Genomic DNA, 57671 nt, shown 5'->3' on the forward strand with positions numbered 1-57671 from the left:
TTTTTAACTGCATATATTAGCTCAAGCATTGGGTCACTACTGTCCAGCTTAGACTCTAATTCGACTATTCTCCGTATTGTCTTATATGTTTCATCAGTAATTTCCCGACCTTTACTTACTTGAACTAAGTAAGAGATTAACTCTCTATTAACATATTCATTTCTAAAGCCTGGATATTCAAAGACTTCTGCTAATTGAAAATCTACAGACTGAGATGATATCTTTCCCCCCTCAACAGTATGAGAACTTTTGTCATTACTATCAAAAATTACAACGGATGAATTTATATTACTTAAGTTAGAAATAATATGAGGCGAATGTGTAGCCAAAATAAAGTGGCAATTTTTGTAATTTGAAAACGTACTATTCAATAAAGGAATAATTTGCGCTTGCCAATATGGATGTAAACTAATTTCGGGTTCATCCAATAAGATGAGAGAGCCATTGCTTATCTTAGACGCAATCGAAAAAAATAAAGTTAGCAAACAGTATTGACCGGAACTCAATCTAGTAGAGTCAACATAATCTCCACTATGACTATTATTAAAAGCTATTTTATTAACTGATAAAACTTCGTACTCGATTAGATAATTAAGTGCCTCAAACCCTTCATAATCCCCTATTATATCTAAAAGGATTGAAGTACTCGAATGACTTTCTGTATACGACTTACCCTGTAAACTAGATAAATCAAACCTTTCGCTTAGGTATTCCCAATATTTTCTTAACTGAACAGGTGTTTTTTCAAATAATACACCCTCAGCCTGCTTTTGAACTACTTTAGCATCTATAAATTTCAAAACTCCAATCTCTGAATGTTTCGCGTAGCGATCTTTCAAATCTATTGATACTTTAATTTTTAATTCAAATTTTAAAAGTTCAAATAACGCTCTTAAATTAACTTTTGTTTTACAAGCTATTGAATGAAATATTGACTTAACTAAACGTTGGGTTTGAGGAAGCACATAATCATCAGCATATACGGTAGCAGTATCTTTATTTTTAAGTAATTGTGGTGAAAATAGGCTATATGAGCCCTTGTACTCTGAGTTTAAAATCGGAAACTTTGAATACGGGCTTTCAGAAATCGCAATAATGTTTAAATATATCTCTTTGTTTAACAAGGGATAAGTGTTAAGTGAATGTCTAAAATATCCATCATTTAAAGTCACCTCACTACCATCAAACTTTTTAATTATTCTTGCGCTATTAGATTTCTTAAATTTAACCATCTCCTCAAGCTTGGAGTTTGTACTTTCAGAAAAAGTTAGTTTAGTCTCAAATTCATAACTTTCTTGATACCTTTTAAATTCGTGTTCAAGAATTTCATCTAAAGGATCTATATAAGGAGAGTTATTTTTTTTAAGCTGTAATCTTAATAAACAACCAATTACTTGTATTAAGCACTCTGTTTTTCCTGCACTATTTTTTCCAACTAAAACAGTATAGTAATTATTATTGTCTTCGAAATTATTGCAAATTAACTTATGCTCAAATCCATTTATAGTGATTTCTTTAATTTTCATCTGATAACGCCATTAAAGAGTATACATTTTGAAAGGTCCCTTTTTTAAAATTTGCATTACCTAAAACCAATTCTTTATGATCTCCATAAACATTTAAGCCAATAGATCGTAAATCTAACTTATAAATCTCCAAATGCTTTCCATCGTTATTCCCAGCCTCCAAGATTACATTCTTCCCTAGCGATACTTGAATTCCACTTTCAGAACATTGAACATTCGATTCTAAAATCTGAGAGGTAGAATCTTTAACTATTTCTACAAACTTTCCCTTTTCAGCTTGTGCCGTCAACCACACTCGCGGAATCTTACCGGCCCTAATAACCAACGGAGACCATAACCCTTGCTCTGATTTTATAATATGAGAAACGTTCTTTAAGTAGTTACTACATAAAACAAGCTCTTCATATAATCCAAGATCATAATATGAAAGATTAATTTCAGACATTTCTTTTGAGATATCCACTATCGGCCCCTTTCCATTTAAGTATAAAAACCATTGGATTACAGATATATGAAATCCTATGGTTTTAACTTCTAAAATATTAAAATTTAAATTAAGCTGGCACGACTTGCAATAGGGAATGCATACGAAATACAATTAAAGTAGCACAGGGTAATTTCGGTTAGTAGGTATTTACTTGGAAAGTTTGTAAAAGTGGTGGCCCCTCCCAGACTCGAACTGGGGACCTAACGATTATGAGTCGTGTGCTCTAACCAACTGAGCTAAGGGGCCAACTTTTATATAACTGCTAGGCAGTTAATTTTTGAAGCGTTCAGTCACAGAGCGACTAAAGCGGGTTGCAGTATAAAAACTTTTTGGGGGCTTGTCACTACTAAAAACCTTTATTTTAACAATCAGTAAGCTAACTGCTTAAATAGTAATCTTTTATGAGGGAGTAATGTGTAAAAATGAGGAATTTAAGAGAAGGGATTCATGCAAGCCAATTAAAAGTGCCTATTTAAGCTGTATTTAAAATTGACTTACACAACTAATAATACAAATAACACAACGTTACTTTTTAGCAATAATATAAATGGCGTGTATTAACCCTGGGAAATAACCTAGCAGTGTTAATAAAATATTTAACCAAAAATGCATACCTAAGCCTACTTGCAAAAATACACCTAGTGGCGGTAATAAAACTGACAATATTATACGAATGATATCCATAACTTAACTCCTTTAAAATTAAAAAACAAAAAGCCCAGATTCACTGGGCTTTGAGTATAGTGCATTATTCAGCAACGATAGATAATTTATCTACCACGTCGCGCACATCTTCAGCATTTTTGGCAATTTTAACCGCTAGCTGTTTTTCAGCTTCAGATTCTACAGAACCGTTTAGAGTTACAATACCGTTATCGGTATCAACATCGATGTCTGTACCACCAACTTCTGAGTCAAATAGGAAGCGTGTTGTGATTACGGTGGTGATTTTAGCGTCTGTTAGGTCGTTATCACCATCATCCATCATGTCTTTGTCTGTGTTTTTGGTATCCATGTTTTTTACAACAGTCAGGCTGTTTTCAACATCGGATACGCCATCTAGGCTAAGTACAAGTTCTTCTGCTAACTCTTTTTCAATTTCGCTATCAACTTTACCTGTAAGTACTACCTTGCCATTTTTTACATCAGTGTTAATGTCAAAGTTGTTTAGATTAGTGTTCATAAGTAGCACTGTTTCTGCCTTACCATCAATCCAAGCATCTTTACTTTCGTTTTCCCAGCTGTTTGCTTGGGCACTCATAGCCGTAGTACCAAGAACTAAAGCCGCGATAATAGATTTGTTAAATGTTTTCATAATCTTTCTCCTTTTGATTAAAGACACTTTAACTAATGCGAACTTTAGGCCAACTAAATTTAACATTTAAATTCAATGGGTTGGGAATTTAAATCAACTCATTTCATGTTATAGCCGTGTAACTATTTACAGACTCATCGGTAAAACTTTCTCACATTGTGAAAATAGCTAGATAATTGCTGTTTTGGTTAATCTATCGTTAATATAACAAAACTAAAAACAGACTGAAAAATTAAGCCTCTGATAATTATTGAAATTATATTTGGTACGCCGTTTGCTTACTCACTACCAATAGTAAATATAATAAGGAATACCCATGTCTGTAAAAGTTGAAGACCGCCCAATAGAGCAAGTACGCGAACAAGTGATTGATCAATTAATTTATAATTACAGCCATGGCGTTATTTCAGTGGATGCATTTGAAAGACGCTTAGATGAGGCTATGGATGCAAGTAATAATGAAGCTTTGTTAATCCTAGTTGAAGACTTAACACTTAATACCGATCAGCAATATAAAGCAGAAAAACAATCGCAATTTACTCCACATTATAGTGCACAGCAAAACAGCGATGATGATTTTACGCTACGCAGCATTTTGGGTTCTAACGAGCGCAGCGGTCAATGGGTTGTGCCAAAAAATATATACTTAACCAATTTTATGGGCTCTGTAGTGCTTGATTTTACTGATGCCATTTTTACCCATCAAAATGTAACGATTCACGTTAACTGTATTTTTGGTAGCGATGAAATTTATGTACCAGAGCATGTAAATGTAGTCTCTAAAATGTTTTGTATTTTAAGCAGCCTTGAAAACAAGTCGGTATCGCTTAACAAGCGCCAAGGGCCCACTATTCATATTGAAGGTAAAGCAGTAATGGGATCGGTTGAAGTTAAAATAAAACGCACCATAAAAGAGAAGTTTATGAGCTTTGCAAACGAGCTAAAAACACAACTTGGCGTTAATAATAACCGCTCATTATAATTTATCTAGCAGCGCGTTAGAGTCGATTGACCTTTAAGGTCAGATATTGCCTTAATTAGGTGCGTTTAATTGCTGCCCGAGATTTGTAACCTAAATAACCTGAACTCTGGATAATAAATCTATCTCAAGCAACTATTTTCAGTGCTAACTGCAGTCCTAGGTAGAGCCTTTCGTTAGCCTGTGTTTGGCATTTATACGTTGTTATTACCTATTTATAGGGAATAAGCACACCACATAGGTGTGTTCTACTAAAAACCAAACACACGGCTTAAAATTCAACTTCGAAAGATAAATAAGCCTAAGTTACTGCCTGACGTTTTATTATAAATCGTTATTTCGCTCGCTTGGTATATCACTTAAATATTCTACAAACTCTACTTCAAATCCAGCCGGATCGATAAAATAAACATTTTTTCTAAATGGGTTGTCACCGCCTTGTTTATCTATTTTAAAACCAACTTGTTGCAAACGCTTTACTACTGCATCTAAATTTTGGGTAACGTAAGCAAAGTGCGCTAAACCTAATTGATGGCCTGCTAAATCTCGGTTTTCACCTTCACCATGATCGCTCATTGCAATGTATTGTGTGTCATCACCAAAATGCACCCAGCGCCTTGGTTTACCATGCCAAGTGCCCCTACCTTCACTTCGGATTGACCAATAAGGGAATACCGCTTGATAAAATTTAATCATATCCTCAATATTATTAACCACTAAATTGACATGTTCTAAATACATAATGTGTCCTTCTTGATTAAGTATGCAAACACAATAAAACCTCAAGTTAACTTTAGGTAAAGTGGTTTTTTAGATTTATTTAAATTTTATACAGCCGCAAATATATATGCAGAACAATAAAGTATAAAAAACACACAAAAGTATTTAGGGTTTATTGTTTACTTTATGGCAGAAATCGCTAAAATACGCCGGCTGAAATATATAAACGTTCTTTTACAACCCAAAGGTAACTCCATGCATCCAATGTTAAACATTGCGGTTCGCGCTGCGCGTAACGCAGGCAAAATTTTACTTCGCGCAAGTGAAGATTTATCAAAAGTTGAAGTGCAACAAAAAGGCGCTAACGACTTAGTAACTAACATTGATAAAGAAGCTGAAGCCGTAATTCGTGACACTATTTTACAATCTTACCCAACTCACTCGATTGTTGGTGAAGAGTTAGGTGAGCATAAAGGCAAGGATGATGATTACCAATGGATTGTAGATCCTATCGATGGAACAACTAATTTCATCAAAGGCATCCCTCATTACGCGGTTTCTATCGCACTTAAAGTTAAAGGTCGTTTAGACCAAGCTGTTATTTATGATCCAATTCGTGGTGAGCTTTTCACTGCTTCTCGTGGTCAAGGCACTCAGCTTAACAGCAAACGTCTTCGTGTAAGCAAAACTACCGTTCTTGCGGGCACTGTACTTGCTACTGGTTTCCCTTTCAAAAATAAAAACCACATGGATGCATACACTGAAGCATTTAAAGCATTGTTTGTACACACTGCTGATATTCGTCGCGCAGGTTGTTCTGCACTAGATATGGCATACGTTGCAGCGGGTCGTGTTGATGGATTTTTTGAAATTGGTTTAAAACCGTGGAATTCTGCAGCGGGCGAACTAATGGTTAAAGAAGCCGGCGGTATGGTTGTAGATTTTGCTGGTGGTAATAACTATAGCCACAGCGGTAATATCATCTGTGGTTCACCAAAATTGACTCAAGCGATTATTCGTGAAATTCGCCCAGTATTAACTGAGTCGTTACTTCGCTAATTTAATGCTACTAATACGAATCTGCATAAGTATTTGAACAATTTAACGAATTAAATTTCCCTACCTAAGTAGATTGGTACAACAGTATACTAAAAAGGAGCTCAGGCTCCTTTTTTTGTGTCTAAAAATAAGGGTTATCAAGCTTAAGCTCTATTGTTTTACCTTTTGTGTAAGGTAATGAATTAAGCTCTGTCGCGAAATACTCATAAAATAGCGCATCAAATTCACCATTTTTTTGCATGATTTTAAGCCCTTTTTCAATCGCTTGAGCCAGTTCGGGTTTATTTTTTGAGACAAAATAATAAAGCCCAGTTGGATAGCTAATGTATAAATCTGGCACTATTACTAAATTCTTATCTTTTAAATCCATGAGCTCTGAATTAACTTCGATGAATGAGCGCGGAAAATAATCAATCCGCCCCTGGCTTGTTAATGCAAACATCGAGTTTAAATTAGAAAGTGGCCTAACACTTAGTCCATTGTTAACTAATATCCGCATGTCAGGCCAATCATGACCTTGCACTGCAATAAGCATTGATAATTGCTCAACAGAGGTAATACCTTTAAATTTATCTACATTTTTTGTATTCGTAAGCAGTGCTCTTTTACCAATATACCCTTTAAATAAAGGGATTTTAATTGCAATCGCCAACGACTCTCGCTCAGGGCTACTCATACTCCAATATAAATCAAGGGCGTTCCCATCAAGTGCCATAAGATTTCGTTGTTGATGAGGGTGAACTGGCACTAAATTTATTTCAGCTGAGTAATCTGCTCTGATAAGTGCTTTTGAGAGTAATTCATTGAGGTAGTCGTCACGCGTAAAATGCGAGTGTTGATCTTGAGGGACATTAATAATATTGACTTCGCTTGCTATAGCACTACACACAAACAAGCTTACAACGCTAACCAGATACTTAAATGGCAACATAATAATCACCTACTTTGTTAAACTACCTTTTTACTATTTGCTAAACGCACCACCGCTGGTGTAGGCCTTCTTCGCTTACAGATAAAAAGATAGCTATGACGGTATCGTTTGGCCTCTTTTTTAGCATCAGTCGCTAATGCAGCTACTTGATGACTATTTTTACACTGTTGTAAATCAGGTTCAACCAAACCAATCGATAAGGTCAGTAAAGGGACAAATTGCTTTTCACCTTCGCGATTTGTAGCCCAGTATCCTTTGCTTTTAATATGCTCAGGAGTAAAAAATAGCTGTGACTGCAATTCAAACCGTTCAATAATTGTATTGCAAATTGTAACTGCATCACTTTGGTCAAACACAACCATAAAGTCATCACCGCCAATATGTCCTACAAAGTTAGCACTGTTTGTGCAAGCTTGCACTGTTACATCGGCTAATAATTTAATTACACTATCACCGCTGGCATAACCATATAAGTCATTAAATTGTTTAAAGTGATTTAGGTCTATATAAGCTAATGAAAATTTTAACTTATTACGCAGCCTTTGCTCTATAGCTTCATTTATAGCAACATTACCTGGTAGCATAGTAAGCGGATTAGCGTGCTGTGCGTGGCGAATTTTTTCTTCGGTAATATGTTTTAGAATATCTCTCAGTGGCGCTAATCCCAAGTATTTATTATTGCGTGTAATAACTATATGCCTGCGTATATCAAAATCCTGATCTGTTATTTGCTTACTTACGACATCAAGCATTTGATTCTCGTCAACGACTAATGGTTGCTTGTCCATTAATTCTGTAACTGGGCGTTTATCATAAAGTGCGTGCCCGTAGGGGGCCGCAAATACTTCCGTTAGCTGATCTTTATGAAGTAAACCAATTGGCTGGTCATCTTGATTTAATACTGGGATACTAATAATTGATTTGTCTTGCTCAAATAGCTTGTGAGCATCCTTACAGCGTGTTTCGCTATCAATTGCTGACTGAGTTAAAGCAAGATACCCTATTGCCATTGATTGCTCACAGAGCGCCTTTGCTTTAAATGTTAGTGCTTGTATTTGCTCAGAACTAAAGTCATAACTTGGTCGTAAACTGGGCCTTTCGAGTAAAAATCCCTGTACGTTACTAATGCCTAAGCTCTCAACTAACGCCAGCTCCTCCGGACGCTCAATACCTTCTGCAATAACGGCTGTATTAGTTGCTTTAGCAAGTATAGTGATTGATTTTAAAAACTCTTTTTTAACATCACTCTCATCACAAAAATCAATAAAATAGCGATCTATTTTTACAAAATCTGGACATAACTCAGACCACTGCTTTAACCCTGAGTAGCCAGCGCCTAAATCATCAATAGCAATGGTAAAGCCAAGTTCTCGATAATGAGCAATTGTTTTTAAAAGTAAAAACCCATCATCAACTTTCTCTTGCTCAGTAACCTCAATCACAACTCTGTTCGCAGCTAATCCAAATTGCTCAATTAAATGCAACGTTTCGCCTTTGGGGTGACACGGATCGAGTAAAGTTTTAGGGCTTACATTTAAAAAGAGCTTGCCTTGGAGGTTTAATTTTACAAAGTTTTCGATTGCTTTAGAGCGACATAATAATTCAAGTTCTGAAATTAATGCATGCTGATGAGCCACTTCAAATAATTTATTCGGCATTTCAAGTGGACTATTTTTAGGACCGCGACTGAGCGCTTCGTAACCAATAATACTTTGATTAGATATATTAAAAATAGGCTGAAATAATGTCGTTATTTCAGCATTATTTAAAATATACTCTAAAACTTTGTGTTGTACGGTCACGTCGGACTCTAATTATAATTTGATAAGAATAATAAAGTAGCAAGCCTGTATTACAATTTTATTGCACTGAAATAAACGCCACGCAATAAAAAACCGCTCAACAGAGCGGTTTTTTTAACAGTTACACAACCATTACGGCATAGCGTCTTGGTCTGCACCTTCTTTTTCAATTACTTCTGGTATTAAATCTTCTTTGCTTACGCCCATTGCAAGTGCAACAGAGCTGGCAACATAAATAGAAGAATAAGTACCAATAAACACACCAAATAACAATGCAGTTGCAAAGCCATGAATAGTTTGTCCGCCCCATGCAAACAAGGCAATCAATACTAAAATAGTGGTGATTGATGTTACAAGTGTACGGTTAAGTGTTTGGGTAAGTGAAATATCAATAATTTCAACGGTATCGTCAATGCGTACTTTACGGAAGTTTTCACGAATACGGTCCGACACAACAATGGTATCGTTAAGTGAATAACCAATTACCGCAAGAATTGCCGCCAATATAGTTAAATCAAACTCTAAACCTAATATAGAAAACAAACCTACAGTAATAATAACATCGTGTAATAGTGCACCTACCGCACCCACAGCGAAGCGCCATTCAAAGCGAAATGCAACATAGATTAAGATACAAATAAGTGCAGTTAACATGGCTAGGCCACCCTGCTCTTTTAAGTCTTCACCTACACTTGGGCCTACAAACTCAATACGGCGCATTACTACGCTGTCGTCTGCTTTTTTAAGTGCGTCGATTACTTGGTTACCAATTACTTCCGCTTTTACATCGCTACCGCGTGGCGCTAAGCGAACTAAAATCTCTTGGCTTGAACCAAACAATTGTACCGAAGCATCAGCAAAGCCATTTTCAGCTAGCGCATCACGTACTTTTTTAAGGTCAGCAGGTTGTGAAAAACCAACTTCTACAGCAGTACCGCCTGTAAAATCTAAACCAAAGTTTAAGCCTTTAACAAAAATTGATGCAAACGACGCTAAAATTAGTAACGTCGAAAAACCCATAGCCACTTTTCGAAGAGACATGAAACGAAGGGTTCTACTACCCAAACTTAAAATTTGCATGTCTGCTCCTTAAATCGAAAGTTTATCAATGCGTTTACCACCAACAAATAAGTTGATTACCGCACGGGTACCAACGATGGCTGTAAACATTGAAGTTAAAATACCAATCGCAAGTGTCACTGCAAAGCCCGCAATCGGACCTGTGCCCACTGCAAACAGTATAATGGCAGCAATTAGTGTCGTGATGTTGGCATCAAATATAGTGCTAAATGCGCTATCGTAACCAAAATGAATCGCTTGTTGAGGACTACGGCCATCGGCCAGTTCTTCACGAATACGTTCAAAAATAAGTACGTTGGCATCAACCGCCATACCTACGGTTAATACAATACCCGCAATACCTGGTAGCGTAAGTGTAGCGCCTGGAATTAAAGACATAACGCCAACAATCAGTACTAAGTTAGCCGCAAGCGCAAGGTTTGCAACCATACCAAAGCCTTTGTAGTACACAAGCATAAACACAAGTACAAACGCAAAACCAAGTGCAACCGCAGTCATACCCGCTTCAATATTTTCTTGTCCTAAGCTTGGACCTACTGTGCGCTCTTCAACAATTTGAATTGGTGCTACAAGCGCACCTGCACGAAGTAGCAAACTTAAGTTATGCGCTTCAGCAGGGTTATCAATACCCGTAATACGGAACGAGCGGTCAAGACGAGCTTGAATTGTTGCTACGTTAATTACTTCTTCGACCTTGATAGGTGGAAGTGCTTTACCGTCTGCATCTTTTTTACCTGATGGCTTGTATTCAATAAATACCGTTGCCATACGCTTGCCAATAGCACGCTTGGTAAAGGCATTCATTTTTGCCCCACCTTTGCTATCTAACGTAATACTTACTTGCGGACGTTGGTATTCATCAGCGCCAGATTGCGCGCCCGTAATATGGCTGCCCTCTAAAATAATACGCTTTTTAAGTACAACAGGGTAACCGTCGCGGCTCATGATCATTTCAGTACCCGCTGGAATACGACCTTGAGCAGCAGCACTTGCATCGGCATTTTCGTCTACTTCACGAAATTCAAGTGTTGCTGTCGCACCTAAAATTTCTTTAGCGCGTGCTGTATCTTGAATACCGGGTAGTTGAACAATAATACGCTCAGCGCCTTGGCGTTGTACGTTAGGCTCTGCAACACCAATTTGGTTGATACGGTTACGAATAATCGTTTCATTTTGCTTGATAGCGTAGTCACGAATTTCTTTGAGTTTTTGCTCACTCATTGTTGCAAAAAATGCTTTATCGTTGCTGCTATCATCAATGTAAACGTTTAGCGGGTAGCGAGTTCCTAAGAAACTTTCTGCAGCATTTTTGTCTTCTTCGGTACGCATTTCTACGCGCATACGTTCAGAGCCAGCTACACGGCGAACACTACGGTAACGTAGTTTTTCTTCGCGCAGATCACTGCGAAAATCTTGTTCCATTTGCTCAAGCTGGTTATCAACCGCTGTTGCCATGTCGATTTCCATGGTGAAATGTACGCCACCACTTAAATCAAGGCCTAACTTCATTGGGTTGCCACCAACCGCTTTTAACCAAGCTGGTTGAGCAGGTGCCATATTAATAGCAGAAATGTAATCATCACTAAGCGAATCACGCAGTAAATCTTGCGCTTTTAACTGCTCTTCAACATTTTTTAAACGAACTAAAATTTGTCCATCTTCAAGTATTGTCGATTTAGCGGTTACATTATTTTTTTTGAGGATTTCGTTTACTTTGTCTACAACACTGAGATCAACATCAGCACCTTTAGCACCTGAAACTTGTATAGCCGGATCGCGACCATACAAGTTTGGAGAAGCATATAAAAGGCCAATGGCTACCACAGCTAAAACAAGTAAATACTTCCAAACCGGAAACTTGTTTAACACGGGGTCGTCCTTATTATTTTTATAGCGACTTCATTGTGCCTTTTGGCAATACTGCAGATACAGATGATTTTTGCACTGTTACTTCTGCTTGCTCATTTAAAGAGATAACGATGAAATCTTTATCTTCAGAAATTTTAACTATTTTACCTACTAAGCCACCTTGAGTTAGCACTTCGTCACCTTTAGCCATCGCATTCATTAGGCTTTTGTGTTCTTTAACACGATTAGCTTGTGGGCGATAAATCAAAAAGTAAAAAACTAAACCAAAAATAGCTAACATAATTAGCATTTGCATAGTGCCCCCGCCTGCCGCTGCTGCGCCTGTACTTGCTTGTGCGTTTGAAATAAATAAACTCATGATACTTCCTCTTTAATTTTTAAAGTTTAATTTTTTATATCTGCTAGCTCTGGCACATCTTGGCCTCGGCGAGCATAAAAATCTTTTACGAATTCTTCTAATTTACCTTCGCTAATTGCATTGCGTAAACCTTCCATAACACGTTGATAGTAACGTAAATTATGAATTGTGTTTAGTCGCGCACCTAAAATTTCGTTACATTTATCAAGGTGATGCAAATAAGCTCGTGAATAATTCCCACACGTATGGCAATCACACTCAGGGTCAAGTGGCCCTGTATCTGTTTTATGCACTGCGTTACGTATTTTAACCACACCTGTGGTAATAAATAAATGACCATTACGTGCATTACGCGTTGGCATAACACAGTCAAACATATCAATGCCTCGGCGAACCGACTCAACTAAGTCCTCTGGTTTGCCTACACCCATAAGGTAACGAGGTTTGTCTTCTGGCATTTTAAACGCACAGTGATCAAGAATGTTCATCATTTCGTTTTTAGGCTCGCCTACTGATAGGCCACCTAATGCATAACCGTCAAAACCAATGTCTTCAAGACCGGCTTGTGATTGTGCACGTAATTCTGGGTACATACCACCTTGAATAATACCAAACAAAGCAGATGGGTTGTCGCCATGACCTTCTTTAGAGCGCTTAGCCCAACGAAGAGATAGCTCCATAGAATCTTTAGCTTCTTTTTCAGTCGCTGGATACGGCGTACATTCGTCAAATATCATTACAATATCTGAACCTAAATCGCGTTGTACTTCCATCGATTTTTCAGGTGACATCATAATTTCATCACCATTTACAGGTGATTGAAATAATACGCCCTCTTCAGTGATTTTACGCATTGCGCCTAGGCTAAATACCTGAAAACCGCCTGAGTCAGTTAAAATAGGGAAATCCCAGTTCATAAAGTCATGTAAATCACCATGCTGCTTAATGATCTCAGTACCTGGGCGAAGCATTAAGTGGAAGGTATTACCTAAACAAATTTGTGCACCAGTCGCTTTTACTTCATCTGGCGTCATACCTTTTACAGTACCGTAAGTACCAACAGGCATAAATGCAGGTGTTTCTATTACACCACGGTCAAAAATCAAGCGGCCACGGCGCGCTTTTCCGTCAGTACGGTCTAATTCAAATTTCATATCATCCTCAATGTCAGAAAAACAGTCCAACAAGCTATAATTTAACCGCTCGATTCTACCCTTTTTGACCAGCCAATACTATTAGCTGCGGTAAATTCAATACTGATAACTTCATTCAAATAAAAAACCCCAGCAACTTAACTGGGGTTTGTAATCATTTTTACTGATAATTTAATACTTAACCTGAACCCTGGATAATAAGTCTGTCTCAAGCAACTATTTTCAGCGCTAACTGTGTTGAATTTACTTGCAATAGGGCCAGTTACTTAACTATTTACGTGTTAAAAACATCGCGTCGCCATAACTAAAAAAACGATACTGCTGTTCAATTGCCGTGTTATACGCACCCATAATGTTGTCTTGCCCGCTAAAGGCGCTCACTAACATTATAAGCGTTGATTCCGGTAGGTGAAAATTAGTAACCATGGCATCCACTACATTAAACTGATAACCCGGATAAATAAATATATCTGTATCACCAAAGTAAGTGTCTAGCTTGCCACCATGTACTTTTGCTGCAGATTCTAATGAACGCACTGAGGTTGTACCAACGGCAATAACGCGCCCACCTTTCGCTTTAGTTTTTGCAACAGCCGCTACCACATCTTCTGGCACTTCAATGTATTCGGAATGCATTATATGATCGTCAACACTGTCAACACGCACTGGCTGAAAAGTACCTGCACCAACATGCAAGGTAACAAAAGCCATTTGCACGCCCTTATCCTTTAATGCAGCCATTAACTGTTTATCAAAATGTAAACCAGCAGTAGGCGCTGCCACTGCCCCTGGTTTTTCACCATAAACTGTTTGATAGCGCTCACGATCTGCCTCGTTATCAGGACGGTCGATATAAGGCGGTAATGGCATGTGTCCAATGTCGTTTAATATATCAAGTACGTTTTGACTGTGATCAAATTCAAGCTCAAATAACGTGTCATGCCGTGCAACCATTATTGCCTTGGCCTTACCTTCTAAAATAACTTCATTACCAGGCTTTAATGATTTGCTAGCACGGACATGTGCAAGCACACGATGTTCATCAAGTACACGTTCAACTAATACTTCAACTTTACCACCTGATGCTTTTTGACCAAACATGCGTGCAGGGATTACTCTGGTATTATTAAAAACCAGTAAGTCGTTTTCATTTACCAGTTCAAGTATGTCACTAAAGACTTTGTGTTCTACACTACCACTAGGCCCATCTAGGCTAAGTAAACGACTACTCGTACGATCCGGCTTAGGAAAGCGAGCTATTAATTCATCAGGTAAGTCAAAGCTAAAATCAGCTACGCGCATAGTTAGTAATCCACATCATTTAAAATCGCGCCAAGTGTATATCTATCGCCTATCAAGCTCAAGAAATCCCCTTATATTCTGCAAAATTGAAGTACGCAAGCCTACGAATGACCATTAATTTTCTTGTTCTTCAATCAAAAAATCACTATTCTTATTCGGTTAAATAAATATGGGTTGAGAAATACGTGGTAGAGCAACTTAAATTGCTAATATTAAACGCAAGTCGTGCTGAACGCCTTACTATTCGTGCCACTTTAGAGAGCCTGAATGTTTTTGCTTTTATTGAAGTACAAGACAGCCAACAAGCTTTAAAACTATTAAAGCAACAGCCTGTTGATATTATTATCACGGGCCTCAATGTCGGTAAAATAGATGGTTGGCGCTTTTCACGGATGATCCGTTCGGGTTTATTAAAAACACCAAAGAATACGCCGATACTACTCATCCCTCCCATTTATTGTGAACGCATCGCAGAAACAACTGCGCGTAGTTATGGTATTGATGCCGTACTGCCTTTTGAGCAACAAGACATGCTGCCACAGGTTTTGGCTAATGTGCTGTCGACACATTTAGAAAAAAGTAGCCGCTTAAACCTCTTATTACTTGAGCCACTGCAAGATAAAGCCAATGATATTAGCGCACAACTAAAGCTAAACTTTGCAATTACACATACAACAACAAGCAAAGAAGCGCTAAACGCTTACTACCAGCAAAAATTTGCCATCGTACTGTTAGATGCCACAGCCGCAAGAGCTGAAACGTCGAGTGTTTTAGTAGAAGAGATTTTGCAACATAACCCAAAACAGGCAATTGTAACAATTATAGATAATGATGATGCAAATTATGCAGAGCAGCTCTTATTATCAGGTGTTACCGATTTTATTCGTGCCCCCTACGACCCTTCTTTTTTAAATAAAGTATGTGACCACGCAGCACGTCGAGAAGACTTTATGGTCAGTTATGCTGAATTTGCCAACAAAGTTGAGCAATTGAGTGTAAGTGAAGTGAAATATAAAGAGTTATTCTCAGCCCACCAACGCATTCTATTACACTTAAATACCGTGGTACTTGAACTTGATCAACTAGGTAAAATACGCTTTATAAATCCAGCTTGGGAAACACTAAGTGGTCATGGCGTAAAACCAACACTGCAAAAACCTTTAACCGCATTTTGTATTAATGAATGCCAAGAAAAATTACAAAATACGATTTGTGATATTTTAGGGGGGGTGAAAATCAGCAACAAGTAGAAATTAAGTTACAGCACAAAAATGGCACTCAAATTTGGGTAGAATGCAGGTTTCAACTGATCAAAAATAGTCGTAATACAGCAACAATTACCGCCACAATCGACAATATTCATGAGCGAAAGCAAGCTGAATTACAGTTACGCCATTTAGCGCATCACGATCCACTTACAGGCTTACATAACCGCTATTATTTTGATCAACAACTTAATCGTATCTGCCAACCAAAGCACACTTTCGATGATATAGAACATGCTATTATTTATATCGATCTTGATCACTTTAAAATAATAAATGACAGTAAGGGCCACCACCAGGGCGATATTGTCTTAAAAGAAGTGGCTCAACTGTTTAAAGACAATATCGGTGATGAACACCTTGTTTGCCGTATTGGCGGTGATGAATTTGCTGTTATTTTAACAAACATGAACTTATTAGAAGCGCATTTAGTGGCCGAAGGTGTTTGTATCGCAATTGAACAACATACTTTTAAATCAGAGGATCAAGTTTACACAATAAGCTGCTCTATTGGCTTAGCTCAAATTACATCTAAAAATTGCGATCCCAATGAGTGCTTAAAACAAGCCGACATCGCCTTATATATAGCTAAAAATTTAGGTCGAAATTTAGTCCACTGTTATTCAAAAGAAGACTCGCAAAATAAGACATTGCAAACAGGTTTGGAATGGGGTCACGAAATCCGCCAAGCATTACAACAAGATAATATAGAGCTCCATTATCAGCCTATTTGGGACTTCAAACAAAGTAAAGTTGCTTACTTTGAAGTACTACTACGATTAAAGCTCAATGATAAACTTGTGTACCCCAATCAATTTATTCCATCGCTTGAAATGTTAAACGATACATTTTTGATGGATCAATGTGTAATTCGTAACACGCTTGCTTGTGTTGAAAAACACCCAGAATTAAATCAAGTCGCAATTAATCTATCAGCACAATCATTTTTAGATGAACGATTACTGCCGCTTATAGAGTCAAGCTTAGAAAAATATCAAGTATCACCTACTCGTATTATTTTTGAAATTACTGAATCTGCAAGTATTAATAATCTAAAAGCAACACGTAAGATGATTGAGAAGCTCAATAGCTTAGGTTGTCACTTTTCTATAGATGACTTTGGTACCGGCTTTAGTACTTTTAATTATTTAAAGCAGCTTCCCGCACAGCATGTAAAAATTGACGGCTCATTTGTACGTGACATGCTTAACGACCCCATCGATTTAGCGTTAGTAAAAGCAATTAATGATATAAGCCGGTCACTCGATAAGCGTTCTGTGGCTGAGTATGTTGAAAATAAAGATATATTTTTTGCACTAAAAGAGATTGGTGTGGATTACGGACAAGGCTACTTTATTGCACGTCCTATGGCGGTTGAAAAAGTAAAGACAGAGCTTGAAAATATTTTAAAAAATAAAGTTTTTTACCAACAATAACCTAGCTCATATTAAGCATTAATAAACAATTTTAAGCATTTTATTACTATCATTATTATCTTTTTTACCTATACTTTCTTCATCACAATACGAATGTCACGTTATTTAAAGGATTACGCTTAACAAACATGACATTACCTATTGCAAATACAGAACCCTAAATCACGGGCTGTTTTAAAATAAGGTTTGAGGAGATAAATATGACGCAATTGATTATCTTATTACTACTTATTCACTTTGCAATAGCGTATCAATGCTATCGATACGCGAGCATAAAGGGCTACCCAATTCGAGTATTTACAGTATTAGGTTGCATGCCTTATTTTAATTTAGTGGTGTGGATCTATTTATTATTTTTACCGGAGCTAGAACCTTTTGAACACCATAACCATGATCAAAAGCAGCCTCTTTAGGCTGCTTTAACATTTAAATCACTTTGTTTTATTAAACTCCAAACTACATTGGCGTTGTAAAAACACCTCAAGCTGCTGACTAAATAACTTAAAGTCGCGAATTCGTCCTGTTGTTTTACGCCACAATATACCGATATCACGGTATGCATCGCTTTGCGATGGTGTCGCTGTCATATTTTTATTATCTAAAATCCCTGCATTAATTGCCATTTGCGGTAAAAAAGTCACGCCAAGTTGATGTTCAACCATGCTAAGCAAAGTATGCAAGCTTGCTGCTTCAAATGGATTAATACAACTAGCACGATTTAAGTGACACGCACTAAGCGCATGCCCTGTCATACAATGCTCACGCTCCAGTAAGAATACACTCGCATCTGGTAGCAAATTAAAGTCCTCTACCCCCTTTGCAGGCATATATTCTTTATGATGCACTAAGCTAAAATGATCTTTTGCCAAAATTTGAGTATGAAACTTATCCGTTTCGTATGGTAAGGCTAATAGCGCTAAATCAATATGACCATGCTCGAGCTTGTCGAGTAGTTTATCGCTCGTGTCTTCTATCAATACCAGCTCTAAGTCGCAAAAAGTTTGTTTGCAAAAGTGATAGAGCGGCGCAGCAATAAAGCTCGCTATAGTCGGTATTACCCCCACGGTTAACTTACCGCTGAGGGGAGTTAAAAAGCTTTTAGTCAGCTCTTTTAAGCTAATTGTATCATTAATTATTTTACGAGAACGCTCTACAACTTCTTCGCCGATGCTGGTAAACATAAGGCTACGATTTTCTCGCTCGATGAGCTGACAACCAAGTGTTTCTTCAAGGTTTTGAATCGCACTACTTAAAGTGGATTGACCTATAAAGCACGCGCTCGCGGCACGCCCAAAGTGTTGATGTTGATGAACAGCTAATAAATACTGTAGCTGTTTGATGCTTGGAAGATTGGTCATTTTTTCTTTCCACAAATAAAAAGACCCCAACACCTAGGGCGTTGAGATCTTTTCAAGCTAAAAGTCTTTAAGTACTTTTTTGTTAAACCCCAAAAGCGGTTCTTAGTACGTAGAAAATAACAATAGCAAGGGCAGCACCAACTGGCAACGTAATTACCCAAGAAACTACAATGTTTCTGATTACGCCCATATTAAGTGCTCCAATTCCACGTGCCATACCTACACCTAATACCGCGCCAACTAAGGTCTGAGTAGTAGAGATTGGCATACCAGTACCTGATGCAATAACAACCGTTGAAGCAGCAGCTAGTTCAGCAGCAAAACCACGGCTAGGCGTTAAATGTGTAATGCCTTCACCAATTGTTTTAATTACTTTTTTACCTAAAATAGCAAGACCGGCCACAATACCAAAACCACCAAGCGGTAGAATCCACCATGCAATAGCGGCTTTCTTAGCAATTTCACCATTGTTTTCAACAATGTTTACAACAGCAGCTAGTGGACCAATAGCATTAGCAACGTCATTAGAACCATGGGCGAATGCCATACAACATGCAGTTAATACCATTAATACAGCAAATACTTTTTCAACATTGTTGAACTGCATTTGCTTATCCGCTTGAGGATCAATCTTCAAACGAGAAATAGCAATTTTACCAATAATACCCACAATAACCGCAATAGCGATAGAAAGTGCATAGCCTTCAACAGCACCTAAATCTATGCCAACATGCTTTAAGCCTTTTTTAATTGTAACTAAAGCCATAATAAAGCCCGCTAGACCCATATAAAGCGGTACATAACGTTTAGCATTTTTAAGTGGAGCGTCTGTATCAAAAATAAGCTTTTGCGCACTCATAAATATTAAGTATGCAATAAAGCCTGATATAGCCGGTGTTATAATCCAACTACCAACAATACCACCTACTTTATCCCATTGGATTGCCTCAGTACCAACAGCAACTAAAGCAAAACCAATGATTGCGCCAATGATTGAGTGAGTAGTTGATACCGGCCAACCTAGGAACGAAGCCATTAATAGCCATGTTCCGGCTGCAAATAAAGAAGCAATCATGCCCAGAACCATAAGCTCAGGAATATCTGCAAATGGTGCTGCATCAATAATTCCTTTACGGATTGTTGATGTAACCTCACCACCTGCTAAGTAAGCACCTGCAAATTCAAAAATCATCGCAATAAAAATTGCTTGTTTGATTGTAAGCGCTTTAGAACCTACTGAAGTACCCATAGCATTAGCAACGTCATTCGCGCCAATACCATAAGCCATAAAAAAGCCGACTGCTGCGGCAATTAAAATTAATACCGTGCCGTAAGATGCAATGATATCCATTGTGTAACCTTAATCTTTCGTAATTGAACTGATTTTAAATTAACGAGCTAACATCAGCTCAAGACGTGATCCTACGCGCTCTGCAATATCTGCAAGCTCGCCAACCCACTCAATGATTTTGTATAAAAACATTACATCAATTGGATTTAGCTCACCTTCTACAACTCGCAGTTGGCGACGTACTTTTATTTGCATTTCATCCGTGTCTTGTTCTATCGCATCCAATTCTACTAGCATTTTTTCTACTAAGGTCACTTCGCGACCTTTAAAACCAGTTTCTAGCAATTCTTCTAACTCATTAATTGCTTTAGATGCTTGTTTAGTTGCATCTACACAACGAGTTAAATAAGCAAGAAAATCAACTTGCATAACTTTAGGAATGGTCATTTCACGACCAATCACACGTCCAGCAATGTCTTTCGCTTTATTAGCAATTTTGTCTTGTTGGGTTACTAATTCGAGCAGATCTGTACGCTCTACCGGCATGAATAATCCACGCGGTAGCTGTAAACGTATATCTCTTTTCATATCATCGGCTTCACGCTCTAAATTACGAATAGTGATACGAAGCTCTTCTGCTTGTACCCACTCTTCTTTAAATACGTGATTAAAAAAAGGTATCAAAGCTTTACTTGCTTGATGAACCTTCTTGATGTGTTCTTCCATAGGTTTGATAGGAGATTTTGCAAATACTCCTAAAAACGCGTTTGTAGGCATAACTGACCCTTTAATCAAATTGATATGCTTTGCAGCATGAATTTTACAGCATTCACAACGATTGTGAATGCTTTTTATTGCTTCACTTGTGCTAACAATGCACAAAGCGACACAAGGCCGCTTTAATACAAAAGAATGAAATAATTAAATTTATAGAGATTTTTCTATATCTTCTTGAGATGTATGACGAATATCTTTGCCATTTACGAAATATATAATGTATTCCGCAATATTTTGGCAACGATCTCCGATACGCTCAAGCGAACGCACAGACCACACTAAATCCATAATTTTCGGGATTGAGCGAGGATCTTCCATCATATAGGTCATTATTTGACGTGTAATGGCTTCATACTCTCTATCTACCTTTGCATCTTCCTTGTGAACCTGAAATGCACGTTGTACATCCATACGCGCAAACGCATCAAGCACATCATGAAGCATTTTTAATACTTGGCGACCCATATTTTCAATATTAACTAATAAATCTTGCTGATCTTTAGTAAATGAATCCAATGCCACTTTTGCAATGCGCTTTGCTTCATCGCCAATACGCTCTAAATCAGCAATCGTTTTTGCAATTGCAATTACTAACCGTAAATCACTGGCTGCTGGCTGACGACGAGCAATAATGCGAGTGCACTCTTCGTCAATGTTCACTTCCATAGCATTTACTTTGTAATCGTTCTGACGCACCTTTTGAGCAAGCTCTGCATCGTTACGACTAACGGCGTCAAGTGCGCTGCTTAGTTGTTGTTCAACGAGGCCTCCCATGCTTAATACATGGTTGCGTACATTTTCTAGCTCTTGATTAAACCGGCCAGAAATATGCTTATTGATATTATGTTCCATAATTGCCTTCTCTCTTAATCTTATACAACACGTTATAACGGGCTAATTAACCGTAACGACCGGTAATGTAGTCTTCGGTCTTTTTCTTAGTTGGTGTTGTAAATAAGGTATTTGTATCTGAATACTCAATCAATTCACCCATATACATAAAGGCTGTTTGATCAGACACTCGCGCTGCTTGTTGCATGTTATGTGTAACAATAACAACGGTAAATTTGTTTTTTAAATCGTTAATAAGCTCTTCAATTACCAACGTTGAAATTGGATCAAGCGCTGATGTAGGCTCATCTAATAGTAACACTTCTGGCTCAATCGCAATTGAACGAGCAATAACTAAACGTTGCTGCTGACCACCCGACAAACCAAACGCACTATCGTGTAATCTGTCTTTTACTTCATCCCACAATGCTGCACCACGAAGCGACTGCTCTACTACTTCGTCTAATTTACGTTTCTCTTTAATACCTTGTAAGCGTAGTCCATATACCACATTCTCATAAATAGATTTAGGAAATGGGTTCGGACGCTGAAATACCATGCCTACGTTACGGCGAAGTGCGGCTACATCAACACTTTTATCATATATATTTTGCCCATGAAGTAATATCTCACCTTCAATTCGGCAAATATCAACCAAATCATTCATGCGGTTGATACAGCGCAGCAATGTTGATTTACCGCAACCCGATGGGCCGATAAACGCGGTTACTTGACCTTTAGGAATGTTCATATTCACTTTATTAAGTGCTTGCTTATCACCGTAGTAAAGATCGAGATTTTTAATCTCTAACGCTTTTTGATCGTCAGTTAAGTTTTCTAAATCTAACTTCAAGCCTAAATTTGCTTGGTTTACTTGTGGAGCGACTGTAATCATGTTTGTTACCTATAAAATCTTTACAAATTAGTGTTCAAGCGATCTGAATTTTTCACGTAAATGATTACGTATACCAATAGCCGTTATGTTAAGCGTAATAATCACCGACACTAATAAAAAGGCCGTTGCGTATACCAGCGGACGCGCCGCTTCAACATTAGGACTTTGGAAGCCAACATCGTAAATATGAAAACCTAAATGCATGAACTTTCTATCTAAGTGAAAGTACGGGAAGTTGCCATCCAGTGGTAATGTAGGTGCCATTTTCACAACGCCCACCAACATTAGTGGTGCAACTTCACCTGCAGCACGTGCAACTGCCAATATTAAACCGGTCATAATTGCAGGACTTGCCATTGGAATTACTATACGCCATAACGTTTCAACTTTTGTTGCGCCAAGTGCGAGTGAACCATCGCGCACAGTACTAGGAATACGAGATAAACCCTCTTCAGTCGATACAATAACAACAGGTAAAGTCAGTATAGCGAGCGTTAACGCCGACCACATTACACCAGGTGTACCAAATACTGGGGTTGGTGATGCTTCTGGATAAAATAATTGGTCTAAGCTGCCACCTAACATGTATACAAAAAAGCCAAGGCCAAATACACCGTATACAATTGAAGGAACACCCGCTAAGTTAATCACCGCGATGCGAATCATTTTAGTGATAGCATTTTTAGCGGCATACTCGTGCAAATAAATTGCAGCAACAACACCAAACGGCGTCACGATTACAGCCATCAACATAACCATAAACACTGTACCAAATATAGCAGGAAAAACGCCGCCTTCGGTATTTGCTTCACGTGGGTCATCAGATACAAACTTACCTAACTGTACAAAGTAGTGCCCTAACTTTGCAAAAAAGCCCATGTCGTTTGGAAACCAAACATCAAGTACTTGGTACATAGGAATAGTAACAATTTCACCGCGCATATCTTTTACGGTTACGTAGTCACGTTTAGCTTGCTTACGTAGTGCAAATAAATCTTTTTCAAGTACGCCATATTCGGCACGTAAATCAGCACGCGCTTGAGCAAGCTCTGCTACACGTTCATCTGTTAATGCGTTATCGAGTAAGTAGCCCTTTTCTTTTAAACGAAGACGCTCAAGTTCGTAGTTAATATGGCCTATATCGCCATTTTGTAAATCGAGTGCCTCATCGTTTAAATCAACAGCACGTTCAACAAGCTCATGTAGTATTTCTACTTTATCGCCAGCCACCGGCTTGCCATCTTTAATTACATTTTCTACATAGCCATAAAAGTTACCGTTTTTGCTACGTTCGAATACTGCAAGTGCCGCTGGCGTTGATTTATCTTTTATGTCAGTTTCTAATATCCAACGAAAATCTAAATCTACGTATTCCCGATTACCCGTTTTTATCAGTAAACGTTCAAACTCTTCTTTATCGAATGCAGATACATCAATACCCGTTGCCGTCAGACGCTCTTTAGGAACAAGTTCACGGTCGTAAATTTCACCTATTACGGTTTGTTTTGCAATTGACCCTTCAAGTTCAAACTGTACAACTTGAGAAGGCCAAAAAAAACTTAATCCCTTCCAGGCTATCATTGCTAAGATACCTAGCACTGAAATTAAACTGATGCTCACTGCACCACCGGTCATCCAAATCCAAGGAGAACCAGACCTAAACCACTGCTTTATCATGTCGTGTCTCTCCACTTACATTGAGCTGTATTTTTCACGTAGTTGCTGACGAACAAACTCAGCCACTGTGTTAAAAATGAAGGTGAATATGAATAGTACAAAAGCGGCTAAAAACAAAATTCTATAATGTGAACTACCCACTTCTGACTCTGGCATTTCCACCGCAATATTTGCCGCAAGAGTACGCATGCCTTGGAAAATACTCCAATCCATAATAGGTGTATTACCTGTCGCCATTAATACAATCATTGTTTCGCCAACTGCACGGCCTAACCCCATCATTACTGCTGAAAAAATACCTGGGCTGGCTGTTAGTAATACAACACGCACAAGCGTTTGCCACTGAGTAGCTCCCAGAGCTAATGAACCGTTTGATAAATGTTTTGGTACACTAAATACCGCATCTTCAGCAATCGAAAATATAGTAGGAATAACCGCAAACCCCATCGCAATACCAACAACTAACGAGTTGCGCTGATCGAACGTCATGCCTAATTCATTCGTTAAATATTGGCGAACATTGCCATCAAACATCCACAGTTCTATTGTTTCGCTCATTGCGAACGAAAACCAGCCAATAAGTAACACAACCGGAATAAGGATGATTGAATGAGAACCTTCTGGTATTTTATGGCGAATGCTTGCAGGCAACTTTGTCCAGCCTAATGCCGTACCTAAAATACCCAATGGTAGTAATACCAATAACCCAACAATGGCTGGCAAATGCTCTTCAATTAAAGGAGCCAACCAAAGGCCAGCTAAAAAACCTAAAATAACAGTGGGTAATGCTTCCATTATTTCTACGGTTGGTTTCACTACCTTACGAAGCTCACTCGACATAAAGTAGGCTGTATAAATGGCTGCAGAAAGTGCAATAGGTACCGCAAATAACATGGCATAAAATGCTGCCTTTATTGTGCCAAACGAAATAGGTACGAGTGAAAACTTAGATTCAAAGTCATCACTTGCTGATGTTGACTGCCAAATATAACCCGGCTCAGGGTAGCCTTCGTACCATACTTCTTCCCATAGCGCAGACCAGGTTACCTCAGGGTGTTCGTTATGTATTTCAAGTACCGTAAGTTTATTGTCAGCTAAAATTAATGCGGCGTTAGAGCGTGGTGCAATAGCAAAGTCTTTAATAGCACCTTCACTCACCTTGCCTTGCCATAATTTGGCTTCGCTTGTTGTATAGTACACACCAAGTTCGCCATTACTGCTGGTAGTAAAAAAAGTTCGGCGATAAAACTCTGTAAATATATTTAACTTACTTTGTTTGCTTGTTTCAAATGAGCGGATTTTTTGATATTCACGACCAGTCTCAGTATTTACTTCAAACCATTGTGAAACCTCACCATTATCATTAGCAAGCATCAATGAGTTAGCACCGGCAAGTAATTGTGCAGATACTATATTTGCATTTTCTTCATTTGCCGAAAGTAATTGAATTAGCTCAACGTCGCTTGAATCACGTGTATCGTATACATAAATTTGATTAGCTGAACGAATAAAAGTACGCGTTGTATCAGGTGAAATTAAAAGCTCATCGACGCGCCCTTCAATGTTCAACTCAGTACGTTCAACAACCCACTCTACCTCGCCAGTAAACATGTTTTCTTCAGCCACAAAGCTACTAAACAAAACACGTTTGTCAGCCGTTAATGCCACAACAGCTGTTTTATCTTCATAATGACTAAATGCAAAACGCGATATAGCAGCGCCTTCTTCATCTACTTCTAGCGCCATTTCGCCAAGTGGGTAATCAACTCGCGGCGTTAATTTACGTTCATTATTTGGAAACGTGACTAAAAATTTAGGTGCAACAATCACCACCGAACCGTTTTGTAAGCCATAGGCATATTGCCCCTGAAACGGTGCACTGGTCGCAAAGCTACTCACTTCACTTGGTAGTTCTACATCAAGTGTTTTAAGTTTTTTACCAAAACTAGCTTTTTCTACATTGTAAAAATCTACATTGCCTTGCTTGCTAAGTAAAAAAGCAACTTCTGTTTGCTCTTCAACACCTAAACCAACAATTTGATCTGCATTGGCAACATTGAAACTGTCGCGCTTTTCAACTTTTGCTGATTCAAAAATCGGTTGTACTACATAAAGGAGGTAGAAAAAAATTAATAGCAGCGCTATTAATACCATTACTCCACCTGCGGTTATGCCAAACTTGGCAAACCGATCTTTAAATAGACGGCTTCGATCCGTATTAAAAGTCGGCTTATTCGGATTGGAAGTCATCAAAACACCCTTAAATCTTAACGTTGCATAAATTATATTTCATCAAGATGACAGTATTGTTACAGCGGTAACAATAAACCTTTTTAGCCAGGTAATAATAAGGTGGTTTAATTCATTGCATATTTTGCATTAAACGAATAGTTTATAAGTTAACTTAATTATAAATTTATTGGACAAAGTATTTATCGAGGTCAATACTGAAAGGCGCCTAATAAATAACAATAGCAATGAGCTAAGCACCTAGTGCACATTGCTAGACGCGCACAACTCTAGGGTTTGAACCTATCGTTTATAAAACAACCCATAATATTTAGATTTAAGTTAGATAAACACTTAATGCCTATGCATTTACCTTCTTTGGGCTTAAAAAAGAGAATTATTTATGAAGCAGTTGGTTATAACAATTTTAGGGAAAGATCGCCCTGGCTTAGTAGAAAGCATCTCAACCATTATTTTAAAAAATAACGGTAATTGGCTCAGCAGTAATTTAAGTCATTTGCTTGGTCACTTTGCGGGGATCATACAGCTAGAGGTCGCTGAAGAGCATTTACAATCACTTCAAAATGCATTAAACGCATTGCCTAAGCTTGATGTACGTATTGAAACCGGCAATACAGAAATAGAACATGTTGAACTTGAACAGCTAAACTTTGTGATTACAGGAAACGATCGCCCTGGAATAGTACAAGAACTTGCCAGTGTTATTCGCCATAAGGGCGCTAACATTACACATTTAAACTCAAGGCAACAGAGCGCCCCAAACTGGGGAGTCCCTATTTTTAGCGCCGTAGCTACCATAACATTACCTAATGGAATGAATAAAGATGAAGTAATTGATGCTCTCGAATCGATAACTAGTGATTTGATTGTTGATGTTGAAGACGTTTAACCTTCCTTGATGCGTGTCATAAACCTGACACGCATGTCATTTTAATGTCATGAACTTGCACTATATTTTATTTAGCATCTAATCGCGGAATAAAATATGAATGCCCATACAGGAAAAACGCAAGTTATTGAATATTTTGCAAAAGAGTTAAGCTGGCTATCGTTTAACGAGCGCGTATTACAAGAAGCAAAAGACAAAAGTAACCCAATCATTGAGCGTATGCGTTTCTTAGGTATCTTTTCAAATAACCTTGATGAGTTTTTCAGAGTTCGAGTGGCCGATGTTAAGCGCCGTATTTTATTAAGCAAACTACCTGATGCTAATTTTGAAGAAGACGAAGTTCTTTTAGGCCAAGTACAAAAAAAAGTATTATTGCTTGGTAAAAAATTTAACCAAGTTCATCAGCAAATTTTAAGTGACTTAACCGCACATAACATCCATGTTGATCGTCCTGAAAAGCTAAGCGAATTCCATTTAAATTGGTTGAAAATTTACTTTAATGACAATGTACTACAGCATATCTCGCCCATATTACTTGATGAAAATAAAGATTACTCAGATTACGTCAACGACACCATGACCTATCTATTCGTAGAAATGTGTGACGAAAAAAGCCATTACGCTATGCTCGAAGTACCCACAGACCGCGTGCCAAGATTTATAAATTTACCGCCTGAAAAAACTCGTCGCCATAAAACTATTGTGATGCTTGATGACGTTATTTTATATTTTTTAAATGATGTATTTAATAGCTTTTTTAGTTTTAAAACAATTCAAGGTTACTCAATTAAGCTTACTCGCGATGCAGAATATAACCTTGATGACGAACTAGAAGAGGGCTTATTAGATAAAATGTCTAAAGGCCTCAAACAGCGTATTTACGCAGAGCCCGTTCGTTTGGTATATGACGAAACCATGCCTGATAATATGCTTAAAGTAATGAAAAAGCGCCTGAGCGTAACTCATCACGACGCACTTATCCCAGCAGGCCGTTATCGTAACTTTAGAGACTTTATAGCCTTTCCTAATGTAGGGCGTCAGTACCTTGAAAATAAACCGCTGCCGGCATTACAAAGCGCTGCATTTAATAAACACACCAGCGTATTTGATGCTATTAGCGAACAAGATATTCTCCTTTATTATCCGTACCACACATTTAACCACTTACTAGAGTATGTGCGTCAAGCAGCATTCGACCCAAAAGTTACGCAAATTAAAGTTAATATTTATCGCGTTGCCAGTAAATCTCGATTGATATCATCACTCATCAATGCCGCTAAAAATGGTAAACAAGTCACTGTAATGGTCGAGCTAAAAGCTCGCTTTGATGAACAAAATAATATCGAGTGGGCAAAGATATTAAGCGGCGCAGGTATTAGAGTGATTTTTGGTATACCCGCGTTAAAAGTACACAGTAAGTTATGTATTATTCATCGTAAAGAGAAAGGTCAAATAGTAAAGTATGCACACATTGGCACTGGTAACTTTCACGAAAAAACAGCAAAAATCTATACCGACTTTAGTTTATTCACAAAACATGTTGGGATCTGCGAGGAATGCGATAGCGTATTTAAATTTATAGAAAGTAGCTACAAACCTTTTAATTTTGAATACTTAATGCTGTCACCTGTAAATGCTCGTGACACTTTACTTGATTTAATCGATAAAGAAATTCAGCATGTAGAGAACGGTTGTGCAGGTAAAATTACTATTAAAGTAAACAACCTTGTTGATAAACAACTTGTTGATAAACTCTACTACGCTGGTCGTCGCGGCGTTAAAATACGTATAATTGTACGTGGCATGTGTTCATTAATACCAGGGGTAGCTAGATTTAGCGACAATATAAGAATAATAAGCATTGTAGATCGCTTTTTAGAACACCCAAGGGTAATGGTTTTTGGTAATAACGCAAACGACAAAGTTTATATTTCATCTGCTGATTGGATGACCCGTAATCTCGATCACCGCGTTGAGGTGGGCGTGCCTATTTTAGATGCGAAATTAAAGCAGCTCATTATTGATATTCTAGAACTGCAATTTAAAGACCGTACAAAAGCACGCTTAATCGATAGCGAACAAAAAAATGCCTATGTAAGACGTGGAAACCGTAAAAAAATCCGCTCGCAAATAGCGATTTATGACCACCTAAAAAAGTGGGAAGGTAACTATAATAATGGATGATCACCCCTCTATTGCCGCTGTCGACTTAGGCTCTAATAGCTTTCATTTAGTGGTTGCCCGTGAAGTGGATGGCACACTGCAAATTCTGCATAAAGAAAAGCAACGTGTATATTTAGCTGACGGGCTAGACGATAAATTTAGGCTAAGCCAGCAAGCAATTGATCGTGCCTTAATAGTGCTTAAACAATTTGCAAATACTCTACAAGACTTCCCTGCATGTAATGTAAAAGTAGCTGCAACGTATACTTTTAGACGAGCTAAAAATATCCATGCATTCTTAACACAAGCCAGTAAGATCTTTCCATTTCATATTGATGTTATTGCAGGGCAAGAAGAGGCACGGCTCATTTATCAAGGTGTCGCGCATTATGTACACAATGAAGAAAACCGCTTAGTAATTGATATTGGCGGCGGCAGCACCGAGCTAATAATAGGTAAGCACTTTAAACATAAGTTACTCACAAGCCGAAATATAGGGTGCGTAAGTTATACCAAGCAATTTTTTAGTGACGGCATAATAAACGCCAAACGCTTTAATAAAGCAGAGATAAAAGCAGAACAAGAAATAGAGGTTATTTTTGCTAATTACATCAATGAGGGTTGGCAAAACGTTATTGGTACATCTGGCACTATTAAATCTATTTTGGCTATGGTGGGCGCCCAAAACCCGCATCAGCCTTGTATAACCTACAATGATTTAGTCACCCTTAAACAACAATTCATAAATGCCAGACATAGCGATAATTTACTCATTGAAGGTTTAACACCGGAACGACAGCAAAGTATTTGTGGCGGTTTAGCGATACTCATTGCTATTTTTAGAGAGTTTTTGATTAAAGAACTAACTTATAGTGATTTTTCGCTACGTGAAGGTTTATTACATGAAATGCAGCAAAAGTTGGCCGATAAAGACATTCGTAGCAATACCATTAATAACGTAAGTGATAGATACACTGTAGATAAAGCACATGCAATCCGTGTTACTAACACTGCAACTTGGCTTTATGAGCAACTTAAAGCGCCGTGGCAGCTTGATAACAATGATGATATTGCCTTGTTAACATGGGCTGCTAGTCTTCACGAAATTGGCCTATCAATTAACTCTTCGGGTATTAATAAACACAGCGCTTATATTGTTGCTAACAGCCAGCTGCCCGGCTTTACCCAACAAGAACAGGTAATATTAAGTTCGTTGATTCGCTTTTACCGGAAAAAAATTAGGCTCGATGAGTTACCTGAATTCATAACTATTTCTCAGCAGCAAGTGCTCAAGCTTATTACTATTTTGCGTTTAGCGATTCTATTTAATCAAAAACGCCAAGTAAGCCAAAAACCCAATATGGAAATTAGCGCAAATAGCACCGGCTTATTTATAAAATTTTGCGATAACTACTTGCAAGAACACACACTACTACAAGCTGATTTAATACAAGAACAGCGTTACTTAAAGAAAGTGGGTATAGCGCTTGATTGCTCCTAAAACTAACATATATCAAAAGCAGGATCAGTAATACCCCGCTTTTTCAGCTACATATCCATATGACGGTTAGTGCTTTGCATCATTTGCTTTATGCCTTGCTTTTCGAGCTCTAATATTTGTTGAAGCTTTTCTTGTCCGCTTTGGGTTTCGGCGCGTTCAAGTAAGTATTCGTATAACTCAATTACTTTTTGATGTTGCTGTGCTAAATAGCCTTGAATAACTTCTTCATCAAATTGCTGATCTTTACTAATATCTTCAAAAGTAATTAGCTCAGGGTTTTTAGCAAAGTATTCATAACAGTACGTATCGAGCGTATTTATTTCGGTTATCGCTTTAAACCCGACCAAATCTTCAGCCAGTTTTTTTTCATAATTTAAGTAATAGTCCACCAGCATTGCATTATGTTCATCAAGTAAATCCTTTACGCTATGAAAATTAGCCGCCATTTGCGTATGAAACAAAATGGTCCAATCGTATACCTCTTTAATTGTTTTAACTTGCATCTGCATTCCTTATTTAGTTGACTGAAGTACAATGTTGCGTAAAGCGTGCCAATTAAAAAGGTATTTAAAAACAGTTGGTTAATTTAAATATGAGTAATAACTAGCTATTTAATAGAACAACTTACAAATTATAGGTAATTTTTATAGAGCAATGCGTGGGAAGTAACCGCACTGCTCTATCGTCTTGTTGCTTTATATTATTTAAGTCCTTGTTTGCGCCACAGTAGGTAAACCGCAGGAATAACAAGTAAAGTAAGTACAATTGCACTGCCCATACCGCCAACCACAGGCGCTGCTATTCGGCTCATTACTTCGCTTCCAGTACCGGTGCCATACAGCACAGGTAGCAAGCCAATAATAATGGTCGCGACAGTCATCATAACCGGGCGTACTCGAAGCCCTGCTCCTTCAATAATAGCTTGCTGTAATTGCACTAAGCTAAGCGGTTTTCCGGCTTGCTCTGCTTCGAGGCACTTTTCTTGATAGGCTTGGTTTAAATACACCAACATAATGACCCCTATTTCTACCGCTACCCCTGCTAAGGCAATAAAGCCTACACCTACTGCAACTGAAAAGTTAAAGCCCTCTAGAGCTAAACTAAACAGCCACTCTAATCGAACAAACAAAAAGTTACTATTAAACTTAATTTTAGGTTAAGAATTTATCTTTTATCACCGAGTTACTTTCATTTCATCCATCAAATAAGTCACTAGTGCTCTTAATCTAAATTCCACGCATGAAAATAGCTGCATGGTGCAGTTGTGATTTATTACTGAACAGTTTTACTGAGTAGCTTACGTTTTATGCCAGTAACTTTTCGCAGTTACTGATATTCGCCCACCGCTTTCTGTTTAAGTTTTTACAGTAACTTGCTTGTGAACTTGGCCTGCCTACTGCACCACGAAATACGCGTGTAAATTGCGTAGTCAGTTTTAACCAGTTTTCTGGGGATATATTTAACCTTTCAAGCAAAGGAAGGTTCATATTATCAATATACCCGCGTTTATCCTCTCGTATTATTCGTCCTGTTAATTCAACAAGCTCAAGGTACGATTTAAGCTCAAACGGCAGCCCTTTTGGCATTGTTTGACGAGGCTTGCCTGCAAAGCGCAGTAGTGGTTTTGGTTGCTTACCTTCTTTTGCGTGTGTTATGCGTTGCTTGATGCTGGTATGGTTTGACTCTACGGGCGTTTCTGCCATTTTTGCTCTAATGGGGTTTAAATCAACATAGGCCATACAGGCAGCAAGGGCTGCTTCATCTAATAATGCTTGAGACGTAAAGCGCCCCTCCCAAAAGCGGCCTGTGCAATTATCTTCTTTATTTGCTCTGCGGGCTATATCTTCATTTAGTAACCGCATAAACCAGCTAATATTGGATAGGCGCTCGCGGTATTGGTTTACTGTTTGGTTAAAAAAGATAAGTTCAGCTTTACTTAGCTTTTCGCCCTGTATGTATTTTTGTGTAAGAGCGGTGCCTTTACACAGCTTATGCCAGCGAATAACAATCGCTTTATCATTCAGCCTATTCGCTTTCTTATCATCAACATACAATACTAAATGGGTGTGATTACTCATTACGGCATAAGCACATACATCAATACAAAATATTTTTGCTAATTCCAGTAACTTATCTTCAACCCAGCCTCTGCGATGCTCGTAAGATTGACCAGTAAAGTGGTCTTCACCACACAAAAAAGCACGGCGCACGCAACGCGAAATACAGTGGTAGTATTTTGTATCAACCAAACTTATTTGTCGTTTTCTTGCGATGGCCATAAGACATCCTGCTTGTTTTTTACACTAAATAAAGCGTAGTACTTTGAGCGTAAAAGTGCAAAATTTTGAGTGGATGTCTAGTTTATTTGGTTAGTAGAGTAATTAGGATGGGTGTCATCCTAATTTGCCACACAAAAAAGCACGGCGCACGCAACGCGAAATACAGTGGTAGTATTTTGTATCAACCAAACTTATTTGTCGTTTTCTTGCGATGGCCATAAGACATCCTGCTTGTTTTTTACACTAAATAAAGCGTAGTACTTTGAGCGTAAAAGTGCAAAATTTTGAGTGGATGTCTAGTTTATTTTTCTAGTTTATTTTTGACTTCAAGGGAGCGTCCATATATGTCTTGCTTATTTTCGTCTTGCTTATTTTCGTTGGTATCACTCAACTCTTGTAATTCCACCAGTTCGTTTTAAATCATTATTTACCGAGTTTAAAACGCTTGGAGCTTGCGCAATTAAATAGAATATTGTTTCATAGCCTCTAACTGGATCTGTGTTTGGCATCAATTTTGATGTTTATACACTAGCTCGTCTTGACTTCAAGGGAGCGTCCATATATGTCTAGTTTATTTTTTTGCATAAGGTAAAATCAAGTAAATTCCATATCTTCAGCTTGAGTGTAACTCGACATATCTTCCGTGAATTCAATCGAAAATAAATTTCCGTACACTACGTAAAATATGGCCCTAAAAGGTTTGTTATTTACTTTAAAGTCGATTTTCATTAGTTTGTACTCATCTTCTGAGTCACGAAATTTATCGCTCCTCTTAAGACTGTATGAAAAGCCTTCAATCTTATTGAATGAAACAATAGTCTTCGGCGCATAAACCCGCTCCATTAAATTAACTTCAGAAAGCTGAGACTTTAATGTATTACTTTCTTCATTTGATAATCGAGAGGCTAATTCTTCAATCAGGCGCTCCTCTAAAGATGTCATAGCCACCCCTGTCTCGCTACCGAGTACCAATTTTGGATGTGCAAGCAGCAACTTAATTCCAGTCAAAAGTTTTAAAATCAAAATATCAACTCCTATCTATCGCTGGTCGCACCGAGTGCACTACCCACAAATACAGGCGGTGTCCGTAGAACTTGTTGCGCCCCTTGGGGGATTGGCGAGGTTAGACCGTATTGAGCCTTAAATGTCCTTGGCATAAATCTATACCTAAATTTATCCGTTAAAGCATGGAACAACTTCGGAACGTACGTACCATTTAGCGGAGATTTCCACTTTCTAGTAATGCCAAATTTATTCAGGAAACGCTGAGGTACGAAGTGCGAATATTCAAAACCCTTCACACCTTTACCAAGCAACCCTATAGCGCCACCAAGCGCCGCTCCGCCGTTAATAGCTCCAGCTAAATGGCCCCCAGAATACAAATCTGAATTTTTGTCAACACCACCATTTATCCCAAACGCACTACGAATATCACTCAAGTTTCCATAGCCAAAGGTGATAGCATTAAATACGCCATCTCCGAAGCCTGTGACACCGTCAACAAGCCCTTGAGGAAGCGGGTCTCCGAAACTCCAAGAGTCATCCGAGTTTTCGTTTTGTGGCAAACCAAATCCAGCAGTTAGATCGTTGGATAAATCAAGATTTTGAGCAGCTTCATCAAATCCTGCATCACCAGTTCCACTTCCACTGGTACTATTAGCCCCTTTATTGTTACTAGCTGGTGCGCCAATATCCGCTGTCGCAGACATATTGCCTATCTGAATATTAACCGTACCATTACCATTGCCTGTCATCGTACCGACTTTCACATCGCGTTTTATGTGGGAACCTGTGACAGATTGCTTTTGTGTTACATCGGCTGTTTCGCCTTTACCCAGATCTTCTGCAACGTCTTGGCACCCTGCGGCATCATCTACACTACAACTAGAATACCCAGTTGGATCAGTCCCACTGAGCGGATTATTCATTATGTACGAATAAGGGTTAATACTCTGACTATTCGTTGGGCTTTGAATTACAGGGTCAACCGACATAAACCTGCCAAGGTTATAATCGTATACCCGCCCGTTCATGTGAATGAGCTCTACATTATCTAAATGTTCGTGGTCAGTAAAGCCTCTTCGTGTTTTGGCATCCGCCATATCACCGAGTTTTGAATCTCCAAATGCCTTTAAGCCGCCACTGGCTAGCCGTGGTTTACCAAATGGGTCAAAATTTCGCTCTGCTTCTACTTGTCCGTTATGGTCGGTAAATACGCGTGCACTGCCTAAGCGGTCACGGTGAGTGTATCGAATGCTTGCACTGACCCCTATCGTTTGGCTTATAACGGCTATGTCGTCTATGTAAGCTCGCCATGTGGTGTTGCTGCCGTCGATTTCTTCTTCATACAACTTATCGCTATAAAAAGTGGTTACGCTGCCATTCACTTGCTTAAAGCGCATGTGTTGTGGACCATAGGTAAAGGTGAGGGTTTTACCGTTTTTTATAATTTGTGTGGGTTTATCCATCGCGTTGTAGCTGGCACTGGTAAGGCCATCGCCCCGTGTCATATTTCCACGTGCATCATAACTAAATACTTTCCAACTGCCGTTGCGTAGCACACGCTTTACTGCATTTGGCCCACCTGTTGCACCGTTAGTGTAATCGTATTGTGAGGCGTAATCCGATTTAGATAACAGATTGCCCACCGCATCATAGCTGTAGTCAATCGTGGTAATGCCATTAACAGCGTTACTTTCTAAACGGTGCAGTGCATCGTAGCTGTAACTTTCACTAAAATTGTGCTGGTTGCCAATATTCCCTGTTGTGATATCAACAGCTTTTAAATTACCAAACCCATCGTACGCTGAGTAATTAACACTCATAATATTGCTATTATTTTTAGCAATGGTTTTAAGGGTCATCTGACCATTCTTAAGGCTGTAAGCGGTATTTTCACTTAACCCATTACCTAATGTCCCCTGTGATATATTACCAAACACATCATGTTCAGTGATAGTTTTAAACACATAACCACTGGCGGCATTTTTTACCTGCGTTTGATAGCCTGCATCGTTATAAATGTACTCTAAGGTAAGGTTATTCGGGTAACGTAGCCCTTTTACACGGCCATAGTTACTGTCGTAAAATGTGGTTGTTGTGTAGCTTTTACCGCTACCAATAATAGTTTGGCTACTAGGACGGCCTCGACTATCGTATGCGTAATTTTTTGTTACGCCATTACCTGCCGCTTGATTTAACTGCCCTAGGCCATAGGTAGCGCCATCATAGCTATACGTTAACGTATTTTCACCTGTCGCGGTGCGTCGTGTAACGCGCCCAAGTACATCGGTTACATAACTAATGGTTTTATTATCCGCTCGGGATTCATGTTGTAATTCACCAAAACCATTATATTGAAAATTAGTGATACCTTGATTTGGATCGTTTACCTGTACTTTTTGACCAAGTGCATTGTACATTGCCACAATGTTATTGCCGTTAGCATCTTGAATAACGATTGGTAACCCTTGCCCATTATAGCTATAACGTGTAATTCCATTGTTTGCATCAGTTGTTTGCATTAGTTGCTTAAGGCTATTGTAAGTACGCGACATATCTAGCGTGATGCCATAACAACTATCATAAACTGTTATGCCTGTGGCAAGTTCGCTGTATTCGTAGTTTGTAGTCATATCACCGCAATGTTGATTGGTTACTTTTTCAGTTACGCGACCGAGTGTATCGTGTGCGGTATAAAATGTACCAAATACTGAGGCATGCTCTTTATGTGCTACAGATTCAAATGTTTTATAACCTACACTGTTATAAACAACATCACTGAATATCCAATCGCTATCAAAACCTTGTACGGCAGTGCGTAGTGTACGACCTAACTTATCTATATAGATTTTTTGGGCTGGTTGCCCGGCTGCCACCTTTAAGACTTGTAAAGCTGCGTGTTCGGGAGCTTGTGTATCCGGTGTTTGTACTGCACTGTACTGAATGGGCATACCCGCAGTTTGAACGCTGTACGGACGGTTGTAATCATCATAGCCATAGTTGGTTACTTGATAATTACTGCCACTGAGTTGTTGGCGTGTTTGGGTTACCTGCCCCGTGGCGGGGTTCACATTGGTATAACTTATATGCCCTTTAGCATTGATTTGCTTGTGGGGGAAATAGCCGTCGCTTGCCTCGCTGATGCCATTTTTACTGTACGTAGTTGATGTCGTCCGCGTTTGGTCAACCCAACTGCCGCTACTGTTGCGTACTTTGGTTGTTTGACTTACAAGGTGCGGTAAGCCGTAATCATTAAAAGCAGTCGTAACTGTACTGCCATTACCCGAAATAGCTGAGCCTATTTTACCACTAATTTCGACTACACCAGCCTGACGACTGCTATGATATTGAGAATAAACAGTTGTATTAGATGTTTTTTGATCGAGTGTTACATTCGTTATTGGATCATTACTATTACGCTCTTTAATTGCGTTTTTTGTCACTGTTTTATTAGTGAGTTTATTTAACCACCAACTGCTTTCATCGATTTGATAAGTACTACTTTGGGACGTTGTATACACTCCCCAGTCGTCATTAATCTCTACCGAGTTGGCTGTTACATTTGCATATTCATCAATTCCAATTATGGTTTTATTGGTAGATGTAACAACACTTTTAGAATCAAGATCTCGCGTTAGCTGCGTTGTAGAACGAGGATATACATTATAAACACCTGATATAGTATGGTTCAGGTTATCCTGCCAGTCAGTACTTGAATAACTTAATGCATTAGCTTCCAGACTTGCTGATTGTAATAAATTATAACTTCGCACGTTATAGTCATTTACCGCAAAAGTAGCTTGGCGTTCTAACTTACCCTGATACGGAAAGACTTGTTTAAAGTCTGATTGTGTAACGAGCCCTCGACTTACATCTTTTTCTATAATGCTTTTAAAGCCCATAAAACCACGGCCTTGGGCATTATAAACCGAACCTAAATAATTATAGCTGCGCTCATTCGTACCGCCAACCCCATTACTTTGTTTAAAACTAGTTACTACATACATTGATGAGGCAAAATTAAAGTATCCATTACCATTTACTATGTCACCTGAGAGTAAATCGTAATCAAGTTCATTACTTGAAAGCGGCCTTAAACGCCATTGTGATTTAACACCTAAGCCATTTTCAACACTTTCAATGAGATCTGCTGGTGCATAATCGCTATTTGTAATTCCACTACCTGAGCCATAATTTCTACTTATAAAAATTCCGTAATCACTTTTATATTGCACAAATTCATTACCAAGAGATGCATCATTAAATGTTGTTAATTTCCCCGCTGAGTAATTTCTTCTATGATTAAAAACGAGGGAAGGGATACCTGTACCAAACACATCAATAAAAGTTGATTGATAGGCATGCCCAAGATAATTTGTTGGCTCTCTTCGAACTGAAAAACTATTACCTACTCCCTGTTCAAAATAAATAGCATCAAATCTATAAATGCTATTATCAACCGACTCACTGTTGATTGAAGTTATAGAACCAACATCTGAAGAGCTAAATCGCGAGCCGTATAGTTCATCGCCACAACGATTTTTAGTCCCTCCAATTTGACTTGGTATTAACGCACATGATTCATATATCCTCTCACCAGGTACAAGTACCTCTGGTACCCCATCATTATTAATATCTTGTACTTTAAATGCCCCCATAAATTTAGGAATATACCTTGTGTCAACTTCATTATTGCTAAGTCGTATATACGAAAAACGAGTTTCAAAAGGGTTAGAACCTAAGTTGATTTCGTTTTGAGCAAAATCCCCTCCCCCAATGTTTAGTCTAGCAACTAACTTTATCGATGGTGTTGTACGCCACCCAATCCAGTCGCTTAACCCGTCCCCATTTATATCAATAAAATATGAAAAAACAGGATGTAAATCTTGATAATCACCATTATAAAGTATATCTAAATCATCTAAACCAACATTTGAAAAGTCACTGCCGCTATTGACTAATAAACTAGTTGGTATAGCTTGTGGATAAGGGTTATCTCTTGAAGCACCGCTGTCAGTTTTTATTATATCGGGCAGGCCATTACCTGTCATATCGCCCATAAATTGAAAGCCTCGACCTAGTATATTGGATGTTCCTTTACGTATTAAACCATAACTACCTATATACTGGCTTTCACTATATGGACGCTGAACTAAACCCGTGTGATAATAAAGTTTTAAAGACACCCCGCCTGAATTTGATGAATCATAAACCATCAGGTCAGGCCATCCATCACCGTTGTAATCTGCTATATGAACAGGGTGACTATCAGCTATGCCCAAGTTGGCACTATTTCCTAGCTCTACATTAGTAGTGACCATTCCACCATTTGTATATTTAATTACCATTAGCCCATTAACATTTGACCAATCATCACTTTTACCATCCATGTTAAAGTCACCATCAACGCAAATTAATTGCCTGTTATAGCTGTTTTGATAGCAAGGGTTAAACGCCAAATTATTATATGAAGAAAGTTCGGCCTCAGCATTAAGGTAAACTCCTGGCCAATCTCTTACTCCATCACCATTTAAGTCGCCTTGGGGTATATACTCAAATAAATTTAAAATATTAGGAAATAGCCTTTCTCCATTAGCTAAGCTTAGCGTATTTAACGCAACTGTTTGTTTATTATCACTCCAATCAATGTTCGTTATTGAAAAACAATTATCTGCACCTTCACACTGCTGAACTTTATTTAATAGCTCTCTATTTGAAGTTCGACTTAAGGTATAAGTTAAGTCATAAGACCTAACTACTTGACCATTATTTTCAACATTAATTGCTTTTAACTGCTGTGATGATGAGTAATTTCCTCCTGCTATATAACCACTTTTAAACCTGTTATTACTTTCGTAAGCGAAAGTAATTGATTGGCTCCCTTTTGAACTAACACTATTTCCTGTGTAAGCTATTCCACTTAATAGCGTTTCACCGACTCCAAACTCTTCATATTTATAATGAATATAATTTTTCGCAGTAGCATCATGTTGATATTCAATTAACCACGAATACGCAGCACTTTTACCACCATGCACTAAGCGTGAATTGCTGGTTTTACCAAAATAAGCAACATGCCCATTTTTATATTCGGCTTTAAACCATGTTGCTGTGCCATTAAGAGAACCGCTTTGCGTAACGCGAGTGAAGCTATCTATTTCTGTGCGATATTCAGTGCCTGAATTACCATAAGAGCCTAATGTTGCGATTAAACGTTGGCCGTCTAGGCACAAACGGTCATTACTGTTGTATTGTGGGTTTTGACTAAAACCATCTTGTGCATAAGTTGCAGCGCAGCGTGTAATACTTGAACCTGCTGTTAATGACCAACCCACACCGGCTATCCCCTTGCCGCTGCGTGATGAATAATTGAGCGACACTTCCGGTTGCATGCCTACACGCCCTGGCGGTAATTCAATAGGAATGTGGTAGGTTGCTGCGCCACCATCAACCCCGGCTTGACCCTTAATAGTTCCCACACCACTCACCGTTGGCGACCCCACCGGTTCGAACTCCAACTCATTATTAGGCGTTATTGCTGCCAACGCTGCAAACAGAGAGGTTTGTTCCAAAATTGTATAATCTTGAAGCACCACATCACTATCAGGCCAACCTGACTTTATTGCTTTAGCGCACACGCGTTGACTGCGCGTTAAATTAAATGCACTTGTATAGCTCAGCCAGCTACCGTTATCGCAACTTGTACCGTTATTAACTAGCTTATACTTGATTGTGTAACTTGAACTAATTGATATTGCTGTACCTGAAAGGATTGATTCTGAGGCTGGAGTAATACTGGGTTTTTCTAACTTAGGTTTTGCAGGAGCTGTAATAACAGGGCCTACCAAATAATCACTATAGATAATTTTCCTTGGACCTACCTCTGTTTTAGAGTAATCAGTCCCAGCTTTAACTCTAAACCGGTAGCTGGCATAGTTAGTTAATGTAAAGTGGTAAATTTTTCCTGTAGTTGTTGCAACAACCCTATAAGCACCGCCAGCTTCAGATACTTCAACAACAAAGTGCGTAGTAAGATTACAATTACCATTACAAGGCAGAACACTGAAAGTATTTTTACTCTGGCTTTCAAGAGCTCCATTCAACGTTTTTGCAGAAAAAGCCTCCAATTCGCCACCATCATTAACTCCCCAATCCCAAGAGACAGATATAGCGTTATCACTTTTGCTATAATTAAAATTAGTTGGTGCAGAAGGAGCATAACTAATACCACCGAATGGGGGTTGTAGGGTAAAATCAGCGAGAGTAAAACTTGAATTACTCAACGTAAAACACGAATAACTAAGTGTGAGTAAATAAAAACAAGTAAACAGTGCTTTTTGTATAATATGCTGCCAGTGTAAATACTTCATTATTCGTTCCTTAAATAAAATTACCGTTTATTATTAACAAAAAAATAAATCAACACAATTAATTATTGTTAATTTAACAAATTAATAACATCCAACTAGCGATAATGAAGGTATTCTAAAAACAACTCTGGTATGTAGGGAATAAATACTTGGCTTACTCCCTAATACTTTTACAAATCTCGCTTACGCCATAGTAAGTAAACCGCAGGAATAACAAGTAAAGTAAGTACAATTGCACTGCCCATACCGCCAACCATAGGCGCTGCTATTCGGCTCATTACTTCGCTTCCGGTGCCCGTGCCATAAAGTACAGGTAATAAACCGATAATAATTGTCGCGACAGTCATCATAACCGGGCGTACTCGAAGCCCTGCACCTTCAATAATAGCTTGCTGTAATTGCACTAAACTAAGTGGCTTACCTGCCTGCTCTGCTTCGATGCATTTTTCTTGATAGGCCTGGTTTAAATACACCAGCATAATGACCCCTATCTCTACCGCTACCCCAGCTAAGGCAATAAAGCCCACACCTACTGCAACTGAAAAGTTAAAGCCCTCTAAATACATTAGCCATACGCCACCAATCATTGCCAGTGGCAACGTAGCCATAATAATAGTGACCTCAGCAAAGCTTCTAAAATTAAGGTAAAGCAACACAATAATTATTGCTAATGTAAGTGGTAATACATAAGTCAGTTTGTCTTTAGCGCGCTGCATGTATTCATACTGCCCAGCCCACGTAATTGAGTAGCCAGCTGGTAGTATTAGGTCTTTATCGAGCACTTGCTGAGCGTGCTCAACGTAAGTACCAATATCAACGCCATCTATATCAATAAAGCTCCAACCGTTTAAACGTGCATTTTCGCTTTTTATACCAGGCGGTCCATCTTCAATAAATACATTGGCTACATCACCAAGTGCTATACGCTGCCCTGTAGGCGTTACAATGGGTAACAACATTAGTTCTTCTGGCGAGTCTCTGTATGCTTGCGGGTAACGCAAATTAACTGGGTAGCGCTCTTGCCCTTCTACGGTTTGTGTTACGTTTGTACCACCAATTGCTGTAGATACAACTTGCTGTACGTCGCTAATGTTTAAACTATAACGCGCCGCTTTTTCTCGGTTTATATCTACTTTTATATAACGCCCACCTGCTACTCGCTCTGAGTAAACCGATGCGGTGCCTTGCACATCTTTTAAAAGCACTTCTATTTGTTGACCAATTTTTTGAATTTCACTCAACTTTGGTCCCGCAACTTTAATGCCCACAGGGGTTTTAATACCGGTTGCGAGCATATCAATACGTGTTTTAATTGGCATTACCCACGCGTTCGTCAACCCCGGAAACTTAACCAAACCGTCGAGTTCTTTTTTAAGTTTTTCAAGGGTCATACCCTCGCGCCATTCGTTTTTTGGTTTTAACTGAATAAACGTCTCTATCATTGTAAGCGGTGCAGGATCTGTTGCTGTTTCTGCTCGCCCAACTTTACCAAATACTGTTTTAACCTCGGGTACTGTGGCAATTAGCTTGTCGGTTTGCTGTAGTATTTCGCGCGCTTTACCTACCGATAAACCAGGATACGTTGTGGGCATATACATTAAATCGCCCTCATCGAGTGGCGGAATAAATTCACTGCCTATTTTATTTACCGGGTAAAAGCCAATAACAGAAACAACCACCGCGAGTACCAATGTCATTTTTGGAAATTTAAGCACCCAGTTAAGTAGTGGACGATACGCTGCGACGAGTAATCGGTTAACTGGATTTTTTTGCTCCGAAATGACTTTACCTCTAATAAAGTAACCCATTAATACCGGCACTAAGGTAATCGCAAGCCCTGCAGACGCAGCCATAGCATAGGTTTTAGTGTAAGCCAGTGGCGCAAACATACGCCCTTCTTGCGCTTCTAAAATAAATACCGGTATAAAGCTGACGGTAATGATTAATAAACTGAAAAATAATGCAGGACCCACTTCACTCGCCGATTTAGCCACAACTTCCCAGCGGTTTTCGTTGGTAAGGGGTGTTTTTTCCATATGTTTGTGCATATTTTCAATCATGACGATAGCGCCGTCGGTCATTGCACCTATCGCTATTGCAATTCCCCCTAAAGACATAATATTGGCGTTAATCCCCTGCCAATACATAATTATAAATGCCGTTAAAATCCCAAGCGGTAACGTAATAATCGCCACTAATGATGAGCGCACATGAAACAAAAACACCACACACACTAAAGCAACTACAATCAGCTCTTCAATTAGCTTACTTGTTAGATTATCTACCGCGTTATTAATTAAGTTGGAGCGATCGTACACAGGGACTATTTCAACGCCCTCTGGTAATCCCTTTTTAAGCGATTCTAATTTTGCTTTTACCAGCCCAATAGTTTTTTGTGCATTTTCGCCATAGCGCATAATAACGATGCCGCCGGTTACTTCGCCTTCGCCATTAAGCTCTGCAATACCACGGCGCATTTGCGGCCCGACTCTAATATCAGCTACATCACGCAACTGCAGCGCAGTACCGTTGGCGTTTACGCCAAGCGGAATAGCTTCTAGGTCGGCAACACTCTTAATGTAGCCTGTGCTTGTTACCATGTATTCAGCTTCAGCCATTTCAACTACCGAGGCGCCCATCTCTTGGTTGCCTTGTTGAATAGCCGTTTGAATAAGGCTAAGCGGAATACCATATGCACGTAATTTATCGGGCTCTACATTGACTTGGTATTGCTTAACCATGCCACCAACAGCAGCCACTTCAGAGACTCCTGGTACGGTTTGTAGCTCAAACTTTAAAAACCAATCTTGTAAGCTTCGTAGCTGACTAATATCGTGTTTATTTGTTTTATCAACCAGTGCGTATAAGTAAATCCAACCTACGCCTGTTGCATCAGGACCAAGCTCTGGCGTAGCGCTATCGGGCAATCGATTTGCTACTTGACTTAGGTATTCTTGTACTCGGCTACGCGCCCAATACAAATCGGTTTTTTCGTCAAAAATAACGTAAACGTACGAGTCACCAAAAAATGAAAAACCTCTTACGGTTTGCGCACCCGGCACAGAAAGCATTGCTGTAGTGAGAGGGAATGTGACTTGGTCTTGCACTACTTGCGGCGCTTGCCCCGGATAAGTAGTTTTTATAATGACCTGAACATCAGATAAGTCAGGCAAGGCATCCACGGGCGTATTTTTTATCGCAAACAACCCTCCACCCAGTAAAATTAATGTAAGCAACAACACAAAAAAGCGATTGCCAACAGACCAGCGAATAATGGCAGTTATCATAATGGCTCCTAGTGAGAACTGTGTTGCATAGGTTGCATAGTAGAATGATCAATCGGCTCTGCGTTTTGCGCTTTAGTGATTACAAATTCATCATTAATAATGCTAAAAGTAAAATTAATATACTGGGCATTTTCAAACTGACTAATATCAATATCTGGCGCTAATACAAAGTCCATTGTGGCGGGTTCTCGATTCCATTTTTCAATGGCTTCTCGACTAATATTTATAATGCGATTTTGTATATCTATGGCATTAATAGTGCCGTTAACCGTGGCGCTTTGTAGCTGCATATCCATGTTCATATTAGAGCCTGAACCAGAATCCGACCCCATACCTGAGCTAATACCAGAACTAGGTATTTCCATTCGTTTAAAGTCGGAGCTTTTACTCGACTCAGAATCTATTAAAAATTGCGCTGAGGTCACTACCGTGTCACCTGTCGTCACGCCTGACAAAATCACCGCTTCATTACTATTAATTTGCCCAACTTCGACTTCTACCGATTTAAAACGACCCTCACCTAATGCAATAACCACACGATTTTGATGCTGCGTGCGAATTACCGCTTCTTTAGGGACTGTAAATTGCGCTTTACTCGCTTTAGCGTGAATGCTCACTTGTGCAAACATATTTGGTTTTAACCGATGATCTGTATTTTCAAACCTGAGTCTTACACGTAGCGTCCGGTTTTTAGCATCAAGCGCGGGGTAAATGTAATCAACCTTACCTTCCCACTTTTGACCTTTTAAGTAATCAAGCGTCATTGTTACAGGTAAACCAACGCTCACTTGTTCTGATTGGCGCTCGAACACTTCTGCCTCTACCCAAATTTCATCAAGCTGAGCAATACTCATCATTGATGTGCCTGGTTTAACGTAAAAGCCTTCTCGTACTGTTAGCTCATCTACCACACCACTTTGCTTTGCGTAAAAAGTAATATTTTGCATTATCTTTTTATTTTTTTGTAAGCGCTCGATAAATCCATCAGATACATTTAACGACTCTAAACGCGCCTTTGCAGCGCGAATTAACACGGTATTATTACGATTCACCGCCAGTAAAAACTCTTCCTGTGCATTCACCAATTGTGGTGAATACAAAGTATATAAAGGCTCACCGGCTTTAACTTGTGCACCTTGCGCTTTAACGTACAAGCTTTCAATCCAGCCTTCTACACGCGGATGAATGTGAATAAGTTGGTCTTGGTTATATTGCACATACCCTACAGTATTTATATCGCTGTGAAGTGTTTTAAGCTCTACTTTGGCAGTTCTTACACCCAAGTTATTAACTACTGCAGGCGAAATAGTTACTGCACCTGGTCCATCCTGAGCGTTGCTATCGTTTTCATATACAGGGACTAAATCCATTCCCATTGGCGACAGCCCTGGCGCGTCACGCCTGTAATTACTATCCATAGGGGCTACCCAATATAAGGGCTGTTTTTCAGCACTTTGCTGTTCATGCATTGCCGAGCTGCTAGGTAAAAACTGCATTACTAAACCCCCAATTAACCCAACAGCGCCTGCGCCCACTAAGGCGGCAACAAGTAACTTTAAATTAGTATTCATTATGTAATTCTCCAGTTTGCTCGCTCATTACTTGGGGGTCTAAGCTACTTGCATAATAATTAAGGCGAGCGGTAATAATATGCTGATCTACTTGAATATTAAGCGCATCTATTTTGGCGTTAAGCTCACTAATACGCGCGCGCATCACGTCAGAAAAATCCCCATCGTCGCGCGTATAAGCGTTTAGTGTTGCTTGAGATTGCTCTGACATTTGCGGTAATAACGTATTTTGATAAAGCGTATCGCGTTTTTGCAAACGAGCGAGTTGGCTAAACTCCTTAAAGTACATGCCTTTGAGTTTTTGAAGCGCCACCAGCTTTTGTGTTTTAGTAGCTTCTGCACTAGCAATAGCCGATTTAACCTGTTGATCTTGTCTGTTATCAGTAAACAATGGCAAATCAACACTAAACCCTACCGAGAGTAAATCAGCTCGCGACTCCCCCATCGGCGTATCATCTCGGTAACCATAACCCACATTAACGCCCATTTGAGGTTTGTAACTTTGCTTGGCGAGTGCAACTTCGGTTTGCTTTGCCGTGACGGTTTTATCTATCGCAATAATTGCGGGATGCGCCATAAGCAACTGTATTAATTTATCAAATTCAAGGTTTGCAAAATCAACCAGCCCTGTGGTTTTAGTAAATTCGGCATTTAAAGGCTGCATAAGCATATTCATAGGTAACCACTGTGCTAAACGGTTTTTAGCACTTTCAAATTGCTGCTCAAGCATAACCAGCTTATCTTCAAGGCGAGTGAGTTCTAATTGCGCACGAATAATATCTTGCTGGCGTGTTTTACCTAAGGTACTTGCGTAGCTTGCTTCGGTAATTTCAATAAGCTGAGTAAATAATCCTTTATCTTGCTCAATTAAAGCAATACTTCGCTGAGCACGATACGCGTTTAACCACGACTCAATCACAATTGCTTTTACTTGTGCTAAGCGATCGGCGCGCTGCCAAGAATATTGTTGAACAGACTGAGCTAATGCCTTTTGTTTAAGCGCTAAACTATTCCCTCGGCTAAACTTTTGGCTCAAATCGACTTTAAGCTGTGTCATCCCTTCTTGATCAAACGCATAACCGTTAGTAGGCAAGTTAAGTAAGCCAACCGTTAAAACAGGATCGGGTAAGGTGCCTGCGGCAATACTTTGCGCTATTGCGGCATCTTCTTGGTAGCCACTCGCTTTTAGCCATGGCTCATGCGTTAGTGCATAATTAAGCGCTTGCGTTAAGCTAAGCGTTTGCTCATTGCGGGCTTGCTTTAGCGTATCGATCTTTAGATTATTTTGATTGTTTTGCGCATTAACAGCTGTGCTAAATAACACAACACTACATAACACGGCTTTAATACTTACAGCGTGGTTCATCACCTGCTCCATCTAAAAATAAAAGAAATTCTTAAATTAGGAAGCAAAAAAGGTGTTTAGGAGTTTTACAAAAACCTTTTATATCAATTGCATTGAATTAATGATCTATTATTGCAGTAGGGAAATAGCTCTATAACAAGGAAAAAATTACGCAGTATAGTTGCTTTATATAAGTAATTTTTAACGCAGTTAGAGAGTTATTTAGTTCCTAGAATGAGCATGTTTTCAATAAAATTGATATTACACCTATCCTGCTATTAAGCAGATATAGGAGGGCGGTAGAGTGAACGAGGTATATTAATTTGTGTAGTAAATACACTTATATTTACTTTTTCAGATTCAAGTAAAATAACGCTAAATAAAGTATCAACATTAAGCATTGAATTAGCAGCGCAGCCACTGATAGGGCATTTGCAATCATTTTGTGGTGTACTTTCGTCGTCGCAACAATCCATCTGCATCATATTTTCAGACATGCTAGCAACAGCTGTTGCATCACTACTGTGTGTCATTGGCATTTGGGCATGCATTGCTGTTTTTGTTGGCATATGTGGCATTTCGCATACCATAGCTACAGACGCAATTGCCTGACCCACAAAAGTGAGCAGTAAAGTTATCATGAGTAAACTAGAGTAAAAACGTTGCAACATTATGCCTTTTAATAAATTTTAAAATGATTGTAAGATAACCTAACGGCAACCACACATACTTTAATTATGTAGACTGCGGTTTATCAGGTGTTTTAATTAAGTTACTCGCTATAATTGCAAATATACAATATGCGCTAAAATACCAAAAACCCTCACCAAATTGGGCATTCATAACAAGTAGCTCACCACTTTTACCATGAGCGTTACCTGCTAGGTAAGTCACTATTAATGCAATAACAAATACATCAACCATGCTCCACTTACTTAATGCACAAATAACCAGACCGAGCTTTTGCTTAAACCCATTCAAAGGTAGGCAACAATAAAACAATTGTAATAGCAGCTTCAGGCTTGGAATAACAATAGAAAACAACCCCACTAAGGCGGCTACGAGTAAATTGTTATTATTAGTAAGTTCTTTAACTGTACCTAAAATACTTTGTGTTTTGTTATAGGCGCTAATCTCGCCCTCTAACTTATCAAGCCCTAGCATATTCGAGAACATCATTAGCATGCTGCGAGTCTGGCCATCGCCCTCTTCAGCCAGCATTTCAATACCCGCTTGCGCTAATTTTGATTTATCTATGTTGCCCTCTATTGTTAATACTGGTTTTGTAATACCAGGAAACAATAAACAAAGAGCAACCACTACACTTATAACCGACAACCAATTACGCATATTTAATCAACCACAACCTCTATTACATCATCACTATAAAGCATCGACTCTAAAACAAAGTTATAAAGTTTCTCAATTGGGAGCTGTGGATTGATTTCTTTTAAGGTTGCATCAACTAATGACCAGTTTTTATTTTCGATAGCTTTGGCAAGGATTAAGCAATCGCCTAGCACCCCAGAGCCATGTAATAAGGCATCAGTGATATCTTTGTTTAGTGTAAATTCTTTAACAATACTATTTAATTCAATATCCAAAATGGCATCAAGCATTGAGAACAACCCAACTAAATAGCCTTGCTGAGCCAAATCACGACTTTCTTCAGTTAAAATTAACTCTATTAACCTTGCTCGCACAAGTGCAAATTTAGTGAGCTCCGTCGGTTTATCTATACCTAAGTCACTGAGAGCTAGTACGCGGACAAACTGGCGAATAACGTCTTCGCCTAAATACACTACAGCTTGCGAAATAGACGTAATTACTAAATTACTATTTCCTGAGCGTGCATTAGCTAATTTCAAAATACGCGTGGTAATACCAACATCTCTCGCTACACGCTGATGTATCTCCTCAAAACATAAAGACTCTTTTGACGTTGATTTAAGTAAATCAAACACAGTAACTTTTGAAGGATCGATACCACTGTAAGTTAGCATTTCTGGACGAGCAAAAAAGAATCCCTGAAATAAGTCACATCCAGCAGTTTTTAGTACTTTAAACTGCTCGTGTGTCTCTATACGCTCAACAATAATTTTACAGTGAGGGTATTTACGCTTAAGCTTTTTTACGTGCATATTAGTTTTTATTATGGGCTCATCGGCCTCTATTTTTATATAACTAACAAGTGCTAATAATGGCTCCCACTTTGCATCGCCATCATAATCATCAAGTGCAAAAGTGTATCCCTCTTTTTTTAATGACGTAACACGTTTAGCTACTTCATCTATATTCACTGTGCGTTCTACAATTTCAATAACCGTCATTTCAGGATTTAATAATTTAGGGAAGTCATCGAGTAATGCATCCGTTGATAAATTAATAAATGCCAGTTGATGCGCAGTAAGCTTTTCAGCACCTACCAACATAAGCGTATTAAAAAATAAACGGCTCGTTGCATGTTCATCACTTGTACCTACTGGAAAGGCGTTATTTGATGAATTTCTATACAGCAACTCATACGCAAAAACCTCTTTTTCAGCATTAAATATGGGTTGTCTTGCTACATACTGCGTAAGAGTAGGAGTTAAAGTTGGTGTATTAGACGCTTTCAATAGGTTTAGCCTGTAAGTTCATGTGTGCAATTAGCACTTATGTAGTTACTTTAATACATGTGACAAATTAAAAGTATAGTAAAAATATCTTAATCATTGCAAACAACTAAAAGTAAATCATATAAAAGGATGCTCTACTAAATATAAAATAGCGATCTATTGCCATCGTTTTTATTATCAAACCTCCAACAGACACATTACATATATTGCATAAACGCCTTACAAAAAGAATAAACAACTGGGCTTGTTGACCTTTGCGGATTAAAATTTGTTCAATCTAGGGGCTATTTATGGGAATAGCCACACACCATAGGCTCTGCCTTGCCTAAATACCAAACTGACTGCTGCAAATTTAACCTCGAAAGATAAACAGGCCTAGGGTTCAGAAATTAAAAACCCCCGCATGAATAATATACCCTTACAAAACCAAGGGGCTTATAGCGTTCAGCAGCCCTGCTAGGGTATAATAACGCCAAATGTAAACTTCACTTAAATAAGAACCTTCATGAGTATTGAAAAAGCCTTAATTGAACGCAGTAGTAATCAATGTGAATTATGTGCAGCAACCGAAAACCTTTCTGTATACGAAGTACCTCCTGTGACAGAAACTCATTCAGATAAATGTATTTACACATGTAAAACCTGTAAAGATCAAATCGAAAACAGTAGCGAATTAACACCAACACATTGGCACTGTTTAAATGACAGCATGTGGAGCCAAACACCCGCAGTACAAGTTGTAGCTTACAGAATGCTTTCGCGCTTAGCGCCTGATAATGGCTGGGCACAAGACGCACTAGACATGATTTACCTTGAGGAAGATACACTTGCTTGGGCTAAAAAAGCACTTGCTGAAGATGACGATGTTAAACATGTTGATAGCAACGGTGTGGTACTTCAAGCTGGCGATACTGTTACACTTATTAAAGATTTAGACGTTAAAGGCAGTAGCCTTACCGCTAAACGCGGTACCGCAGTACGCAATATTGGCTTAACGAGTAATCCTGAACATATTGAAGGGCGAGTTGATGGTCAACGTATTGTTATTTTAACTAAATACGTTAAAAAATAAGGCATAAAAATAAGCGCTGTATTGCACAGCGCTTTTTATTTAACATTTCAGCTATTCATTTACTAATTGTTCACTACGATAAAAGCCACTCGGCTTGCTTAATAAAGTAATGAGCTCTGGTAGCACTGCATCCATAGTTTGCTTTAGTTTCCATGGCGGATTAATGACTATCATGCCAGATGCGGTCATGCCGTGTACATCGGTGTCATCTTCAGTGCCCAATTCAAATAATTGAATATTACGCATACCTGAATCTATTAAACCTTGCTCCATATTATCAATACGTTCCCTATCCACTACAGGATACCAAATCATATAAGTACCTGTCGAAAAACGCTGGTACGCTTTGATTAAAGTAGTAACAACCGTTTCATAATCATCCTTAATTTCATATGGTGGGTCGATCAATACACATGCTCTGCGTGAAGCAGGTGGCAAAAGGCCTACCAATCCAGTAAATCCATTCTCACCACGTACACGAATAGATCGTTTACCTTGCATATTCTCTTCAAGTAATAACAAATCGCGCGGATGCAGCTCAAAAAACCATCCTTTATCGTGACGACGTAAAAAGTGCTCAGCAATCTTTGGTGAGCCCGGATAAAATGCAAGTTCATCTGTTTCATTAAACGATTTAATTAACGCTATATATTCATTAAGCGCAGCGTGTTCACTTTTATGCTGCCACAACTTTTCTATACCATCTTGATATTCTTGTGTTTTTTGCGAATCAGCTGCGGCTAATTCAAAAAAACCTGCGCCTGAGTGTGTGTCTATGTAATCAAGTGGTTTATCTTTAATTGTTTGATAACCTAGTACTTGCGCTAACACTAAATGTTTGAGTACATCGGCAGGGTTACCAGCATGAAATGAGTGTCTATAACTAAGCATTATTTATTTTCGCCATACGCTATTTAATAAAAAACAGTGAACCATAAGCACTATACTTTGGCAACTGAGAGTGAACCATTTATGAATGAAAAAGCCTTCACGCTGAATTATCCCTTAACGCAGAAGAAAAATCAGCTAAAACCACCGTAAATGCTGGCAAATCAATACACTTTGCTTTACATTTGCATGACATTAATTACAGTTATATGAGCGCCTTTATGAATAACAATACTCTTCAACAACTCGAACAACTGATCGATTCACTAATTGATCGTAATAATCAATTGCTAACTGATGTTTCAAACTTAAAAGAACAAAATAGCAAACTAGCAGATGAAAACGAACTATTACAGCTAGAAGCTATTGAAAACGAAGAAAAACAAAAAGATGCCAGCACAACTTTATCTGGTCTTCTTGATAAATTACAAAGTGCACAACAGGCTAGCTAATGTCTGAGCTGCAAAACCAGCGGGTCACTGTTGAATTGCTAGGTCAAGAGCAGCAATTTGCTTGTCCTGAAGGACAAGAAGAGGCACTAATAGCAGCAGCTAAAAACCTTAATGATTTGGTGGAGCAAATGAAACAACGCTCTTCAGTTCGAAATGATCAAAAAGCCTTACTTATGGCAGCGTTAAACTTAAGCCACGAATTGCTAGAAGCAAAAACACAGGCTACAGTTGAGCAGCAGCAACAAGACCAACTCGTTGACAAACTAAGTCAGCATTTGGCAAGTGACCCCACACATCAAAAATAAAAAGCGCAAACTGCGCTTTTTGTTTATTATTAGCATAATTAAATAATAGCGTAGAGACACAGGATGAAGTTAAACCTATCTTATATAATCGCTTCATGTAAATACTTACTACTAGCATGTTCTTTATTACTCGTAGCGCCAACAACTTATGGCGCAGTCAATTGGGTAACTATTAATGCTAATATCCAATTTTTAGAACAAGAAAAAAAGCTGCGTTTTTACGACTCTAACCAAGTACTTATCGAAGGTGACAAGTGTGCACTACTTGTTGATGCAAGCGGTAATTTTGCTGCTGTGGAACAGCTAGCTAATGACCTAAAAAAACACCTAAAAACACCATTATGCTACTTAGTTGCTTCGCATTACCACGATGATCATTTACTCGGTATGGCGGTTATGCAACACTTCTACCCTGATGCAAAACTAATTGTGCATCAGCAAGTAAATAGCGATTTTAATCGCTACCAAAAAGCATTTAATGACCAACTCGATAGTTACGAAAAAAGTATAGAGCTGAGTTACCAACGCTTAGCCGGTATTTCAAAAGCAGAACAAGCACAATGGCGTGAAAAGTTGGAGCTTGCAAAAAAACGCCTTTTTCGCTGGCAAGAATATCAACTAAAGTCGCCAGAAATTATTATTGATGAAAATAAAACACTTGATTTAGGGGGGTTTAAAGTAACCTTAAACGCCCATCAAGCCCATACAAGTGGTGACTTAACACTCACAACTAATAGCGGTCGTGTTTTAATTGGTGGCGACATTGTTGACTGGCTCCCTTATCCTGGGCACGGCGAATTTAAAAGCTGGCAAACGCTGCTTAAACAATACATTGACGATGAAAATCTTGCGCTGATTATACCAGGGCATGGTGGTATACTTGACAGAGCTCAACTCAAACAGCCGTTAGCATTTCTAACCGCTATTACTGAGCATGTGAACAAAAACAACGATCAAACGATAGAACAACTTGTGTTATCGTTTCCTAAAAAAGTAATGAAACCTTACACAGAAGAATCTTTAAATGCAAAATCGAGCAATTTGTTTTTGCGATCAGGATTAGCTCGCGCGAAAAACGCAAAATAACTCAACACAATGGACTGTGTTAAAATAGTAAAAGGAATTTACAAAAGTGAACATTATGCGCAGCTTGTCTCTCTGTTTTTTAGTTTTATTTCTATTCGGTTGTGAAACAACTGAATCAGAAATTCAAGAAACGCCAAAAATATTTACTCACTTTGAGCCAAAACACACTTTTTTAGACAAATCGGATCAACGCATAATTGAAGATGCTCAAGTAAAGCCTCAGAACACAGTATTACTACATAAAAAAGTAAACATTAAAAAGCCTTCTCCCAAAGCAACTGACCTATGGGTTCACATTGCCGAGAGCCTGCATTTTAAAATTGATCAAAACCGAGCTTTAAAGCAACGTATAAATTGGTATTTAAAGCAACCCAATTACTTACGCGCTGTAAACAAACGCGCAGCGCCGTACCTGTATCACATCGTAAAAAAAATTGAGCAAAAGCAACTGCCTATGGAGCTCGCTTTACTACCATTTGTAGAAAGCGATTTTAGACCAACGATAGCCTCATCACAGCAAGCTGTTGGTGTTTGGCAGTTGGTTGGCGCAACGGCGCATCACTTTGGTGTTAAGTCAGACCAATGGTATGACGGGCGCCAAGACGTACTTGCTTCAACCGATGCTGCACTTGATTACTTAAGTTACTTACATAAACGCTTTGATGGTAATTGGCTACATGCTTTGGCCGCTTATAATAGTGGTGAAGGCCGTGTTAAACGCGCAATCGAAAAAAACAAAAAGCGCGGTAAAAGCACCGATTACTGGTCGCTAAGCCTACCAAAAGAAACCGCTGACTACGTCCCCAAGTTACTCGCTTTAAGCTATTTAGTTAAACACCCACAAAAAGGCATTAAGCGCCCAAAGCTTGCATATAAGCCATTTACAACACAGATGAATATAGGCCAGCAGTTTGACTTTTCAGTTATTGCTAAGCTCTCTGGTATAGGCTCCAAGCAGTTACATGCAATCAATCAGGGGTACTTAAAAAATCAAAGCTCACCTAACGGGCCGCACACTTTACTGCTTCCTATAGGGCAAGAGGCATTATTAAAAAGTCAGTTTTTTAAATCAAACTTTGCTGGAGAGTACATCGTTAAACAAAACGACACGCTTTATGGTATCGCTAAGCGTTTTAGTATGTCGGTAAAAGCTCTAAAACAACTTAATAATAAAAATAATAATTTAATCGGCGTTGGAGAAAAGTTATTAGTTGGACAACCTAAAACTCTGCCAAGCACATTAACTGTTGATTACAAAATTAGCCCTTATTTAGAGCACCAAGAAATTGCGATTCCCACCATTGAAATAGATTACGAAGTTAAGTCAGGCGATAGCCTTTGGAGTATAAGTCAGCTTTATGATGTCCCTCATAGCGACTTGGCAAAATGGAATAAGCTCTCTGCATCAAGCATTTTAAAGCCAGGCACTCAATTAGTGCTGTTTATACCTCAGGCTGAAAAGCAAAAAGCAGCACCAATAAAAAAAGATTTACTGCTAGATTTACAAAAAACACTAAATCAGCCACGTTAAGTTTATAAACAAGTATATTTCGCGTAAAATCAGCCTCAACATAGTCAAATTTAAAGAGATAAGCATGCAAATCAGTAAAAATTCAGCTGTTGAATTTCACTACACACTCAGTGAAGGCACTGAACAAGTAGAAAGTAGCACAAACGAAGCACCACTCACTTACATTCATGGTAGCGAAGGCATGCTTCCTGGTTTAGAAAAAGCACTTGAAGGCAAACAAGCTGGTGAGAAGTTTAGTGTAACGCTAGAGCCAAGTGAATCGTACGGCGAGCGTGTTGATGACTTAATTCAACGCATCCCGCTTAAGCACTTACAAGGCGACGTTAAAGTATGGAAACCAGGTATGACAGCAATGGTAAGTTCTAACCAAGGTCGTCATCAAGTGACTATTGTTAAAGTAGGTCGCTTTAACGCAGATTGTGATTTAAACCACCCATTTGCGGGTAAAACGCTAACATTTGATGTGGAAATCATCTCTGTACGTGAAGCAACAAGTGAAGAAGTTTCTCACGGACATGTGCACGCTGAAGGCGGCTGTGGCCACTCTCACTAATCACCTTTACTAATTAGGATCAAATATGGCTAAAGTTGCTATTGTTACTGGCGGAACAAAAGGCATTGGTTTAGCAGTAATTAAACGCTTGCTAAACAGTGGTTACCAAGTTCATAACCTCGATATAGAGCCTAGTGAATACGGTATATTCCATCAGTGCGATGTCAGTGATGTAACAGCCGTACGTAGCTGTATTAAAATTATATACGAGCAATCGCAACGAATAGACGTACTTGTTTCTAATGCAGGAAAGCATTTAAGCGCAAATATACAAAGCACCGACGAGCAAACTCTCGATGCGCTGTTTGCGCTTAATGTTAAAGGCGCTTATGCGGCAGTACAAAGTGTATTGCCTAGCATGAAAGCGCAAAATAACGGCGTTATTATATTAGTCGCTTCCGATCAGGCACTTATAGGTAAGCAAAACTCTTTTGCGTATAACCTGACCAAACACGCCCTTGCCTCTATGGCAAAAACAACAGCGCTTGATTACGCGAGTTTCAATATTAGAGCAAATGCCGTATGCCCTGGCACAATAGAGACCCCGCTATTTCATAACGCAATAGATGCGTACTGTAAAAAAAGTGGTGCAAACAAGGCCGAGATAGTTGCCGAAGAAGCAAGCCTTCAACCGCTTAACCGATTGGGGCAAGCCGACGAAGTTGCCGCTCTTGTGAGCTTTTTAGCAAGCGACGATGCCAGCTTTATTACTGGCAGCCTACAAAGTATTGACGGTGGCTATACTGCCCAATGAGTACAAAAATAATTGACCCGCATGTCCATTTCTTTAATTTAATTGAGGGTCAGTATTTATGGTTGCAGGGCGCCAATCAGCCAACATGGCCAAATTTAGATAAAATAAAACAACAAATTAGCGCAGAACAACTTATTGAAAGCACTGATTTCGAGCTTGCTGGTTTAGTGCATATAGAAGCTGGATTTGATAACAGCGCACCTATCAATGAGTTAAAATGGCTTGATAAACACTTAAATAATATTGCCTATAAAGCGATTAGCTTTATACAAATTGATCAAGACAGTGAGTCATTTGAACGTACGCTAAAAAACCTTATACACCCAACGTTAGCCGGGATCCGAGATATTACCGAAGGCAATGATGCAGCACGCTTATTAAACAGTTTTTGCTTAGATAATCTTAAAATATTAAGCCACTTGAATCTGCATTTTGAAGCGCAGCTTGAGCTTGAAAATATACCAATAGTAAAAAAATTAGCGTATTACGCGAAGCAACTCCCACATCTACAGATTGTAATTAATCATGCTGGATTACCAAGCAATATAGTACTTTGGCAACAAGGTATTGAACTATTAGCCAAAAATTGTAACGTTGCAATTAAGTTTTCAGGGTTTGAGCTTCTGTCGCTAAATAACCAACA

General features: G+C 38.8%; 44 protein-coding genes, 1 tRNA gene and 3 pseudogenes (2 of these 48 only partly in view). 15 read left to right on the top strand and 33 right to left on the bottom strand.

All coding sequences use genetic code 11. From position 1 onward, the window contains the following. The 5 genes from AOR04_RS15575 to AOR04_RS15595 form a co-directional block, all read right to left on the bottom strand. Positions 1 to 1526 carry the 5' portion of an AAA family ATPase gene (locus AOR04_RS15575; protein WP_096793843.1) on the bottom strand. 34 nt of this gene lie to the left of the window's left edge, so 1526 of the gene's 1560 nt are visible here — the first part of the coding sequence; the start codon lies at positions 1524 to 1526; the stop codon falls past the left edge of the window. Next, positions 1516 to 1989 (bottom strand): hypothetical protein, encoded by a 474-nt coding sequence (locus tag AOR04_RS15580; protein ID WP_096793844.1) that lies wholly within the window; start codon positions 1987 to 1989, stop codon positions 1516 to 1518. Before AOR04_RS15580 ends, AOR04_RS15575 begins: the two co-directional genes overlap by 11 nt. A gap of 193 nt (positions 1990 to 2182) precedes the next feature. Further along, a tRNA-Ile gene (locus tag AOR04_RS15585) sits at positions 2183 to 2259 on the bottom strand. 279 nt (positions 2260 to 2538) lie between these two features. Next, the gene (locus AOR04_RS15590) at positions 2539 to 2697 is read right to left on the bottom strand and encodes a YqaE/Pmp3 family membrane protein (protein WP_002957822.1); all 159 of its coding nucleotides are present in this window, start codon (positions 2695 to 2697) and stop codon (positions 2539 to 2541) included. 64 nt (positions 2698 to 2761) lie between these two features. Continuing rightward, positions 2762 to 3328 (bottom strand): BON domain-containing protein, encoded by a 567-nt coding sequence (locus AOR04_RS15595; protein WP_007376001.1) that lies wholly within the window; start codon positions 3326 to 3328, stop codon positions 2762 to 2764. A 316-nt stretch (positions 3329 to 3644) separates the two neighbouring features. On the opposite strand from AOR04_RS15595, the gene AOR04_RS15600 reads away from it, so the two are divergent. Next, a complete protein-coding gene (locus AOR04_RS15600; protein WP_096793845.1) occupies positions 3645 to 4310 on the top strand; it encodes a LiaF domain-containing protein in 666 nt (221 codons plus the stop codon). Between the two features lie 321 nt (positions 4311 to 4631). Here AOR04_RS15600 and AOR04_RS15605 read toward each other — a convergent pair whose 3' ends face one another. After that, positions 4632 to 5048: a VOC family protein gene (locus AOR04_RS15605; protein WP_096793846.1), complete on the bottom strand. Its 417-nt coding sequence runs from the start codon at positions 5046 to 5048 to the stop codon at positions 4632 to 4634. A gap of 234 nt (positions 5049 to 5282) precedes the next feature. Here AOR04_RS15605 and suhB point away from each other — a divergent pair, with 234 nt between their 5' ends. Beyond that, complete coding sequence (suhB, locus tag AOR04_RS15610; RefSeq protein WP_007375998.1) at positions 5283 to 6086, top strand: inositol-1-monophosphatase; 804 nt, start codon at positions 5283 to 5285, stop codon at positions 6084 to 6086. 121 nt (positions 6087 to 6207) lie between these two features. Here suhB and AOR04_RS15615 read toward each other — a convergent pair whose 3' ends face one another. From AOR04_RS15615 to queA, 7 genes are all read right to left on the bottom strand, one after another. After that, entirely contained in the window at positions 6208 to 7017 is an 810-nt protein-coding gene (locus AOR04_RS15615; protein ID WP_007375997.1) for a substrate-binding periplasmic protein, read from the bottom strand. 17 nt (positions 7018 to 7034) lie between these two features. Next, positions 7035 to 8819, bottom strand: a complete 1785-nt coding sequence (locus AOR04_RS15620) for a GGDEF domain-containing protein (protein ID WP_008138895.1) — start codon at positions 8817 to 8819, stop codon at positions 7035 to 7037. Between the two features lie 132 nt (positions 8820 to 8951). Then, positions 8952 to 9899 (bottom strand): protein translocase subunit SecF, encoded by a 948-nt coding sequence (gene secF / locus AOR04_RS15625; RefSeq protein WP_096793847.1) that lies wholly within the window; start codon positions 9897 to 9899, stop codon positions 8952 to 8954. Positions 9900 to 9908: 9 nt separating this feature from the next. Then, on the bottom strand, positions 9909 to 11768 hold the full coding sequence (gene secD / locus AOR04_RS15630; protein ID WP_096793848.1) for a protein translocase subunit SecD: 1860 nt from the start codon (positions 11766 to 11768) through the stop codon (positions 9909 to 9911). 19 nt (positions 11769 to 11787) lie between these two features. Next, positions 11788 to 12126 (bottom strand): preprotein translocase subunit YajC, encoded by a 339-nt coding sequence (gene yajC, locus AOR04_RS15635; protein WP_007375993.1) that lies wholly within the window; start codon positions 12124 to 12126, stop codon positions 11788 to 11790. A gap of 26 nt (positions 12127 to 12152) precedes the next feature. Continuing rightward, complete coding sequence (gene tgt / locus AOR04_RS15640) at positions 12153 to 13280, bottom strand: tRNA guanosine(34) transglycosylase Tgt (RefSeq protein WP_007375992.1); 1128 nt, start codon at positions 13278 to 13280, stop codon at positions 12153 to 12155. A gap of 270 nt (positions 13281 to 13550) precedes the next feature. After that, positions 13551 to 14582, bottom strand: coding sequence for a tRNA preQ1(34) S-adenosylmethionine ribosyltransferase-isomerase QueA (queA, locus tag AOR04_RS15645; RefSeq protein WP_007375991.1), 1032 nt, complete (start codon positions 14580 to 14582; stop codon positions 13551 to 13553). 185 nt (positions 14583 to 14767) lie between these two features. Between queA and AOR04_RS15650 the strand changes: the two are divergent. Both AOR04_RS15650 and AOR04_RS15655 read left to right on the top strand, forming a co-directional pair. Further along, a pseudogene (locus tag AOR04_RS15650) lies at positions 14768 to 17283 on the top strand (EAL domain-containing protein). A 200-nt stretch (positions 17284 to 17483) separates the two neighbouring features. After that, on the top strand, positions 17484 to 17696 hold the full coding sequence (locus AOR04_RS15655; protein WP_007375989.1) for a hypothetical protein: 213 nt from the start codon (positions 17484 to 17486) through the stop codon (positions 17694 to 17696). Positions 17697 to 17714: 18 nt separating this feature from the next. Here the strand turns inward: AOR04_RS15655 and AOR04_RS15660 are convergent, their stop codons facing one another. From AOR04_RS15660 to AOR04_RS15690, 7 genes are all read right to left on the bottom strand, one after another. Further along, the gene (locus AOR04_RS15660) at positions 17715 to 18641 is read right to left on the bottom strand and encodes a hydrogen peroxide-inducible genes activator (protein ID WP_007375988.1); all 927 of its coding nucleotides are present in this window, start codon (positions 18639 to 18641) and stop codon (positions 17715 to 17717) included. Between the two features lie 82 nt (positions 18642 to 18723). Continuing rightward, entirely contained in the window at positions 18724 to 19992 is a 1269-nt protein-coding gene (locus tag AOR04_RS15665) for an inorganic phosphate transporter (protein WP_007375987.1), read from the bottom strand. Positions 19993 to 20031: 39 nt separating this feature from the next. Next, entirely contained in the window at positions 20032 to 20709 is a 678-nt protein-coding gene (locus tag AOR04_RS15670) for a TIGR00153 family protein (RefSeq protein WP_007375986.1), read from the bottom strand. A 150-nt stretch (positions 20710 to 20859) separates the two neighbouring features. Then, on the bottom strand, positions 20860 to 21561 hold the full coding sequence (gene phoU, locus AOR04_RS15675; RefSeq protein ID WP_007375985.1) for a phosphate signaling complex protein PhoU: 702 nt from the start codon (positions 21559 to 21561) through the stop codon (positions 20860 to 20862). A 46-nt stretch (positions 21562 to 21607) separates the two neighbouring features. Then, positions 21608 to 22435, bottom strand: a complete 828-nt coding sequence (pstB, locus tag AOR04_RS15680; protein ID WP_007375984.1) for a phosphate ABC transporter ATP-binding protein PstB — start codon at positions 22433 to 22435, stop codon at positions 21608 to 21610. Between the two features lie 27 nt (positions 22436 to 22462). Beyond that, positions 22463 to 24112 (bottom strand): phosphate ABC transporter permease PstA, encoded by a 1650-nt coding sequence (gene pstA, locus AOR04_RS15685; RefSeq protein WP_007375983.1) that lies wholly within the window; start codon positions 24110 to 24112, stop codon positions 22463 to 22465. 15 nt (positions 24113 to 24127) lie between these two features. After that, on the bottom strand, positions 24128 to 26362 hold the full coding sequence (locus tag AOR04_RS15690; RefSeq protein ID WP_033016368.1) for an ABC transporter permease subunit: 2235 nt from the start codon (positions 26360 to 26362) through the stop codon (positions 24128 to 24130). A gap of 382 nt (positions 26363 to 26744) precedes the next feature. Between AOR04_RS15690 and AOR04_RS15695 the strand changes: the two genes are divergently transcribed. The 3 genes from AOR04_RS15695 (at position 26745) to AOR04_RS15705 (ending at position 30915) form a co-directional block, all read left to right on the top strand. After that, entirely contained in the window at positions 26745 to 27251 is a 507-nt protein-coding gene (locus AOR04_RS15695) for a glycine cleavage system protein R (protein WP_007375981.1), read from the top strand. Positions 27252 to 27347: 96 nt separating this feature from the next. After that, on the top strand, positions 27348 to 29435 hold the full coding sequence (gene ppk1, locus AOR04_RS15700) for a polyphosphate kinase 1 (protein ID WP_033038204.1): 2088 nt from the start codon (positions 27348 to 27350) through the stop codon (positions 29433 to 29435). Then, positions 29428 to 30915, top strand: coding sequence for a Ppx/GppA phosphatase family protein (locus AOR04_RS15705; RefSeq protein ID WP_033032126.1), 1488 nt, complete (start codon positions 29428 to 29430; stop codon positions 30913 to 30915). The genes ppk1 and AOR04_RS15705 overlap by 8 nt, the downstream gene beginning before the upstream one ends. 47 nt (positions 30916 to 30962) lie before the next feature. On the opposite strand, the gene AOR04_RS15710 is transcribed toward AOR04_RS15705, so the two are convergent. The 12 genes and pseudogenes from AOR04_RS15710 to AOR04_RS15765 form a co-directional block, all read right to left on the bottom strand. Then, positions 30963 to 31418 (bottom strand): hypothetical protein, encoded by a 456-nt coding sequence (locus AOR04_RS15710; RefSeq protein ID WP_096793849.1) that lies wholly within the window; start codon positions 31416 to 31418, stop codon positions 30963 to 30965. A 197-nt stretch (positions 31419 to 31615) separates the two neighbouring features. After that, positions 31616 to 32014 (bottom strand): annotated as a pseudogene (locus tag AOR04_RS15715) (efflux RND transporter permease subunit); the annotation flags it as partial. 205 nt (positions 32015 to 32219) lie between these two features. Beyond that, the gene (locus tag AOR04_RS15720; protein ID WP_096793851.1) at positions 32220 to 33194 is read right to left on the bottom strand and encodes a transposase; all 975 of its coding nucleotides are present in this window, start codon (positions 33192 to 33194) and stop codon (positions 32220 to 32222) included. Between the two features lie 123 nt (positions 33195 to 33317). After that, positions 33318 to 33413, bottom strand: a pseudogene (locus AOR04_RS22150) (Mobile element protein); the annotation flags it as partial. 375 nt (positions 33414 to 33788) lie between these two features. Further along, positions 33789 to 34136, bottom strand: a complete 348-nt coding sequence (locus tag AOR04_RS15730) for a hypothetical protein (protein WP_157770553.1) — start codon at positions 34134 to 34136, stop codon at positions 33789 to 33791. 92 nt (positions 34137 to 34228) lie between these two features. After that, a complete protein-coding gene (locus tag AOR04_RS15735; protein ID WP_096793853.1) occupies positions 34229 to 41566 on the bottom strand; it encodes a SpvB/TcaC N-terminal domain-containing protein in 7338 nt (2445 codons plus the stop codon). 170 nt (positions 41567 to 41736) lie between these two features. Then, positions 41737 to 44853, bottom strand: coding sequence for an efflux RND transporter permease subunit (locus AOR04_RS15740; RefSeq protein WP_096793854.1), 3117 nt, complete (start codon positions 44851 to 44853; stop codon positions 41737 to 41739). Between the two features lie 8 nt (positions 44854 to 44861). Beyond that, on the bottom strand, positions 44862 to 46424 hold the full coding sequence (locus AOR04_RS15745) for an efflux RND transporter periplasmic adaptor subunit (RefSeq protein ID WP_096793855.1): 1563 nt from the start codon (positions 46422 to 46424) through the stop codon (positions 44862 to 44864). Continuing rightward, positions 46414 to 47790 (bottom strand): TolC family protein, encoded by a 1377-nt coding sequence (locus tag AOR04_RS15750; RefSeq protein ID WP_096793856.1) that lies wholly within the window; start codon positions 47788 to 47790, stop codon positions 46414 to 46416. The genes AOR04_RS15745 and AOR04_RS15750 overlap by 11 nt, the downstream gene beginning before the upstream one ends. A 257-nt stretch (positions 47791 to 48047) precedes the next feature. Beyond that, positions 48048 to 48410, bottom strand: a complete 363-nt coding sequence (locus AOR04_RS15755) for a hypothetical protein (protein WP_232525484.1) — start codon at positions 48408 to 48410, stop codon at positions 48048 to 48050. A 94-nt stretch (positions 48411 to 48504) separates the two neighbouring features. After that, the gene (locus AOR04_RS15760) at positions 48505 to 49119 is read right to left on the bottom strand and encodes a paraquat-inducible protein A (protein ID WP_096793857.1); all 615 of its coding nucleotides are present in this window, start codon (positions 49117 to 49119) and stop codon (positions 48505 to 48507) included. A 2-nt stretch (positions 49120 to 49121) separates the two neighbouring features. Continuing rightward, on the bottom strand, positions 49122 to 50387 hold the full coding sequence (locus tag AOR04_RS15765; protein WP_096793858.1) for an EAL and HDOD domain-containing protein: 1266 nt from the start codon (positions 50385 to 50387) through the stop codon (positions 49122 to 49124). Positions 50388 to 50892: 505 nt separating this feature from the next. Between AOR04_RS15765 and AOR04_RS15770 the strand changes: the two genes are divergently transcribed. Beyond that, positions 50893 to 51459 carry a PhnA domain-containing protein gene (locus tag AOR04_RS15770; protein WP_096793859.1) on the top strand — a complete coding sequence of 189 codons (567 nt, stop codon included), beginning with the start codon at positions 50893 to 50895 and terminating at the stop codon, positions 51457 to 51459. A gap of 51 nt (positions 51460 to 51510) precedes the next feature. On the opposite strand, the gene AOR04_RS15775 is transcribed toward AOR04_RS15770, so the two are convergent. Continuing rightward, on the bottom strand, positions 51511 to 52350 hold the full coding sequence (locus AOR04_RS15775) for a 23S rRNA (adenine(2030)-N(6))-methyltransferase RlmJ (protein ID WP_096793860.1): 840 nt from the start codon (positions 52348 to 52350) through the stop codon (positions 51511 to 51513). 218 nt (positions 52351 to 52568) lie between these two features. Between AOR04_RS15775 and zapB the strand changes: the two genes are divergently transcribed. The 7 genes from zapB to AOR04_RS15810 all read left to right on the top strand — a co-directional run. Further along, complete coding sequence (zapB, locus tag AOR04_RS15780; RefSeq protein WP_007375968.1) at positions 52569 to 52799, top strand: cell division protein ZapB; 231 nt, start codon at positions 52569 to 52571, stop codon at positions 52797 to 52799. Beyond that, positions 52799 to 53104, top strand: a complete 306-nt coding sequence (locus AOR04_RS15785) for a cell division protein ZapA (RefSeq protein ID WP_007375967.1) — start codon at positions 52799 to 52801, stop codon at positions 53102 to 53104. Before zapB ends, AOR04_RS15785 begins: the two co-directional genes overlap by 1 nt. Positions 53105 to 53167: 63 nt before the next feature. Further along, positions 53168 to 54190, top strand: a complete 1023-nt coding sequence (locus AOR04_RS15790) for an MBL fold metallo-hydrolase (protein WP_096793861.1) — start codon at positions 53168 to 53170, stop codon at positions 54188 to 54190. A gap of 55 nt (positions 54191 to 54245) precedes the next feature. Further along, the gene (locus tag AOR04_RS15795; RefSeq protein ID WP_096794150.1) at positions 54246 to 55721 is read left to right on the top strand and encodes a LysM peptidoglycan-binding domain-containing protein; all 1476 of its coding nucleotides are present in this window, start codon (positions 54246 to 54248) and stop codon (positions 55719 to 55721) included. A 64-nt stretch (positions 55722 to 55785) separates the two neighbouring features. Then, positions 55786 to 56274, top strand: a complete 489-nt coding sequence (locus AOR04_RS15800; protein WP_007375964.1) for an FKBP-type peptidyl-prolyl cis-trans isomerase — start codon at positions 55786 to 55788, stop codon at positions 56272 to 56274. A gap of 25 nt (positions 56275 to 56299) precedes the next feature. Next, positions 56300 to 57028, top strand: coding sequence for an SDR family NAD(P)-dependent oxidoreductase (locus AOR04_RS15805; protein WP_096793862.1), 729 nt, complete (start codon positions 56300 to 56302; stop codon positions 57026 to 57028). Next, positions 57025 to 57671: the 5' portion of an amidohydrolase family protein gene (locus tag AOR04_RS15810; RefSeq protein ID WP_096793863.1), read on the top strand. Its footprint extends 193 nt past the window's final position; 647 of the gene's 840 nt are visible here — the first part of the coding sequence; it begins with the start codon at positions 57025 to 57027; its stop codon lies beyond the right edge, outside the window. The genes AOR04_RS15805 and AOR04_RS15810 overlap by 4 nt, the downstream gene beginning before the upstream one ends.

The sequence above is a fragment of the Pseudoalteromonas sp. 1_2015MBL_MicDiv genome (genome assembly GCF_002407505.1).
Taxonomy (GTDB): Bacteria; Pseudomonadota; Gammaproteobacteria; order Enterobacterales; family Alteromonadaceae; genus Pseudoalteromonas; species Pseudoalteromonas fuliginea.

Excerpts from the sequence above, each read along its gene's own strand:
- AOR04_RS15590 (WP_002957822.1), bottom strand. The coding sequence starts at position 2,697 with ATGGATATCATTCGTATAATATTGTCAGTTTTATTACCGCCACTAGGT.
- AOR04_RS15595 (WP_007376001.1), bottom strand. The coding sequence starts at position 3,328 with ATGAAAACATTTAACAAATCTATTATCGCGGCTTTAGTTCTTGGTACT.
- AOR04_RS15600 (WP_096793845.1), top strand. The coding sequence starts at position 3,645 with ATGTCTGTAAAAGTTGAAGACCGCCCAATAGAGCAAGTACGCGAACAA.
- AOR04_RS15605 (WP_096793846.1), bottom strand. The coding sequence starts at position 5,048 with ATGTATTTAGAACATGTCAATTTAGTGGTTAATAATATTGAGGATATG.
- suhB (WP_007375998.1), top strand. The coding sequence starts at position 5,283 with ATGCATCCAATGTTAAACATTGCGGTTCGCGCTGCGCGTAACGCAGGC.
- AOR04_RS15615 (WP_007375997.1), bottom strand. The coding sequence starts at position 7,017 with ATGTTGCCATTTAAGTATCTGGTTAGCGTTGTAAGCTTGTTTGTGTGT.
- secF (WP_096793847.1), bottom strand. The coding sequence starts at position 9,899 with ATGCAAATTTTAAGTTTGGGTAGTAGAACCCTTCGTTTCATGTCTCTT.
- yajC (WP_007375993.1), bottom strand. The coding sequence starts at position 12,126 with ATGAGTTTATTTATTTCAAACGCACAAGCAAGTACAGGCGCAGCAGCG.
- tgt (WP_007375992.1), bottom strand. The coding sequence starts at position 13,280 with ATGAAATTTGAATTAGACCGTACTGACGGAAAAGCGCGCCGTGGCCGC.
- queA (WP_007375991.1), bottom strand. The coding sequence starts at position 14,582 with ATGCGCGTAGCTGATTTTAGCTTTGACTTACCTGATGAATTAATAGCT.
- AOR04_RS15655 (WP_007375989.1), top strand. The coding sequence starts at position 17,484 with ATGACGCAATTGATTATCTTATTACTACTTATTCACTTTGCAATAGCG.
- AOR04_RS15660 (WP_007375988.1), bottom strand. The coding sequence starts at position 18,641 with ATGACCAATCTTCCAAGCATCAAACAGCTACAGTATTTATTAGCTGTT.
- AOR04_RS15665 (WP_007375987.1), bottom strand. The coding sequence starts at position 19,992 with ATGGATATCATTGCATCTTACGGCACGGTATTAATTTTAATTGCCGCA.
- AOR04_RS15670 (WP_007375986.1), bottom strand. The coding sequence starts at position 20,709 with ATGCCTACAAACGCGTTTTTAGGAGTATTTGCAAAATCTCCTATCAAA.
- phoU (WP_007375985.1), bottom strand. The coding sequence starts at position 21,561 with ATGGAACATAATATCAATAAGCATATTTCTGGCCGGTTTAATCAAGAG.
- pstB (WP_007375984.1), bottom strand. The coding sequence starts at position 22,435 with ATGATTACAGTCGCTCCACAAGTAAACCAAGCAAATTTAGGCTTGAAG.
- pstA (WP_007375983.1), bottom strand. The coding sequence starts at position 24,112 with ATGATAAAGCAGTGGTTTAGGTCTGGTTCTCCTTGGATTTGGATGACC.
- AOR04_RS15690 (WP_033016368.1), bottom strand. The coding sequence starts at position 26,362 with ATGACTTCCAATCCGAATAAGCCGACTTTTAATACGGATCGAAGCCGT.
- AOR04_RS15695 (WP_007375981.1), top strand. The coding sequence starts at position 26,745 with ATGAAGCAGTTGGTTATAACAATTTTAGGGAAAGATCGCCCTGGCTTA.
- ppk1 (WP_033038204.1), top strand. The coding sequence starts at position 27,348 with ATGAATGCCCATACAGGAAAAACGCAAGTTATTGAATATTTTGCAAAA.
- AOR04_RS15705 (WP_033032126.1), top strand. The coding sequence starts at position 29,428 with ATGGATGATCACCCCTCTATTGCCGCTGTCGACTTAGGCTCTAATAGC.
- AOR04_RS15710 (WP_096793849.1), bottom strand. The coding sequence starts at position 31,418 with ATGCAAGTTAAAACAATTAAAGAGGTATACGATTGGACCATTTTGTTT.
- AOR04_RS15720 (WP_096793851.1), bottom strand. The coding sequence starts at position 33,194 with ATGGCCATCGCAAGAAAACGACAAATAAGTTTGGTTGATACAAAATAC.
- AOR04_RS15730 (WP_157770553.1), bottom strand. The coding sequence starts at position 34,136 with ATGACATCTTTAGAGGAGCGCCTGATTGAAGAATTAGCCTCTCGATTA.
- AOR04_RS15735 (WP_096793853.1), bottom strand. The coding sequence starts at position 41,566 with ATGAAGTATTTACACTGGCAGCATATTATACAAAAAGCACTGTTTACT.
- AOR04_RS15740 (WP_096793854.1), bottom strand. The coding sequence starts at position 44,853 with ATGATAACTGCCATTATTCGCTGGTCTGTTGGCAATCGCTTTTTTGTG.
- AOR04_RS15745 (WP_096793855.1), bottom strand. The coding sequence starts at position 46,424 with ATGAATACTAATTTAAAGTTACTTGTTGCCGCCTTAGTGGGCGCAGGC.
- AOR04_RS15750 (WP_096793856.1), bottom strand. The coding sequence starts at position 47,790 with ATGAACCACGCTGTAAGTATTAAAGCCGTGTTATGTAGTGTTGTGTTA.
- AOR04_RS15755 (WP_232525484.1), bottom strand. The coding sequence starts at position 48,410 with ATGATAACTTTACTGCTCACTTTTGTGGGTCAGGCAATTGCGTCTGTA.
- AOR04_RS15760 (WP_096793857.1), bottom strand. The coding sequence starts at position 49,119 with ATGCGTAATTGGTTGTCGGTTATAAGTGTAGTGGTTGCTCTTTGTTTA.
- AOR04_RS15770 (WP_096793859.1), top strand. The coding sequence starts at position 50,893 with ATGAGTATTGAAAAAGCCTTAATTGAACGCAGTAGTAATCAATGTGAA.
- AOR04_RS15775 (WP_096793860.1), bottom strand. The coding sequence starts at position 52,350 with ATGCTTAGTTATAGACACTCATTTCATGCTGGTAACCCTGCCGATGTA.
- zapB (WP_007375968.1), top strand. The coding sequence starts at position 52,569 with ATGAATAACAATACTCTTCAACAACTCGAACAACTGATCGATTCACTA.
- AOR04_RS15785 (WP_007375967.1), top strand. The coding sequence starts at position 52,799 with ATGTCTGAGCTGCAAAACCAGCGGGTCACTGTTGAATTGCTAGGTCAA.
- AOR04_RS15790 (WP_096793861.1), top strand. The coding sequence starts at position 53,168 with ATGAAGTTAAACCTATCTTATATAATCGCTTCATGTAAATACTTACTA.
- AOR04_RS15795 (WP_096794150.1), top strand. The coding sequence starts at position 54,246 with ATGCGCAGCTTGTCTCTCTGTTTTTTAGTTTTATTTCTATTCGGTTGT.
- AOR04_RS15800 (WP_007375964.1), top strand. The coding sequence starts at position 55,786 with ATGCAAATCAGTAAAAATTCAGCTGTTGAATTTCACTACACACTCAGT.
- AOR04_RS15805 (WP_096793862.1), top strand. The coding sequence starts at position 56,300 with ATGGCTAAAGTTGCTATTGTTACTGGCGGAACAAAAGGCATTGGTTTA.